General features: G+C 71.2%; 45 protein-coding genes and 1 pseudogene. 27 read left to right on the top strand and 19 right to left on the bottom strand.

Features of this window, described 5'->3' with window-relative positions:
• Positions 1 to 38 precede the first annotated feature (38 nt).
• The 3 genes from KBX21_RS24280 to KBX21_RS24270 form a co-directional block, all read right to left on the bottom strand.
• Positions 39 to 1,166: a DNA alkylation repair protein gene (locus tag KBX21_RS24280; protein WP_210843901.1), complete on the bottom strand. Its 1,128-nt coding sequence runs from the start codon at positions 1,164 to 1,166 to the stop codon at positions 39 to 41.
• 411 nt (positions 1,167 to 1,577) lie between these two features.
• Positions 1,578 to 3,482 carry a glycosyltransferase gene (locus KBX21_RS24275; RefSeq protein WP_210843899.1) on the bottom strand — a complete coding sequence of 635 codons (1,905 nt, stop codon included), beginning with the start codon at positions 3,480 to 3,482 and terminating at the stop codon, positions 1,578 to 1,580.
• Positions 3,483 to 4,232: 750 nt separating this feature from the next.
• The gene (locus KBX21_RS24270) at positions 4,233 to 5,282 is read right to left on the bottom strand and encodes a LysR family transcriptional regulator (protein WP_247666259.1); all 1,050 of its coding nucleotides are present in this window, start codon (positions 5,280 to 5,282) and stop codon (positions 4,233 to 4,235) included.
• A 131-nt stretch (positions 5,283 to 5,413) separates the two neighbouring features.
• Between KBX21_RS24270 and KBX21_RS24265 the strand changes: the two genes are divergently transcribed.
• The 3 genes from KBX21_RS24265 to KBX21_RS24255 are packed head-to-tail and all read left to right on the top strand — an operon-like array spanning position 5,414 to position 8,754.
• On the top strand, positions 5,414 to 6,064 hold the full coding sequence (locus KBX21_RS24265) for a succinate dehydrogenase cytochrome b subunit (protein WP_082206759.1): 651 nt from the start codon (positions 5,414 to 5,416) through the stop codon (positions 6,062 to 6,064).
• Positions 6,065 to 8,011 carry a fumarate reductase/succinate dehydrogenase flavoprotein subunit gene (locus KBX21_RS24260; protein ID WP_049579567.1) on the top strand — a complete coding sequence of 649 codons (1,947 nt, stop codon included), beginning with the start codon at positions 6,065 to 6,067 and terminating at the stop codon, positions 8,009 to 8,011.
• On the top strand, positions 8,008 to 8,754 hold the full coding sequence (locus KBX21_RS24255) for a succinate dehydrogenase/fumarate reductase iron-sulfur subunit (RefSeq protein ID WP_017542195.1): 747 nt from the start codon (positions 8,008 to 8,010) through the stop codon (positions 8,752 to 8,754). The genes KBX21_RS24260 and KBX21_RS24255 overlap by 4 nt, the downstream gene beginning before the upstream one ends.
• Positions 8,755 to 8,818: 64 nt before the next feature.
• Here the strand turns inward: KBX21_RS24255 and KBX21_RS24250 are convergent, their stop codons facing one another.
• From KBX21_RS24250 to KBX21_RS24225, 6 genes are all read right to left on the bottom strand, one after another.
• On the bottom strand, positions 8,819 to 9,394 hold the full coding sequence (locus tag KBX21_RS24250; RefSeq protein WP_210843898.1) for an ATP-binding protein: 576 nt from the start codon (positions 9,392 to 9,394) through the stop codon (positions 8,819 to 8,821).
• A 34-nt stretch (positions 9,395 to 9,428) separates the two neighbouring features.
• A complete protein-coding gene (locus tag KBX21_RS24245; RefSeq protein WP_210843896.1) occupies positions 9,429 to 10,070 on the bottom strand; it encodes an N-acetyltransferase in 642 nt (213 codons plus the stop codon).
• A gap of 102 nt (positions 10,071 to 10,172) precedes the next feature.
• Positions 10,173 to 10,808, bottom strand: coding sequence for an N-acetyltransferase (locus KBX21_RS24240; protein ID WP_049579575.1), 636 nt, complete (start codon positions 10,806 to 10,808; stop codon positions 10,173 to 10,175).
• Between the two features lie 52 nt (positions 10,809 to 10,860).
• Entirely contained in the window at positions 10,861 to 11,568 is a 708-nt protein-coding gene (locus tag KBX21_RS24235; RefSeq protein WP_210843894.1) for an RNA methyltransferase, read from the bottom strand.
• Positions 11,569 to 11,630: 62 nt separating this feature from the next.
• Positions 11,631 to 12,029, bottom strand: coding sequence for a hypothetical protein (locus KBX21_RS24230; RefSeq protein ID WP_049579580.1), 399 nt, complete (start codon positions 12,027 to 12,029; stop codon positions 11,631 to 11,633).
• Between the two features lie 50 nt (positions 12,030 to 12,079).
• A complete protein-coding gene (locus tag KBX21_RS24225; RefSeq protein WP_049579581.1) occupies positions 12,080 to 12,457 on the bottom strand; it encodes a DUF3054 domain-containing protein in 378 nt (125 codons plus the stop codon).
• A gap of 170 nt (positions 12,458 to 12,627) precedes the next feature.
• On the opposite strand from KBX21_RS24225, the gene KBX21_RS24220 reads away from it, so the two are divergent.
• Together KBX21_RS24220 and KBX21_RS24215 are read left to right on the top strand one after the other, a co-directional pair.
• The gene (locus tag KBX21_RS24220) at positions 12,628 to 14,421 is read left to right on the top strand and encodes a kinase (protein ID WP_210843892.1); all 1,794 of its coding nucleotides are present in this window, start codon (positions 12,628 to 12,630) and stop codon (positions 14,419 to 14,421) included.
• A gap of 232 nt (positions 14,422 to 14,653) precedes the next feature.
• Complete coding sequence (locus KBX21_RS24215; RefSeq protein WP_210843890.1) at positions 14,654 to 16,849, top strand: serine/threonine-protein kinase; 2,196 nt, start codon at positions 14,654 to 14,656, stop codon at positions 16,847 to 16,849.
• A gap of 71 nt (positions 16,850 to 16,920) precedes the next feature.
• Here KBX21_RS24215 and KBX21_RS24210 read toward each other — a convergent pair whose 3' ends face one another.
• On the bottom strand, positions 16,921 to 19,110 hold the full coding sequence (locus tag KBX21_RS24210) for a S9 family peptidase (protein ID WP_210843888.1): 2,190 nt from the start codon (positions 19,108 to 19,110) through the stop codon (positions 16,921 to 16,923).
• Positions 19,111 to 19,241: 131 nt separating this feature from the next.
• Between KBX21_RS24210 and mshB the strand changes: the two genes are divergently transcribed.
• The gene (gene mshB, locus KBX21_RS24205) at positions 19,242 to 20,108 is read left to right on the top strand and encodes an N-acetyl-1-D-myo-inositol-2-amino-2-deoxy-alpha-D-glucopyranoside deacetylase (RefSeq protein ID WP_199776659.1); all 867 of its coding nucleotides are present in this window, start codon (positions 19,242 to 19,244) and stop codon (positions 20,106 to 20,108) included.
• A 61-nt stretch (positions 20,109 to 20,169) separates the two neighbouring features.
• Positions 20,170 to 20,652: a hypothetical protein gene (locus KBX21_RS24200; RefSeq protein WP_307869270.1), complete on the top strand. Its 483-nt coding sequence runs from the start codon at positions 20,170 to 20,172 to the stop codon at positions 20,650 to 20,652.
• Between the two features lie 12 nt (positions 20,653 to 20,664).
• Here the strand turns inward: KBX21_RS24200 and KBX21_RS24195 are convergent, their stop codons facing one another.
• From KBX21_RS24195 to KBX21_RS26800, 3 genes are all read right to left on the bottom strand, one after another.
• Entirely contained in the window at positions 20,665 to 21,753 is a 1,089-nt protein-coding gene (locus KBX21_RS24195; protein WP_210843886.1) for a site-2 protease family protein, read from the bottom strand.
• Between the two features lie 144 nt (positions 21,754 to 21,897).
• Positions 21,898 to 23,259 carry a hypothetical protein gene (locus KBX21_RS24190; RefSeq protein WP_210843883.1) on the bottom strand — a complete coding sequence of 454 codons (1,362 nt, stop codon included), beginning with the start codon at positions 23,257 to 23,259 and terminating at the stop codon, positions 21,898 to 21,900.
• Between the two features lie 124 nt (positions 23,260 to 23,383).
• Complete coding sequence (locus KBX21_RS26800) at positions 23,384 to 23,668, bottom strand: hypothetical protein (protein WP_049578225.1); 285 nt, start codon at positions 23,666 to 23,668, stop codon at positions 23,384 to 23,386.
• Between the two features lie 184 nt (positions 23,669 to 23,852).
• Between KBX21_RS26800 and fdxA the strand changes: the two genes are divergently transcribed.
• Together fdxA and dapC are read left to right on the top strand one after the other, a co-directional pair.
• A complete protein-coding gene (gene fdxA, locus KBX21_RS24185; protein ID WP_014908468.1) occupies positions 23,853 to 24,173 on the top strand; it encodes a ferredoxin in 321 nt (106 codons plus the stop codon).
• Between the two features lie 145 nt (positions 24,174 to 24,318).
• A complete protein-coding gene (gene dapC, locus KBX21_RS24180; RefSeq protein WP_210843876.1) occupies positions 24,319 to 25,425 on the top strand; it encodes a succinyldiaminopimelate transaminase in 1,107 nt (368 codons plus the stop codon).
• Positions 25,426 to 25,875: 450 nt separating this feature from the next.
• Here the strand turns inward: dapC and KBX21_RS24175 are convergent, their stop codons facing one another.
• On the bottom strand, positions 25,876 to 26,763 hold the full coding sequence (locus tag KBX21_RS24175; RefSeq protein ID WP_210843873.1) for a hypothetical protein: 888 nt from the start codon (positions 26,761 to 26,763) through the stop codon (positions 25,876 to 25,878).
• 320 nt (positions 26,764 to 27,083) lie between these two features.
• Here KBX21_RS24175 and KBX21_RS24170 point away from each other — a divergent pair, with 320 nt between their 5' ends.
• The 3 genes from KBX21_RS24170 to KBX21_RS24160 all read left to right on the top strand — a co-directional run bounded on the left by KBX21_RS24170 (position 27,084) and on the right by KBX21_RS24160 (position 30,041).
• On the top strand, positions 27,084 to 27,920 hold the full coding sequence (locus KBX21_RS24170; RefSeq protein WP_049578202.1) for a 2,3,4,5-tetrahydropyridine-2,6-dicarboxylate N-succinyltransferase: 837 nt from the start codon (positions 27,084 to 27,086) through the stop codon (positions 27,918 to 27,920).
• A gap of 142 nt (positions 27,921 to 28,062) precedes the next feature.
• Positions 28,063 to 29,127: a succinyl-diaminopimelate desuccinylase gene (gene dapE / locus KBX21_RS24165; protein WP_210843906.1), complete on the top strand. Its 1,065-nt coding sequence runs from the start codon at positions 28,063 to 28,065 to the stop codon at positions 29,125 to 29,127.
• 137 nt (positions 29,128 to 29,264) lie between these two features.
• Complete coding sequence (locus tag KBX21_RS24160; RefSeq protein WP_199776658.1) at positions 29,265 to 30,041, top strand: TIGR00730 family Rossman fold protein; 777 nt, start codon at positions 29,265 to 29,267, stop codon at positions 30,039 to 30,041.
• A 151-nt stretch (positions 30,042 to 30,192) separates the two neighbouring features.
• On the opposite strand, the gene KBX21_RS24155 is transcribed toward KBX21_RS24160, so the two are convergent.
• Positions 30,193 to 30,609: a hypothetical protein gene (locus KBX21_RS24155; RefSeq protein ID WP_210843871.1), complete on the bottom strand. Its 417-nt coding sequence runs from the start codon at positions 30,607 to 30,609 to the stop codon at positions 30,193 to 30,195.
• Positions 30,610 to 30,671: 62 nt separating this feature from the next.
• Here KBX21_RS24155 and KBX21_RS24150 point away from each other — a divergent pair, with 62 nt between their 5' ends.
• The 4 genes from KBX21_RS24150 (at position 30,672) to KBX21_RS24135 (ending at position 34,194) form a co-directional block, all read left to right on the top strand.
• Entirely contained in the window at positions 30,672 to 31,310 is a 639-nt protein-coding gene (locus tag KBX21_RS24150; RefSeq protein ID WP_049578220.1) for a hypothetical protein, read from the top strand.
• 175 nt (positions 31,311 to 31,485) lie between these two features.
• A complete protein-coding gene (locus KBX21_RS24145) occupies positions 31,486 to 32,070 on the top strand; it encodes a hypothetical protein (protein ID WP_049578195.1) in 585 nt (194 codons plus the stop codon).
• Between the two features lie 355 nt (positions 32,071 to 32,425).
• A complete protein-coding gene (locus KBX21_RS24140) occupies positions 32,426 to 32,593 on the top strand; it encodes a DUF3117 domain-containing protein (protein WP_017542172.1) in 168 nt (55 codons plus the stop codon).
• 110 nt (positions 32,594 to 32,703) lie between these two features.
• Positions 32,704 to 34,194: a leucyl aminopeptidase gene (locus tag KBX21_RS24135; protein WP_049578192.1), complete on the top strand. Its 1,491-nt coding sequence runs from the start codon at positions 32,704 to 32,706 to the stop codon at positions 34,192 to 34,194.
• Positions 34,195 to 34,314: 120 nt separating this feature from the next.
• Here KBX21_RS24135 and KBX21_RS24130 read toward each other — a convergent pair whose 3' ends face one another.
• Positions 34,315 to 34,905, bottom strand: a complete 591-nt coding sequence (locus tag KBX21_RS24130; RefSeq protein WP_049578190.1) for an O-methyltransferase — start codon at positions 34,903 to 34,905, stop codon at positions 34,315 to 34,317.
• 318 nt (positions 34,906 to 35,223) lie between these two features.
• On the opposite strand from KBX21_RS24130, the gene sigE reads away from it, so the two are divergent.
• From sigE to KBX21_RS24110, 4 genes are all read left to right on the top strand, one after another.
• Entirely contained in the window at positions 35,224 to 35,862 is a 639-nt protein-coding gene (sigE, locus tag KBX21_RS24125; protein WP_049578218.1) for an RNA polymerase sigma factor SigE, read from the top strand.
• Entirely contained in the window at positions 35,859 to 36,662 is an 804-nt protein-coding gene (locus KBX21_RS24120) for an anti-sigma factor (RefSeq protein WP_234004111.1), read from the top strand. Before sigE ends, KBX21_RS24120 begins: the two co-directional genes overlap by 4 nt.
• Positions 36,659 to 37,732 (top strand): sigma-E factor regulatory protein RseB domain-containing protein, encoded by a 1,074-nt coding sequence (locus tag KBX21_RS24115; RefSeq protein ID WP_374225743.1) that lies wholly within the window; start codon positions 36,659 to 36,661, stop codon positions 37,730 to 37,732. The genes KBX21_RS24120 and KBX21_RS24115 overlap by 4 nt, the downstream gene beginning before the upstream one ends.
• A 309-nt stretch (positions 37,733 to 38,041) precedes the next feature.
• Complete coding sequence (locus tag KBX21_RS24110) at positions 38,042 to 39,439, top strand: S1C family serine protease (protein ID WP_247666258.1); 1,398 nt, start codon at positions 38,042 to 38,044, stop codon at positions 39,437 to 39,439.
• Between the two features lie 108 nt (positions 39,440 to 39,547).
• On the opposite strand, the gene KBX21_RS24105 is transcribed toward KBX21_RS24110, so the two are convergent.
• Complete coding sequence (locus tag KBX21_RS24105) at positions 39,548 to 40,687, bottom strand: Mrp/NBP35 family ATP-binding protein (protein WP_049570011.1); 1,140 nt, start codon at positions 40,685 to 40,687, stop codon at positions 39,548 to 39,550.
• Between the two features lie 405 nt (positions 40,688 to 41,092).
• On the opposite strand from KBX21_RS24105, the gene KBX21_RS24100 reads away from it, so the two are divergent.
• On the top strand, positions 41,093 to 42,094 hold the full coding sequence (locus KBX21_RS24100) for a CPBP family intramembrane glutamic endopeptidase (RefSeq protein ID WP_210843869.1): 1,002 nt from the start codon (positions 41,093 to 41,095) through the stop codon (positions 42,092 to 42,094).
• On the opposite strand, the gene KBX21_RS24095 is transcribed toward KBX21_RS24100, so the two are convergent.
• A complete protein-coding gene (locus KBX21_RS24095) occupies positions 42,085 to 42,561 on the bottom strand; it encodes a GtrA family protein (protein WP_049570004.1) in 477 nt (158 codons plus the stop codon). The two genes, KBX21_RS24100 and KBX21_RS24095, sit on opposite strands and share 10 nt — an antisense overlap.
• A 193-nt stretch (positions 42,562 to 42,754) precedes the next feature.
• On the opposite strand from KBX21_RS24095, the gene KBX21_RS24090 reads away from it, so the two are divergent.
• Together KBX21_RS24090 and purE are read left to right on the top strand one after the other, a co-directional pair.
• Positions 42,755 to 43,912: a 5-(carboxyamino)imidazole ribonucleotide synthase gene (locus KBX21_RS24090; RefSeq protein ID WP_049570001.1), complete on the top strand. Its 1,158-nt coding sequence runs from the start codon at positions 42,755 to 42,757 to the stop codon at positions 43,910 to 43,912.
• Positions 43,909 to 44,442: a 5-(carboxyamino)imidazole ribonucleotide mutase gene (purE, locus tag KBX21_RS24085; RefSeq protein WP_210843867.1), complete on the top strand. Its 534-nt coding sequence runs from the start codon at positions 43,909 to 43,911 to the stop codon at positions 44,440 to 44,442. The genes KBX21_RS24090 and purE overlap by 4 nt, the downstream gene beginning before the upstream one ends.
• Before the next feature lie 33 nt (positions 44,443 to 44,475).
• Here purE and KBX21_RS24080 read toward each other — a convergent pair whose 3' ends face one another.
• Positions 44,476 to 45,045: a TetR/AcrR family transcriptional regulator gene (locus tag KBX21_RS24080; RefSeq protein ID WP_210843865.1), complete on the bottom strand. Its 570-nt coding sequence runs from the start codon at positions 45,043 to 45,045 to the stop codon at positions 44,476 to 44,478.
• Between the two features lie 69 nt (positions 45,046 to 45,114).
• Here KBX21_RS24080 and KBX21_RS24075 point away from each other — a divergent pair, with 69 nt between their 5' ends.
• The 4 genes and pseudogenes from KBX21_RS24075 to KBX21_RS24060 form a co-directional block, all read left to right on the top strand.
• Positions 45,115 to 46,635: an MFS transporter gene (locus KBX21_RS24075; RefSeq protein WP_210843864.1), complete on the top strand. Its 1,521-nt coding sequence runs from the start codon at positions 45,115 to 45,117 to the stop codon at positions 46,633 to 46,635.
• Positions 46,636 to 46,887: 252 nt separating this feature from the next.
• On the top strand, positions 46,888 to 47,166 hold the full coding sequence (locus KBX21_RS24070) for a hypothetical protein (protein WP_210843863.1): 279 nt from the start codon (positions 46,888 to 46,890) through the stop codon (positions 47,164 to 47,166).
• Positions 47,159 to 47,530 (top strand): DUF6507 family protein, encoded by a 372-nt coding sequence (locus KBX21_RS24065; RefSeq protein ID WP_210843862.1) that lies wholly within the window; start codon positions 47,159 to 47,161, stop codon positions 47,528 to 47,530. Before KBX21_RS24070 ends, KBX21_RS24065 begins: the two co-directional genes overlap by 8 nt.
• A gap of 105 nt (positions 47,531 to 47,635) precedes the next feature.
• Positions 47,636 to 48,623: pseudogene (locus KBX21_RS24060) on the top strand (hypothetical protein); the annotation flags it as partial.

The following is a 48,623-nucleotide window of genomic DNA, read 5'->3' as shown; positions in this document are numbered from 1 at the left end:
CCACACCCCTCAACCCTCAACCCCCAACCCCCAACCCCTCACACACCCCTCAGCTCGAACCCGACCTCCGCCTTCACCAACCCGTTCACCTGAACCTCCACCAGGTGTTTCCCCGGGTAGTAGGTTCTCGTTGTGATCGGGCGCACGGGATGCTTCTTCTCCAGGCGACGCCGCTCCCCGGCGCCCAGCTCCAGGGTCGTCCACTTGAACACCTTGGGACTGCGCCCTCCGTTGGCCCGAACGTGGTGCACCACGTAGTCCACGATCACCGTGTGGGGCCGGTCGTCCCTGTTCACGAGATCCACCCGCACGAGCAGTGCCCCACCCAGTTCGAGCACCTCCGGGCTCAGGCTCAACCCCTCCACCTCCACCAGCTCACCGCCAGTGGCGCCGAGCAGGGCCAGAGCCCTCTGGTCACCCTTCTTCACCAGGGTGCGCAGCGCGTGCCGGACGATCCACGCCGTCTCAGGGGTCGGGCTCTCCCGGGTCCATCGCTCGGCCACGTCCAGGACCAGCTCCGGGTGTTCCCTCGACATGTCGTTCAGGTTGTTGGCGACGGAGGTGCGCACGAACTTCGACGGGTCCGACCTCAGCGCCTCCAGGACCTCCAGCACCGGCCCCGGGTCCTCGACGAACCTCGTCAGTCTGCGAGCCCACGGCAACCGGGGACGAATCCCCTCACTGGCGAACCGGCGCACGTTGGGGTCGGGGTCGAGCGCGCAGCCGCGCATCAACTCCATGGTCGCCTCGTAGTGCCGCAGCACGAACGGCCGCACGGCGAACTCACCCGTGTGGCGCTTGGTGATCTCGATCAGAGCGGGCAGGGAGACGTCCGGGTGTTCCAGCCCGTACTCCTCCACGAACCGGGCCACCGCCATCAGATAGAAGCCCTCGTTGAACATGCCCTCGCCCTCACCCAGGGCCTCGGCCTCCAGAGAGGAGACCAGCACGCCGAGGGCACTCGGGTAGTCCTCGGGCAGACGGTCGCGCAGGCCCTTCGCCATCACCAGGACCCGTTCCTTGAGCTCCAGTGGCCTGACGAGCCCCGCGACCTCCACCGCGTACCCGTCGACGTCGAAGCCCGGGTGCACCTTGCGAATCGACTCGCCCAGGGCCCGCGCGCTCGCACCGTCGAAATGGTTCTTGAGGCTGTACTCCCCGGCCATGGCACGTCCCTCGCCCGCACCCCGATCCGGTCGTCGCCCGTCCAACCGGAGCTCGGGGAGAGGCGAAACCGGTGTCGGAACGGTCAAGCTATACCGTGGTGCGACCGAAGTCGAGAATTCGCCATTCCGGTCCAAACACGCACGACAGTCGTGGTCGTCCGTCGGCATGACCCTCCCCGAGAGCCCCCGGTCACCGACCCTCCCCGAGAGCCCCCGGTCACCGACCCTCCCCGAGAGCCCCCGGTCACCGACCCTCCCCGAGAGCCCCCGGTCACCGACCCACCTCGAGAGCCCCCGGTCACCGACCCACCTCGAGAGCCCCCGGTCACCGACCCACCCCGGAGTCCCTGGTCACCGACCCACCCCCAGACCCCCCGGTCACCCACCCACCCCCGAGACAGGGTCGACTGATCAGGGGACCAGCAGCGGGCTCGGAGCCTCCAGGACCTCCGCCGGAACCCGCACCCCCAGCTCGAACAGCCTGCGCAGGTGCGCCTGGTGGCTGAACCGCTCACGCAGCACCTCGTGACCGATCCGCACCTGCCGGGCGTACCGTTCCTCGTCGCCCATCAGCGCCTCGATCTCCGCCCGGACCCCCTCCGGCTCCGTGTAGAGAGCGGCGTCCCCGAACACCGGGGCGAAGGAGGGCGGGAGCAGCGTCGGCAGACCGACCGCGATCGCCTCCAACGGCGCCCGACCGAACGGCTCCAGGTGCCCCTGACCCGTGAAGTACACGTACGCGTCCAGTTCGTTCAGGAACTCGCGGGCGCTCACGGAGTCGAACGGGTGCGTGGTCCAGTGCGGGGGCAGTTCGCCCAACGTGTGTTCGGCGAACCTCGTGCCGCCCAGCACGTGCGTCTCCCAGCCGGGCAGCGCCGGGTAGGCGGCGGCCAGTGCCGCCGGGTCCTCCGGCCACTTGTCCCGGTCGTCCCGTGAATGGCGGCCGAGCAGCACCCGACCGTCCGGGTTCCGGCGCCCTCCCCGCCGCCACGCGTCGACGTCGATGACGTTGGTCCAGTCCTCGTCCGCCAGCGGAACCCCCGCCATCTCCGAGGAGTGGTGCAGCACCATCGCTTCGCGCACTCGCGGGCTGATCGGGTGCCAGCTGTGCTCGCCGAGCATGCTCGTGAACCCCTTCACGCAGCGCGCGACGTTCCACGCCTCGTTCGGGGCCTCACCCTCCCGCCCGGACTCCTCCATCCCGTACCGGCGGTTCGGGGTCTGGTTGAGGACCACGATCCGTCGCGCCGCCTCCACCGTCGGCAGGACGTCCATCGGTCGCTGCCCGATCAGCGGGAAACGGACCACCAACAGGTCGCAGGTGACGCGTTCGTCCGGGGCGACGAAGCGGACCCGGTCGTTGTCGACGGCGGCCAGGATCTTGGGGTTGACGCCACGGGACTGGTCGGCGCGCAGCACCGGGTGGTGGATCAGGCCGGTGGTCAGCCCCGCGTCACGCTGCGCGGTGATCTCCTGGAGATTGCTGCCGGTGCTGCCGCCGGGCAGACGGAAGTCCGACATCAGCACCACGTCGAAGTGCCGGGCCGCACGCGGCGCCCGGATGCGCGCCGTCAGCAGCGAGGGAACGCCGGACGATCCCCGGGCCGCACGCGGGGCGGAGAGATCGGCCAGGTGAGCGTGGTCGCGGGCGCTCTCGGGTTGGCCCGTCGCGCGATGCCAGTTGGACAGCGTCTTGTGGGCCTCGGCGCGTACGGCCGGGCTGGCCTCGGAGTCCGCACCCAGGCCGCGCAGCCGCGCCAGCCCCAGGGAGCTGTAGCCGTTCCAGAGCAGGTCCTGCGCGGTGGCCAGGTTCCGCTCGGCCGGAGTCGTTCGCGCCGCGTCCGGTTCCGTTCCCTCACCCGAGTGTCCGGCCGGGTGCGCACCCGAACGTCCGATCGAATCCTCACCCGAGCGTCCGTCCGGACTCCCGACCGACCCCAACGCCTGGTCGCGGGTCGCGGCCAGCCTGGCCTGCTGTCGCTCGTACCGGGCCCAGCCCTCCACGGTCCGGTCCGCACAGGCGTCGGCGGCCTCCTGGATGGTCTGGCGCACCCGCACGTCCCGGTCTCGGGCCAGGCTGACGTCGTCGTGGCGGTCGCGTGCCATCTCGTCGAGCTGCACGCGCACCTCCTCCATCTTCTCGGCGAGGGTTCTGCGTTCTCGGTCCACGGCGAAGACCACGCCCAGCGCGAGGACGGCGAGCCCCGCGAAGACCAGGGCCAGGGCCAGCCTGGGTGGGCTGAAGGCGACGGCCGCGGTGACCGCCACGACGGCGACCGACACGACCTGCGTGCGGGAAATCGAACTGAGACTCATGACGCGACCACGTTCCGCATAGGGGATAACTTCCTCCCGCGCGGATCCGGTGGGGGACGACCGGTGGCGGCGGGTGCCACCAAGGGTCACCCAGAGGTGCGTCGTGGCGAAGGAACCCCAGTTCGGGGGAGCGTCGGTGACAGAGCAGCGCGAAGCGGCCGATACCGGATCTGCCTGGGCCGCTGATCACCGACCCACCGGCCCCACCGGCTCACCGGCCCACCGGCCTCCGGGCTCCACTACCAACCACCGGCCACAGGACTCACCACCGGCCCACCTGCCCCACCGACCCACTGACCCACGGAGTCACCTCCGACCCACCGACCCACCGGTCAAAGGAGCCACCCCCGACCACCGACCATCGAGCCGCCAACTCACCTGGTGGGAGTTCCTCCCGGCCGAGTCTCAACCGGTGGGGGCTCAGCCCTGGCGGGGGATCGAAGCGGGTGGGTGGAGTGGTCCAGTCCGCAGGGGAGCCTCCTCCGTCAGCCGCTCAGCCGCTCAGCTGCTCAGACGACCTGGCGGGGGCCTGGAACGTGCAGTTGGAGGGGCTCAGTCCGAAGGGGACCTTCCTCCGTCAGCCGACTCCGGCCGCCCGACAGACCCAGGTCACCTTCACCCACTTCCACCCCCGGGTCCACCACCCCCATCTCGACCTCCACCCCCATGCCCTTCCCCGCCACTCTCCGGCCCGTCCCACCGGTGGTCCTGCGCCCGGTCCTCCGGTTGGCGCTCGTGTCCTGGCCCGTCTCACCGGTGGTCCTGCGTCCGGTCCTCCGGTTGGCGCTCGTGTCCCGGCCCCTCCCACCCACGGTCCTGTTCCCGACCCTCCCACCGGCGTTCCTGCTCGGGATCGCCCGCGTCGGCGGCGGAGATCAACACCTCCAGGTCCGGCCCCAGGTCCTCCGGCGACATCGCCAACAGGTACTCGTTGAGGTGGCGGCGGAAGGCCTCCGCCGAGTGGGAGGGCTCCACGTCCTTGCGCCTGGCCAACGCCACCGTGCGCAGCAGCCTCGGCCGGGCCAGCGGTGTCCCCCTCAACCCCGGGCGGTTACGCAGCACCATGCTCGGCACCACCGCCAGGCCCAGCCCCGCCTCCACGAACCGCAGCACGGCGTCCATCTCACCGCCCTCCACAGCGAGGTCCGGCTCGAAGCCGGACGCACGGCACGCACGCAACGTGGCCTCGCGGACGTCGTAACCACGCCGGAACATCACCAGCGGCCGGTGCTCCAGCTCCGTGATGCGGATCGACGCCCGCCCGTTGGGGGAGGGGCGCGAGGTCGGGCTGGCCACCACCAGGTTCTCCCTCAGGATCGGGGTGGTCGAGAAGTCCGGGTCGCTGCTGTGCAGTGGCAGGATGATCAGGGCCAGGTCCAGTTCCCCCCTCCCCAGATCCCGGATGAGGTCGCGGGAACCGCTCTCCTCCACGTGGAGTTCGATCCCGGGGAAGCGCGTGTGGAAGTCCGAGAGCACGTCGGCCAGCAGCCCCGCGCACAACGACGGGGTCGCCCCCAGCCGCACGCGTCCCCGCCGCACTCCAGCCAGCTCCGCCACCTCCCGGCGGGCCGTCTCCAGGTCGGTGAGGATGCGCTGGGCCAGCGGAAGGAGCGCCTCACCAGCGGGTGTGAGTGTGATGTTTCCCCGAGCACGACTGAATAACGGCGCACCCAACTCGCGCTCAAGGCTCCGGATCTGTTTGCTCAAACTCGGCTGGGCGACGCGAGAAAGCTCTGCTGCGCGGGTGAAATGGCGGGTGCGGGCGACAGCGACGAAGTAGGCCAGCTGTTGGAACTGCATGGTCCATAGCCTACGGCTATCGACACCAGGGTCCCGATGACTTGGACGTCAGACTTAACTCGAATTTAGAGTGGCAGGCTGTGGCGAACAGTACCTTGACCAAGAAGCGGTCTACGGCCTACGGGTCCACGGTGGCGCTCAAGTCAGCAATGGCGGCCTCCGGTGCGATCCTTGTGCTGTATTTGATCGCGCACATGTACGGCAACCTGAAGGTCTTCGCGGGCCAGGAGGCCTTCGACGGCTACGCGCACTCACTACGTGAGATCGGGTACCCGCTCCTTCCCGAGAGCGGTTTCCTCTGGATCTTCCGGATCGTGCTCCTCGCGAGCATCCTGATCCACATCTACTCCGCCGCGGTTCTGACGATCCGCGCGCGCAACGCCCGTGAGCAGCGCTACGTGGTGCAGAAGCGGGTCCAGCGGACCTACTCCTCCTACACCATGCGCTGGGGCGGTGTGCTGATCGCGCTCTTCGTGATCTTCCACATCCTCCACCTCACGGTCAACGTCGTCGCACCCGGCGGCAAGTCCGACAGTCCCTTCGAACGACTGGTGAACGGGTTCCAGCCCGAGTTCTGGTTCGTGACCCTGTTCTACGTCCTGGCCGTCATCGCCGTGGGATTCCACCTGCGGCACGGCATCTGGAGTGGCATGGCCACCCTCGGCGTCAACAAGGCCAGCCGCCAGAGCAAGATCAACGCCGTCGCCGTGGCGATCGCGCTGGTCGTGACGGTCGGCTTCCTGCTTCCGCCCCTGGCGGTCACCTTTGGACTGGTGAAGTAAATGCCTGAGAACGACCTCTACATCGAGGGCGCCCCGATCCGCGACGAGAAGGCGCCCGAGGGTCCGATCAACGAGCGCTGGGACCAGCGCCGTTTCTCGGCCAAGCTGGTCAACCCCGCGAACCGGCGCAAGCTCTCCGTCATCATCGTCGGCACTGGTCTGGCCGGTGCGGCCGCCGCGGCCACGATGGGCGAGGCTGGCTACAACGTCATCTCGTTCTGTTACCAGGACAGCCCCCGCCGCGCGCACTCCATCGCCGCGCAGGGTGGCATCAACGCCGCGAAGAACTACCGCAACGACGGCGACAGCATCCACCGCCTGTTCTACGACACGGTCAAGGGCGGTGACTTCCGCTCCCGTGAGTCGAACGTCTACCGCCTGGCCCAGACCAGTGTCGAGATCATCGACCAGTGCGTGGCCCAGGGCGTGCCGTTCGCCCGTGAGTACGGCGGTCTGCTCGACAACCGTTCCTTCGGTGGCGTGCAGGTGTCCCGCACGTTCTACGCGCGCGGCCAGACGGGACAGCAGCTGCTGATCGGCGCCTACCAGGCGCAGGAGCGGCAGATCGCGGCGGGCACCGTTCAGATGAACACCCGCCACGAGATGCTCGAGGTCATCGTCGCCGACGGCAAGGCGCGCGGCATCATCGCCCGCGACATGGTCACCGGCGAGATCGAGACGCACTTCGCCGACGCCGTGGTCCTGGCCACCGGCGGCTACGGCAACGTGTTCTTCCTGTCGACCAACGCCATGGGCTCCAACGTCACCGCCGCGTGGCGTGCCCACCGCAAGGGCGCGCACTTCGCGAACCCCTGCTACACGCAGATCCACCCGACCTGCATCCCGGTCAGCGGCGACTACCAGTCCAAGCTGACCCTGATGAGCGAGTCGCTGCGTAACGACGGCCGGATCTGGGTTCCCAAGGAGGGCGGCGACGCCCGGGACCCGCGCCAGATCCCCGAGGACGAGCGCGACTACTACCTGGAGCGCATCTACCCGGCGTTCGGCAACCTGGTGCCGCGTGACATCGCGTCCCGCGCCGCCAAGAACGTCTGCGACGAGGGCCGCGGTGTCGGTCCCGGCGGTCTGGGCGTCTACCTGGACTTCGCCGACGCGATCGCGCGCCTGGGCAGGGACGCCGTCGAGGCCAAGTACGGCAACCTGTTCGACATGTACCAGCGCATCACCGGCGAGAACCCGTACGAGGTTCCGATGCGCATCTACCCCGCGGTGCACTACACCATGGGTGGTCTGTGGGTCGACTACGACCTCCAGAGCAGCATCCCGGGCCTGTTCGTGACCGGTGAGGCCAACTTCTCCGACCACGGCGCCAACCGCCTGGGCGCCAGCGCGCTGATGCAGGGTCTGGCGGACGGCTACTTCGTCCTGCCGAACACCATCAACGACTACCTGGCCGCGGGCCCGTTCGAGAAGCTGGACGAGAGCCACCCCGACGCCGTCAAGGCGAAGGAGGAGGTCACCTCCCGCATCGACAAGCTGCTCTCCATCAACGGTTCCCGCACCGTCGACTCCTTCCACAAGGAGCTCGGCCACATCATGTGGGACTACTGCGGCATGGAGCGCAACGAGGAGGGCCTGCGCAAGGCGATCGAGCTCATCCGTGAGCTGCGCGCCGAGTTCTGGCGCGACGTCAAGGTGCTGGGCACGAACGAGGAGCTCAACCAGGCTCTGGAGAAGGCCAACCGCGTGGCCGACTTCCTGGAGCTGGGCGAGCTCATGTGCATCGACGCCCTGCACCGCCGTGAGTCGTGCGGCGGCCACTTCCGCGCCGAGAGCCAGACCGAGGACGGCGAGGCCCTGCGACACGACGACGAGTTCGCCTACGTCGCCGCGTGGGAGTTCGGTGGCGTTGACAGCAAGCCCGTGCTCCACAAGGAAGCCCTGGAGTACGAGTACGTCGAGATGAAGCAGCGGAGCTACAAGTGAACATCACCCTGCGCGTTTGGCGCCAGAAGGGCCGTGACGACGAAGGCCGGATGGTCACGTACAAGCTCACGGACGTCTCGCCGGACATGTCCTTCCTGGAGATGCTCGACGTTCTCAACGAGAAGCTCACTCTCGAGAACGAGGACCCGGTCGCCTTCGACCACGACTGCCGTGAGGGCATCTGTGGTGCCTGTGGCGTCGTGATCGACGGCGAGGCCCACGGCCCGGAGGTCACCACCACCTGCCAGCTGCACATGCGCAGCTTCAACGACGGCGACACCATCACGGTGGAGCCGTGGCGGGCCAAGGCCTTCCCGGTCGTGAAGGACCTGGTCGTGGACCGCGGGTCGTTCGACCGCATCATCCAGGCGGGCGGCTTCATCAGCGCCCCCACGGGTACCGCGCCGGACGCCCACGCCAACCCGATCCCGAAGCCGGACGCCGACCGCGCGTTCGACGCCGCGACCTGCATCGGTTGCGGCGCCTGCGTGGCGGCCTGCCCGAACGCCTCCGGCATGCTGTTCACCGCCGCGAAGGTCACCCACCTCGGCATGCTCCCGCAGGGGCAGCCGGAGCGGGCCTCGCGCGTGGTGAAGATGATCAACCAGCACGACCACGAGGACTTCGGCGGCTGCACCAACATCGGTGAGTGCGCGGCGGTCTGCCCCAAGGGCATCCCGCTGGACACCATCTCGCAGCTCAACCGCGATCTGCTGGGTTCGCTCAGCAAGGGCGTCGGCTAGGACCGAGCGTCAGCCCGGAACGGGCCGCACCTTTCGGGGTGCGGCCCGTTCCGCGTTCACCCGCCTATTCGCTCAGGCGCCGGAGCGGTTCGGCTTCTTCCTCGACGATCCGCTGCGCGATTCCGCGCACCCGAAGGGTGCGCAGGTGCTCCAGGGCCCTCTCCACGTTGGTTTCCAGGGCCTCGGCCGAGTCCAGTACCAGCCGTTCGTCCGTCCACGGACCCAGACCAGCCCGACGCGCGGGGAGCGAGTCCCAGACGGGTTCGGGGAAACCGGGAAGGTCGCGTTGCCTGCCCTCCAGCCTGCGCCGGTGCAGGTCGGGGTCGGAGCAGACCACCTCGATCCAGGCCAGGGGCACACCCCTGCGCTCGGCCAGCCCGCGCCACTGTTCACGGGCCTGTTCAACGTCGTTCACGGCGTCCACGACCACGGTCTGGCCCAGTGCCAGGACATCGGCGGCCATCGCCTCCACGACCACGAAGGCGGCCAGTCCGGTGGGTTCCTCACGACTGATCCCCGCACGCCAAAGCGCGGATTCGACGGGATCGACCGAAAGAACCGGCGCGGCCAGGCGCCGACCGAGCCCCTCGGCCACGGTGCTCTTGCCGGAGCCGGGCAGCCCGGCCATCACGATGAGCATGCCTCCCACCTTTCCGACGGGTACCCACAGACGTTCAGACGGCCGGGCGCAGCATGCAGTAGGTGGAGGGGAACGACGGGTCGTTGATCGCGCGGATCACCCGGAAGTCGTACTTCTCGTAGTAGCCGATGTTGGCCGAGTTCATGGTCTCCAGGTAGACCGGAACCCCGTCGGCGTCAGCCTGGGCCAGGCCCGCGCGCAGCAGTCGTGAACCCACACCGGTCCCGCGCGCCACGGGGGCGGTGCCGAGCACCGACAGGTACCAGTGCGCCTCTTCGGGCGCCGAGGCCCGGAGTTCGCCCAGGTACCGGACGATCTCCGGCAGGCGGGCCAGACCGACCAGCTCGAGCCAGTGCGGCAGGGAGCGCAGCACCACGGGCAGCCGTTCACCGGACGCCTCCGGCGGGGTCCACAGGGCGGCCCCGCGCACCACCGGGGGACGCGCCCGGTCCTCCTTGACCTCGTACACCGTGGTGTGGCCGTCCGGGATGCTTCCGAACCCGGCGATCAGCGCGAAGGCACGGGCGCTCTGGGCCATCCGGCGGTTGTCGTCCGGGAAGACCCAGCGGAAGAAGGGGTCGTTGTGGAAGGCCCGGCTCAGGACCCGGGCCACCCCGGGGACGTCGTTCATGGTGGCGGTGCGGACCGACTCGACCGTGGCGGCCATCGAGGTCATCTGCGCAGTCTCCCTCTTCCGGGGTCGTCACCGCCCATGCTAGATCACGGAAACATCACGGGTGGGCCGTTTTCCGGGAAGGGCCCACAGACGTCCCCGTAGTCAGGAAGCGGGTCGGAGCAGGAAGTAACTGGTGCCGACCCCCTCGTGCGGGACCTCGTGCACGCACCGGAAGCCGAAGTGCTCGTAGAAGGCGACGCTCTTGTCGTTGAGGGTCTGGGTGAAGACCGGCAGCCCCTGGGAGTCGGCCTGGTCCAGCCCGGCCGTGAGCAGTCCGCCGGCCAGCCCCGTGCCCGCCGAACTCGGGTCGACGCCCAGCGCGGCCAGGTACAGGTGGGGCTCCTGGGGAGCGGACATCTTCCACTCGGCGAAGATCCTGACGAAGGCGGCGAGCCGGGCACGGCCGATGAGCGGACCCCAGTGCGGCCAGGTGCGCACGGACACCATGGGGCCCTCGGGGTTGCTGGTGGGAAGGGCCCACAGCGCGGCGGCGCGGGTGACCGGCGCGGCCTCCGGCTCCTCGGTGAGCTCGGTGACCCGGGTGTCGCCCGCCGGGACGTAGCCGAACCCGGTGGTCAGGGCGAAGAACCGACGGACCTTGGCCATCCGCTGCTCGTCGTCGGGGAACAGCCAGCGGAAGAGGGGATCGTCGTGCAGCGAGCGGCTGAGCACCCGGGCCACCCCGGGCACGTCGTCGATGGTGGCGGGTCGGGCGGTGGAGGTGACGATCGGACTCATCCTGGCTACTTCCTGGTAGGGGGCGATCCGCTCATGCTAGATCACGAGAAAATCACGGACGTGGGGTGGTCGCACGGTCGGTCACCCGCTGGTCGAACACGTGCGCCCGCACCCAGGCGTGCATGGCCACGGCGGCGGCCGCGCCGGCGTTGATGGACCGGGTCGACCCGAACTGGGCGATCGAGAGCACCGCCGCGCACACCTCGCGGACCTCCTCGGACAGCCCCGGACCCTCCTGCCCGAACACCAGCACCGCGTTGCGTGGCAGCGGGTGGGTCTCCAGGGGGACCGCGCCGGGCAGGTTGTCCACCCCGACCAGCACGAGGTCGTGCTCGGCCGCCCAGGCCACCAGCGATTCCGTGTCCGGGTGGTGGTGCACGTGCTGGTACCGGTCGGTCACCATCGCCCCTCGGCGGTTCCAGCGCCGCTTGCCGACGATGTGCACGGCAGCGCAGCCGAAGGCGTTGGCGGTGCGCACCACCGAACCGATGTTGAAGTCGTGCGACCAGTTCTCCACCGCCACGTGGAACTCGTGCCGCACCGTGTCGAGGTCGGCCACGATCGCCTCGCGCCGCCAGTAGCGGTACTGGTCCACCACGTTGCGCCGGTCGCCGTTGGCCAGCAGTTCCGGGTCGTAGTGGTCGCCCTCGGGCCAGGGGCCCTCCCACGGGCCCACGCCCACCTCCCGTGCCTCGTCCTCCCCGGAGGAGTGCTCGACGGGGATCACGGTGGTGGCCTCGGTGGCGGGGTGCTCGTTCATCGCCTCCAGCTTACGAACCGCCCACGGCCACCCGAGCCGGTCACGTGGGCGCTCACGGGCTCCTACAGGTGGATGCCGCCGTGGAAGTCGCGGCCCTGGATCACCCTTGCCGACCCGCTCACGTCACCGTGGATCTGGTTGACGACAGAGCCCTCGCCCTCCTGGGCGATCTGGCCGACGTCCGCGCGGAGCTTCGCCAGGAGCCGCCCGATCTCCTGGTCCTCGCGTGCGGCCCGCTCCAGGTGCACGGAGACGGCCTCCACGGCCTTGGAGTCGTCCTGCTCCAACCTGAGGTCGTCCAGAGCCTCCTGAGCCTCCGGCTCGGAGCGGAACCGCTTGGTGACGGCCCTGTAGAGGGACCTGAAGGTCGTGACCACGCTCTCCCCGAGACCTTCACCGAGCTTGGTGGCCGAGGCGGTGGCGAGGGCGGCGACGATGGTGGCGGTGACGGGATCGGTCATGGGGGCTCCTGGAGGGTGCGGAGGCGCGCGTACGCCCCCAGTCTTCCCCCTCAGGCCGCCGTCTGTCGCTTCCTCCGGGACACCAGCAGGGCCACGGCGCGCCAACCGAGCATGGTCGCGGCAAGGAACAGCGAGGTCACCAGCACGAAGGACAGGGGAGCCCCCTCGCCGCTGAGCAGGCGCAACGGCATGGCGCCCACGACGGTCACCGCCCACACCAGGACGCCGGTCGGCCAGATCCGGCCAGGAGAGCGCCATGCCAGGGTGACGACCCACCCGAGGGCCAGGGCGGCCAGGAACGGCCACGCGGTCGCGGCGACTTCGGCCGGACCCAGGCCGGTCGCGTGGTCGGTCTTGCCCACCACGACGAACACGAGCACGCAGAGCAGGTCGGCCAGCAGGGCCAGCAGCGGGGTGTACGAGCGCATACCCCCAGGCTAGACCCGCTTCGGGAACCCCCTCCGCCGGGGTTCCCGCGCCCGCCGGAAACCGAGGGTGACCAAACGAACCACCCCCGCACCGACCGCATCAGACCCCCGGAGACCCATACTGGTCCCGTCCTCCTGGTTCCCTCCTCCGACCGGAAGAACATCCCCCCATGAACCCACCGCCTGGTCCCACCGCCGCCACTGCGCCCCTCGACCGCCACCGCCTGCCGCCCGGGGTCACCCGACCAGCCAAGGGTGACCCCGCCGTGGTCGGGAACCACCGTGTGATCGGTCGGATCTCCCGGAACGCGGCGGGCACGGCCCTGCTCGGCGTGGATGACACTGGTTCAGCCTCCGTGATCCGCGTGTTTCCCTCCCCTCTGGCCGACTCCCCAGAGGCACGCACCCGGCTGGAGGCGGAGTTCGACCGACTGGCCCGAGTGCGCTCCCTCTGCGCGGCCACCCACCGGAGCGCGGACGGCCGGGCCACCGAACCGTGGCTGGCCTCCTCGTACGCCCCCGGGCACACCCTCGCCGCGCACGTGGCCGCGCACGGTCCGCTGACCGGTGGCATGCTCACCGCCCTCGCCGCCGGACTCGCGGAGGCCCTTGCGGCGGGCCACGCGGTCGGGGCGCTCCACCTGGCCCTGGACCCGAGCAGGGTGATCCTGTCCCCGGAGGGTCCCCGGGTGGTGGATCTCGGGATCGCGCGCGCCACCGGCCGACCGATCTCCTCGCCGCGCTGGTCCGCCCCCGAGCAGCGCTCCGCGGATCCCGAGGAAGTGACCGGATACGCCGACGTGTACGCCTGGGGCTCGCTGGTCCGGTTCGCGGCCACCGGTTGGGAGCCCTCCGGAGAGGCCACGGACGAACCGGAGATCGGTTCCGTGCCGTCGCACCTTGCCCCCCTCGTTCGACGCGCCCTGACGGAGACGCCCGAACAACGCCCCACCGCACTGGAGGTCCTCCGGGAACTCACCTCGGGGAAGGACCCGGCGACGGCGGTGTCCGCGCTCCTGGCCGCCGAGTGGACCGGGGTGACCGTCCCCGAACCCCGCAGAGCGGGTCGCGCAGGCAGGCCCGCGCTGCTCGCCGGGAGCGCCGCCGTGCTGGTGATCGCCCTGCTCGGCGGCTGGGCCGTGGTTCGTCCCGGCGAGGAGCCGGAGGGACCAGGCCCCACGGCTGCCGACGGCACTGCGGAGGGCACCGACGAGGTGGAACGGAGCGGACCGACCGTCGCCGTGGACCCCGAGGACGTCGAAGCGGTGGTGGCCGAGGCAGTGGAACTCGCGCTGGGCGCGTCCAGCTTCACGACCTTCGACTACGCCTACGCCAACAGCGGCGGGGACTTCACTCCGTTCCACTACCTCTACTCCGAGGACCCCCGACCGGCGATGACCCGGGCCAACTACCTGGGTCCCGTCGGGGGCGGGCTGCTCGCCCTGGGAGCGGATCTGGACGACTTCGTGCACTTCAGCGACGTCCCGGGCGCGACGACCGACAGTATCGAGCGTGTGTACTACCTTGACCCGGGACCGAACGCGGAGCGGCGGGGCGAGCCCCGGGAGGAGTGGGAGGCTCTGGTCCACTCACTGGAGGGCGTCCTCACGGCGCAGGACCCCGTTGTCTACGAAGGACTCGGCACCGTCGACGACGAGTACGTCCCCGTTGAACTGTCGGGTGAGGATCCCGCCGAGCGCGGAGGACACCACTACACCGGGACGTTCGTCCACACCTTCCAACGCACGACACACAGCGAACCGGTGGAGACGGACTTCGACCTGTGGATCTCCGAGGAGGGGTATCCGCTCCGGTTCCTGCTGGTGGGCCTGCCGGGAGAGGAGTTCGGTACCGACTCGGGCGAGCCCCTGACCCTCACCCACCAGACGGACTTCTTCCGCTTCGACCAGCCGGTGGAGATCACCATCCCCGAGGAGTCCGAGATCCTCCCCGAGCACCCCTAGGCCACTCCTTCGCCCGATCCACCGCGCCCGCAGCTGCCCCGAGGCCGTCCCCTGCGAGCCTTCCCCCGAACACCGGCACCACCAGAACCGGGTCGGCTCGTTCCGGCTGCCCCTTCACCCCGTTCCCGTCCCGTCACTGTCCATCGACACCGGGAGAGAACCTCCGTGGTGACGTCGGGATCACACGGGGCGAACGCATCGCGTGAACGGCCCGTCATCGTGAAAGGAAACGATGAGCACTTCCCCCACCCCCGCTGAGGGCCCCAACCCTCAGCCTCACCCCACCCCCACCGGGGGGCCGGACCACCAGACTGATCCGCCACCCGGTCTCGATCCCCTGACCGAGACCGATCCCCGCCAGATCGGCCCCTGCCGACTGGTGGGCCGGATCGGGGCCGGGGGGATGGGTGTGGTGTACGCGGGGATGGACCACCTCGGCCGCTGCGTGGCGCTCAAGACCGTCCACGCGAAGTACGCGGACCGGCCAGGACACCGGGAGGCGTTCGCCCGCGAGGTCCAGATGCTGCGTCGCGCCAACGGGATCAGCACCGCCCACGTCCATGGCGCCGATCCGTCGGCGCCCGTCCCTTGGCTGGCCTTCGACTACGTTCCCGGCCGGGACCTGCGCCGTCACGTGCGCGAGTTCGGTCCCCTGACCGGAGACATGCTGCGCACGTTCGCCCTGGGAATGGCCGAGGGGCTGGCCAGCCTGCACTCGGCGGGGATCGCGCACCGCGACATCAAGCCGGGCAACGTGATCCTGGCCCCGGACGGGCCCAAGATCGTGGACTTCGGGATCGCGGTGGAGATCGGCACCGACCCGGAACAGGACGCGTCCGCCTCCTACGGCACGCCCGGCTGGTCCGCGCCCGAACGCTACGCCGGAGCCGTGGCCGACCCCGCGGCGGACGTGTTCGCGTGGGGCGGTCTGGTGACCCTGGCCGCCACCGGCCGCAACCCCTTCGGAACCGGGAGCCCGGCGGAGCTGGCCGCCCGCGTCAAGGAGGGAGCCCACGACATCGCGGGGGTCCCCGAGGACCTGATCCCCCTGGTGGAGCGGGCCCTGTCGGTGGCCGCTCCCGAGCGGCCCACCGCGGTCGACCTCCTGGTCGGGCTGCTGCCGCCCGCCACGGCGGAGGAGACTGACCGGGGGTCGAGCCCGGACCGTGCTCGCACGCAGAGGGTGCTGCGCGGAATGCTGGCCAACTACTGGCGCGGTGTGGACGCGGCCGGTCACGACCCGGCCCGCTGGGCGGCCGTGCTGGGAACCGCCTCGGCGGTGGGCCTGGGCGTGGTCGGCGCGGGGACGCTGGGCTCGGGTGTCGGAGGTGCGGCCGGGGCCGGAGGGGCTGGTGCGGGTACCGGTGTCGCTGGTGCGGCGGGTGCTGGCGGTGCCGGGACCGCAGGTGCCGGAGCGGGTGCTGCCGGAGGGATGGCCTCCGCGGGAGCCATGGGTACGGCCGGTGGTGCGGCGGGCGCTGCCGGTGGCGCCGCAGGCAGCGGCGGGATCATCGGCGCCCTGTCCGGGGTCAAGGGAGTTGTGGCCGTTCTGGGAACCCTGACGCTTGTCGGCGGCGCGGTGGTGACCGGAGCCTGGCTCCTCCAGGACGACACCCCGGCCGAGGAGACGGTGTCCGCCGAGGACACCGAGGAGGAGGACGGCACCCCCGCCATCGAGGAGGACCCCTCCGACGGGGCTGCGGTCCTGGCCGACGCCGTCGCGTTGGCGATGGATGCCGACAGTTTCACCACGTTCGACTTTCCCAACGTCAACGACGTGAGCGCCGAGACGACGGTTCGCTACAGGTACACACGGGAGCCCGAAGCCCGGATGACGCACGCCACTCACCTGGGACAGCTCGGGACCGGCATCCTCGCCAGTGGTTCGGGCCTCGACGAGTACGTGTACTTCGCGGACAGCATTGGGCTCACGTTCGACGATCCGACCGAACGCGGGTACTACCAGGAGCCCAGGTCCAACCAGGTCGGCGTCGACCCCCGGGCCGAATGGGAGAGCCTGTTCGACGTGTTCGAGCAGATACGGGAACAGGGTGTGGAGATCGAGTACACCGGCCGGTCCACCACGGACGACCAGTACGCCCCCGACGAGTTGCTGGACGACGAGCTTCTGGAGCAACGGAGTCAGGGAGTCTTCGAGATCGGTCGGGAGGCGCACCTCTACACCGGCACCATGGTCCACGAGTTCCGCTACTTCGCCGACCCCACGACACTGGAGACCGAGTTCCAGGTCTGGGTCTCCGATGAGGGGTACCCGCTCGCCTACTACCTGGAGGCGGGGACGGACGATCCCACGGAGATCCCGGGCGAGACGCTGACGTTCATGCACACGGTGGGCTTCTACCGCTTCAACGAAGCGGTGGAGATCGAGGTCCCGGAAGAGCAGGAGATCGCTCCGGGCACGGGCTGATCCCGACCGCGGCGCACGCGGGTCCCGGCGCCCTCCTCGGCACCGGGACCCGCGACGAACGCCCCGAGGGCCTACGCGCCCTTCAGGTTCTGCTTCAGGAAGTCCACCTGCAACAGCAGCAGGTTCTCCGCCGTCACCGGGTCCGCCGGGCTGTGGGTCACGCCCGCGAGCGGCAGCACCGTGTGGGGTCGGCCCGCGGCCAGCAGCGCCTCGGACATCCGCTGCGTGTGCGCGAACACCACGTTGTCGTCGATCAGCCCGTGGATCAGCATCAGCGGTCGCTCCAGCTTGGCCGCGTCCGCCATCAGGGACGTCCTCTCGTACACCTCCGCCTGCTCGTGCGGGGTTCCCAGATAGCGCTCGGTGTAGTGCGTGTCGTACAGGGCCCAGTCGATCACCGGGGCGCCCGCCACGGCCGCGTGGAACACGTCCGGGCGGCGCAGCACGGCCAGCGCCGCCAGGTATCCGCCGAACGACCACCCGTGGATGCCCACCCGGCTCGTGTCCAGGCACTCGAACCGCTCAGCGGCCTCCGCCAGGGCCGTCACCTGGTCCTCCAGGACCGGCTCGGCGAGATCGTGGTGGACCGCCTGCTCGTAGTCCAGCCCCAACCCCGGGGTGCCGCGACCGTCCGCGATGAGGACGGCGAAGCCCTGCTCCGCGAACCACTGCGAGGCCAGGAACGCGCCGCGCGCGTTGAGCACCCGCTGGGCGTGCGGGCCGCCGTACGGGGCGACCAGCACCGGCAGCGGGTCCTCGCCCTCGCGGTACCAGGACGGCAGGACCAGCGCGGTGGGGATTCCGCGCTCCCCGGCCAACCAGGTGTGCACGCGCACGTCCGGCAGGTCGGGGGTCTCGGCGAGGCTCTCGATCTCACCGTGGGCGCGGCGGGTCTCGCGGCTGGCGTCGCGTACCACCAGGGTCCGCACCCCGGTGAAGTCCATCGAACGGTGCTGCACCACGAGGGTGTCGCCCCGCAGCCTGCCGGAGCGCACTCCGCCGTGCCCGTCGTCGGAACCTCCCGGCAGTTCCAGCGGGGCGCACGTGCCCAGCCGGGTGTCGGCCAGCCACAGCGACACGTCGCCGGGACGCCCGGCGGGGGAACCGGTGAACAGCACGCGGTCGCCGTCCACGTCCACCACGCCGCGCACGTACACGCCCTCGGCGCTGACCGCGCCCTCGCCCACGTACACCCGGCGCTCGCCCCGGGTGCCGTCGCGGCCGATCCACACCAGCTCACCCGACGCGGTGAACGCGGGCACCCCCGGCATGATCTCCACCCACACGTCGTCGCTCTCGGTACGGACGGCCGAGACCAGACCGGTGGCGGGGTCGGAGCTGAACAGGGTGAGGGTGCGCTGGTCGCGGCTCTGCGCGGTGAACACCAGCACGGGGTTGCCGTCCGGCCCGGTGGTCCACCCCACGGTGGGCAGGTACGGCAGCGCCTCACGGTCCCACTCGATCGGCGTGGGCTCGGGGAGCCCGTCGCGCCGGTACGCGGTCGCGGACGGCACGGCGAGCACCGCGAGCCGCACGTCCGGGTTGGCGGTTCCGGCCGCCGGGTACCGCAGCGGCTGCGGCTCCTGACCGGGCTGGTTCGGGTCGCCGACGAACCAGCGGTTCACCTCGGACTCGTCCACCCGGCTGACCGCCAGCGAGTGCCCGTCCGGGGACCACCAGAAGCCGCGCACCCGGCTCATCTCCTCGGCGGAGACCAGGTCGGCCAGACCCCAGGTGACGTGCTCGCCGTCCGGCTCCACGAGGACGCGGTCCCGGTCCGGGTCGCCGTCGTCGGCGATGTCGACCACGCGGACCGCGCCCTGGTGCACGTAGGCCACCCGGTCACCCGCGGGGGCGATCCGGGGGTCGACGGCCGGGCTGGCCACCGGGAGCTCTCGCGGGGCGCCGTCGTCCCCGACGAGGTCGACGTAGAACACCCGTCCGGACAGCGTGAACACCGCGCGGGTGAAGGCGTCGTCCACCGTGTACGACACGATGCCGCCGCCGTGCTCGCGCATCCGCTCGCGGCGGGCCCGCTCCTCCGGGGGGAGGTTCTCGTCGTCGGCGCCGAGGTCCCGGGGGTCGGCGAGCAGCGACACGGTCCCGGTCTCCACTGAGTACGACCACAGGCAGGTCGCCCGGTCGGTACCGTCACGTCCGCGCAGGAAGGTGACGCGTTCCCCGTCCGGAGAGATCTGGAACGCGCGCGGGACCCCGATCGTGAAGCGCTGGGTTCTGGCCTGTTGGCGAGGAAAACTCATACGCCGATTGTGTCCCATGGCACGGCCCGGTCGTTCCCGGACCCGCGCCCGTCGTGCGAGGTCCGCCACCTGTCTGCCCCATGGTGGCGTTTGGGAGGAGAAGCGCGCATCCGCCCGGTATTGTTCGCTGCGTGATGGACAGGCGACTGATGATGGTGCACGCGCACCCGGACGACGAGAGCATCGTCACCGGTGCCACGCTGGCGAAGTACGCGGCCGAGGGGGCCGGGGTCACCCTGGTGACCTGCACCCTGGGCGAGGAGGGCGAGGTCATCCCCGCCGGTCTGGCCCACCTGACCGCGGACCGCGAGGACACCCTGGGCGAGTACCGGATCGGGGAGCTCGACAGGGCCTGCCTGGCCCTGGGCGTGCGCGACCACCGGTTCCTCGGAGGCCCCGGCCACTACCGGGACTCCGGGATGATGGGCGGCCCCACCAACGACCACCCGAAGGCCTTCTGGGGCGCCGACGTCGAGGAGGCGGCCCGCCGTCTGGCCGAGGTCATCCGCGAGGTCCGCCCGCACGTGCTGGTCAGCTACGACGAACACGGCGGCTACGGTCACCCGGACCACGTCCAGGCCCACCGGGTCACCCGCCGAGCCTGCGCCAAGGCCAACGAGCGGGCCATGCCCGGCACTCCGTGGCAGGTCGGCAAGCTGTACGCGATCGCGCAGCCGGTGTCCCGGATCGAGGCGTCCATCGCGCGGCTCAACGAGGAGGCGGGACCGTTCACCCCGCCCAAGCAGGTGTCGGACATCGCCCGGGGCACTCCCGACGCGCTCGTCACCACACGGATCGACGCCTCCGACCACTGGGCGGCCAAGGCCCTGGCCATGCGGGCGCACGCCACACAGATCACGGTGGACGGGGAACGGTTCGCGCTGTCCAACGACATCGCCCAGGAGATCGACGCCGTCGAGCACTTCACCCTGCTGATGGGACCGCCCCCCAGGGCCGGGGCGGACGGCTACGAGACGGACCTGTTCGCCGGACTGTGAGGCGGCGCAGTACCGGGGATCGTGCCACCTTCCCGCCCGGGAGCACCTACCCTCGTCTTCCGTGACCACTCCTGAGACTCCCGAGAACCCCGAGACGTCCCCGGCACCGCGGGGCGGCCCGCCCCCGTTCCTGTCGTCGGCGGTGACCGTGCTCTCGTTCGCGGTCCTGCTCGTCGCGGGCCTGGCCGTGGGGGTGCTCTCCGGCTTCGCGATGGGCTGGGTCTCCCACTTCTGGGACCTCGGCCTCTCCCAGCAGGTCGGGGGCGTGGCCGCGGTGGTCGCCTTCCTGCTGGCGCTGTACGCGCTGTGCCGCCTGGCCGGGTGGGGGAGCCGCCGCCAGTCCGGCGCCGTGGGCTTCGCGGTCGGCTACGTCGCGGTCATGCTGGTCATGCTCGGCTACCTGACCGGCGGGAACATCGTGTTCTCCGCGAAGCTGGTCAACTACGTCTTCCTGTTCGGCTCGATGATCGCCCTGGCCGTCGGGGTGATGCGCAGTTTCGTCCTGCCGCCGCGCCCCACCCCAGTGGTCACCCCTTCGGCGTAGCGCCGTGCGGGCCTACGCCCAGAACTGGAGCAGCAGCTTCCCGTGGAACATCATCCCCGGGATGGTCGGATTGGGCAGGAGCAGGTCGAAGAGCGCGTAGGCCGACTTCTCGAACACGTCCCGCACCACCGGCAGCCACAGGACGGCGAACACCGCGATCGAGCAGAACAGCCCGTTGACCCGGACGAACTCCGTCCAGCGGGCGCCCCTGAAGGCGGCCAGGACGTGGTACCCGTCCAACCCAGGGACCGGCAGCAGGTTCACCACCGCGCTGGTGAGGTTGGCCAGGGACAGGAAGGCGATCGAGGAGATCGCCCAGTTGGTGGTGTCCTGGCCGACCGGGACCAGGAGTGAGACGGTCAGGGCCAGCAGGGCCGACAGCACCAGGCTGGCGAGCGGACCGGCCAGCGCCACCATGACCCGGCGGCCCCGACCCGGCACGCGCTCCCAGTCCACGTAGGTGGGCGGCCCGTTCAGGCCGAACCCGCCCAGCCCCAGGTACACCACCGGCAGCACCAGGCCGCCGAAGGCCTCCCGGTAGGCGAAGGGGTTGAACCGCAGGTAGGCGCTGCCGCGCAGTGAGCGGTCCCCGGCAAGGTAGGCGGCCAGGGCGTGCGCGAACTCGTGGACGGCCAGCGAGACGAACCACCCGAGAAGGATCAGCAGCGGCGGGAGGAGCGGGGTGACCGACGTCCCCTCGTCGGCCCAGTCCAACTCGGCGTGGGTCCAGGACAGCCAGCCCGCGAACCCGGCCAGGCCGAGGACAAGCAGGAACACCGGGCTCGGCAGGAAGTCAGCCCAGCTCTGCGGCCGCTCGGGGGCGGCCTCCTTCACTCCGGTGCCCTCGACGCCCTCGACGCCCTCGACGCCCTTGACGGCCCCCTCCCCGGCGCCCTCACGACCGTGGTCGGAGACCGCGTCGTCCGCACCCTCGTCCGCACCGTCCGAGCGGTCGGCGCCGACCCCGGAGGCGTTCAGGGCGTCGTCGGGCATCTGGTTCCACGGGTCGGCGGCGCGCGTCCGCTCGCCGTGGTCCGCCTCGCTGTCGGGGACGTTCACGGCGTCGGGGTCCGTCGACTGCGGCGGCTCGGGCGTGGGCATGATGCTCCTGCTGGTCGCGGGTGGTTCGCGCTCCAGATTAGGCCCTGGCGCGCACCTCCTCGCAGCGGGTGCCTCACCGATCACTGCCCCGCCCTGACCTCGCCCTGAGGGGCGGCCGCTGACGGCGTCCGACGGGGCGCCGCCTCAGACCACCGCTCGGGGCGCCACCGCCGACCTGTGCAGGGAGGCCACCGCGAACGCCCGACCCGCGGGGGTGAGCTCCCGGCGGCCGTCGCTGTCGTCCCCGGTGACCAGCCCGAGCGCCTCCAGCAGCCAACCAACCGCCATCACCATGGCGCGCACCCGGTCCGAGGCGGCCTCGGCGGCGCGGCGGTGGGCGGCGGCGTGCCGTCCGGCGGCCAGCGGAGGGTCGACCGGGCGCCACCCGGACTCGGTCAGGGTCCGCTCGGCCGCCTCCGCGTCCGAGATGCCTGGCCTGGCGTGCGATCCCAGACCCTGGGGTGAACGGCCCAGAAGCATGCCGAGCAGGGTCTCGGCGGCGGCCTGCTGGATGCCGCCGGTCCGACACAGCGTCTCCGTGGCGGCCTGCCACAACGCCTCGGGGTCCTCGCGCAGCTGCTGGCCGCGCCGGGTGAGTTCGAGCCGGCGCCCGGACCGGCGCACGGCGCGCATCGTGCGCAGCACCTGGTGCAGGGCGATGATCTGGGTGGCGTCGGTCTCGCTGCGCGGCGGTTCGGGGGTGGTGGACCAGCCGAAGTCCTCACACAGCTGCCGCACCACGCCCGGGGAGATGTACCCGATCTGCGTGAGCGCGATCCCCTCCGAGGCCAGGTCCAGCATCCGTTGCAGCGGCGCCATCGCGGCCGTCGAACCGCGAGGGACGTCCGCCCCCGCGATGATCTGGCCCACCAGCGGCCACAGCCGCTGTCGGTGCGGGTGTGCCGACGAGGAGATCCACGCCCGGACCCGCTCCTCGCGGACCCGGTCCAGGTGGCTGAGCCCCCGGTGGTCGGGCTGGGTGAGGAAGGACCGCGCGAACCGCTCCTGGGCGGGCCGCCAGCCGCTCTTGCCGGGGCGGATGTCGCCCAGGGTGATCGCGAGTTCGAGGGCGGCGGCGGTCTCCCGGCGGGCGTGCATCTCCACGTCGCCCACACTGGTGCCCCAGGTGAGTTCGGGCAGGTCGGGCGGCTCCACCCCGGACTCCCACATGAGCCGCTCGTACATGGCCAGCCCCGCCGTGTGGTCGGCGTCGTACAGCGTCAGGAGGGTGGCGGTCTCGGAGGCCCGGCACACGTCCGCGTACCGGTTCAGCTTCAGGAGCTGGAAGAGGTGGCTCAGGGAACGCACCGCGAACAGTCGGTCGTCCGCGGAGTCCTGGAAGCGCATGGGCAGCTCGTACCAGCAGAAACGCTGCACCGTGTGCTGGTTGAGCCGTTGGATCTCCTGGTCGGGGGCGAGCGTGTCCAGAGCCAGTCGTGCCAGGTCGGCTGCCCGCTCGTCCCGCCGGGCCAGCTCGGCGAGTGCGGACGCGACTGCCTCCCGCATGATGGGCGCCACCTCCCCGCGTACCTCGTGCCCGGTCCGTCAGGGGGTGGGACGGCCGGGTTCGGTGCTTCGTTGTCCGCCCGGGGTCACGGTTGGGGGTTCACCGTGCCGGGCTGAGCCTGTCCTACCCCGGAAAGTCCGAAGAATTCCAGCTTGTGGGCGCCTGGGGCCTCGGCCGCGGCCGACGCGGGGGCACCGGGGGAACGACGCGGCTCGCGACGACGTCGGTCTCGGCGACCTCCACCGTCGAGTCGTCCCTCCTGCGCAGCGTGAGCACGCCGTCGGTCCATGACTCCACCACGCCGACGATATCGGTGAAGCCTCCCTCGGCGCGGGTGATTCGCACGGAGACCCTGGAGCCCAGGTCCTCCGGCGTGATCCTGTGTACGAGCCGTCCGCCCAAGTGCAAGGTTTCCAACCCCCCGAGTGTGCGATGGGTGCTCTCCGACGCCATACTAGGAGTACGACATCTGTGCCAATCGCTTTACAGAGCCCGGACCACGGCCGACGCCCGCACGTCGGAACCGGAGCCGGTGTCCTCTGAAGGTCCCCGCCTCCCCGCGGGTTAGCGGGGGTGAGACAAGGAGTACGACGTGACCTACGTCATCGCGCAGCCCTGTGTTGATGTGCTGGACAAGGCGTGCATTGACGAGTGCCCCGTGGACTGCATCTACGAGGGTGACCGCATGCTCTACATCCACCCGGACGAGTGTGTGGACTGCGGCGCGTGCGAGCCGGTCTGCCCGGTGGAGGCCATCTACTACGAGGACGACCTGCCCGAGCAGTGGTCCGAGTTCTACAAGGCCAACGTCGACTTCTTCGACGACCTGGGCTCCCCGGGCGGCGCCTCCAAGGTCGGCAAGATCGACCGCGACCACCCGATCGTCGCCAAGCTGCCGCCGCAGGCCGAGTGAGCCGCGCGCGACCCCTTGGCGCAGAGGTCGCGTGGCCGACGTGACGTGTCGCGGCCCCCCCCCCCCCCGGCGGCCCCCCCCGACGCTGTTGTGTGGGGCCCGACCGAGACCTGAACGGCCCGAGAACCGAATGGAGAGTGCACCGATGGGTGAACGTCGACCGGTGACCGATCGGCTTCCGACCTTCCCGTGGGACCGGCTGACGCCGTACAAGAGAACGGCCGCCGCCCACCCGGACGGGATCGTCGACCTCTCGGTCGGCACTCCCGTGGACCCGGTGCCCGCGAACCTGCGCGCGGCCCTCGCCGACGCCTCCGACTCGCCCGGCTACCCGCTGACCTGGGGCACGCCCGAGCTGCGCGCGTCCATCCAGGGCTGGTTGGAGCGCCGCCACGACGTGCGGGTCGCCGACGGCGCGGTCCTGCCCACGGTCGGCTCCAAGGAACTGGTGGCCTGGCTGCCCACGTTGCTCGGTCTGGGCTCCGGTGACACGGTCGTCCTCCCCGAGCTGGCGTACCCGACCTACGACGCGGGTGTGCGCATCGCCGGGGCCACCCCGGTCGCCTCGGACAGCCTCACCGCCCTCGGCCCGGCCGAGGTCAAGCTGCTGTGGGTCAACTCGCCCGCCAACCCCACCGGTCGCGTTCTCGGCGCCGACCACCTGCGCAAGGTGGTCGAGTGGGCTCGCGAGCGGGGCACGATCGTCGCCTCCGACGAGTGCTACCTGGACCTCGGCTGGGACGCCGAGCCGGTTTCGATCCTGCACCCCGACGTGTGCGGCGGCTCCCACGAGAACCTTCTCGCTGTCCACTCGCTGTCCAAGCGCTCCAACCTCGCGGGGTACCGCGGCGCCTTCGTCGCGGGCGACCCCGACCTGGTCGCCGAACTCCTCTCCGTGCGCAAGCACGCGGGCATGATCGTCCCCGCCCCGGTGCAGGCGGCCATGAGGGCGGCCCTGGACGACGACGCGCACGCCGCCGAGCAGAAGGAGCGCTACCGGGCCCGCCGCACGCGCCTCCGCGCGGCCTTCGAGGGCGCCGGGTGGAGCGTCGAGCACTCGAACGCGGGTCTGTACCTGTGGGCCAGCCACCCCGACCACGACTCGTGGGGCGCGGTCCGGACGCTGGCCGATCGCGGCGTGCTGGTGGCGCCCGGTGCCTTCTACGGGCCGACCGGTGAGCGCCACGTCCGGGTGGCCTTCACCGCCACCGACGAGCGGGTGGAGGCGGCGGCCAAGCGCCTGGCCGAGTGAGCGTCGGCGGTGTGGTCCGGAGGCGACCGCCCCGGACCACACCGCCGCGTCGAGTCCGTGTCGGGTCACGACCGGTACCGCAGGACCACCCGGTGTCTTCGCGGTCGCCGTTCAACGAGAGCGGTTGGGCCTGGAGCGGCTCGGGGACCGTTGTGCCGCGGTTTGGCCCACTGACTTCGGGGAGATTGTTCCGACCGGGGCCGGACCGGCGTACCGCGCGCCGACCCAGGTCCCCGCGCGGTGACCGTTTCCAGCAGACCGGATGGGCCTGGATGGCTCGGGGACCGGTGTACCGCGGGTTGGCCCAGTGCCCTCGCGGCAGTTGTCCGACCGGGCTGGGACCGGCGTACCGTGCGCCGATCGAGTGCCCTCGCGTGGCCGTTTCGAGCAGGCCGGACCGGGCTCGGACCGGGCCCGTGCCTCCCACGGGACCGCTCCGCACCGGCCCTCCTACCTCAGGACGACACGGCCGCCCGTGTCCTGGCTCGCGTCCTCGATCTCCGTCCAGTCCTGCGCACCGTCCATGCCGTCCGAGGCCCGCCACCGCTGGTCCCCGTACGACACCGACGTGATCCCGTACTCCTCGGCGTGCACGACGGCCCACAGGGACATCGCCCACCCCAGGTCACCGGTCTGCCCCTCGCCGCCCTCCGGAACGGGGAGCTCCGCCGGGTCGGTACCGAACACCCGGGCCATCTCGTCCTCGGCCGCGGCGACGTCGGCGTCCCCCGCCCGCATCGAGTCCAGGGTCTCCTCGTCGAACCAGCAGGTCACCGTGGCCCCAAGAGCTCCGGTGAGGGAATCGGCCATGTCCGCGGACAGGTCCTCGTGCTGGTCGTAGGCGAACCCGTGCGCGCTGCGCTGCACCCGCTGGGCGGCCTCGTAGACGGGCAGGTCCTCCCAACCGTTCACCTCCACCAGCTCGTCGTAGAACGACCGGCTGGAGAACACCGGGTCCAGGATCTCCTCCGGGTCGCCCCACTCCTGTGACGGCCGCTGCTGGAACAGGCCCAGTGAGTCCCGGTCCCCGTACTCCACGTTGTAGAACGTGGACTCCTGCCACACCGTCGCGAACGCCACCGTGACCGCCTCCTCGGGCAGGTCACGGCTGAAGGCCACGCCGCCCACGGTCGCCGCGTTCATGGCCTGGGTGATCTCCATGTCGTAGCGTCCCTCGGCGAGTGCCAGACGGCATCCCGGCTCGGGCCGTTCACGCGTGTCCAGCGGCTCGAAGTTGGTCATCACGTAGTAGCCCCCGGCCACGAACAGTCCGCAGACGAAGGTGAGGATGAGGAGGATCTTGGCGAACGCGGAGAACGTCCTGCGTTTACTGGGCACGGGCGAACCAAGGGTCGGCGACGGGTGGAGCCCACCGGTCGCGGACCCGAGGGAAGGGCCGAGGCGGTGTGCTGGGCGCGCCGGGCACCTGTCGGAGGCGGGCCCCGGACGGGCCTCGGCGAAATTGTAGTCGGCACCGGGAACAGTCAACGGGAACTCTCGCGGGACATGTGTTCCGTTCTCGCGGCCCCGGCCCGCTCCTCCCGCGCCGCTTACCCGACCCGTCCGCCCGGGGGCCGTGGGACGAGTGGCCAAGGGCTCATCCCGAGCGGGCGGGGCGCAGACCACCCACCCCGGACGAGCGGCTAACGTGGGTTCACATGACCAGCTCGTACACCAGTCCGCTGCCCGACCAGATCGACGAACTCTGGGAGCGGCGCTCCGAACTGACCCCCGACCACTCCGAGGCGCGCCGCGTCATCACCGGCGCCATCGACCTGATCGACGAGGGCAAGGCCCGCGTGGCCTTCGTCGACCCCGCCACGGACGACGTGGTCGTCGACGAGCGCGCCAAGCGCTCCATCCTCCTCGGCTTCAAGGTCCTGGACATGAAGGAGTCGCACGTCGGCGACTTCTACCACCACGACCGCATGCCGCTGAAGACCCGCTTCGACGGTGTCCGCGTCGTCGCGGGCGCGATCGCCCGCTGGGGTTCCTTCCTCGCCCCCGGCGTCGTGCTCATGCCGTCGTTCACCAACATCGGCGCCTACGTCGGCTCCGGCACCATGGTCGACACCTGGGCCACGGTCGGCTCCTGCGCGCAGATCGGTGAGAACGTCCACCTCTCCGGCGGCGTGGGCGTCGGCGGCGTCCTGGAGCCCCCGCAGGCCTCCCCGGTGATCATCGAGGACGACGCCTTCCTGGGCTCGCGCAGCATGGTCGTCGAGGGCGCCCGCGTGCGCAAGGGCGCCAAGCTCGGAGCGGGCACCATCCTCACCTCCTCCACGCGCGTCTTCGACGCCGAGACGGGCGAGGAACTGGCCCGGGGCGAGGCCCCGGCCTGGTCGGTGTGCGTCACCTCCAGCCGGACCAAGAGCTTCCCCGGCGGCGAGTTCGGCATGCCGGTCCTGCTGGTGCTCAAGCGTCTGGAGGAGGGGCAGGAGCACGACAAGCTCGCCCTGAACGACCTCCTGCGCGAGCACGGCGTCAACGCCTAGGAGCCCGCGCCGGGGCACGCGTCCCCGCGCCCGCGCACCGACGTCCGGGGCGTCCTCCCTTCCGGGGAGGGCGCCCCGCCGTTGTTCTAGGGTGGCCATGCGCGCGACCCACCCACTCACCTCACCGAAACGGGGCGACACCATGCTGGACCTGACCTCGGACGTGGCGGACCTGACCGCCGCCCTCGTGGACATCCGTTCCGAGAGCGGGGACGAGAGGGTCCTCGCCGACGCGGTCGAGAACGCCCTGTCCGCCCTGGCCCACCTCACCGTGACCCGGGACGGCGACGCCGTCGTGGCCCGCACTGACCTGGGCCGGGACCGCCGCGTCGTGGTCGCCGGGCACCTCGACACCGTGCCGATCGTGGACAACGTCCCCTCGCACGTGGACGGCGACCGCCTCTACGGCTGCGGCACCACCGACATGAAGTCCGGTGTGGCCGTCCAGCTCAAGCTGGCCGCGCTGGTCACCGAGCCGGTCCACGACGTCACCTACGTCTTCTACGACAACGAGGAGGTTGACGCCGTCCGCAACGGCCTCCTCCGACTCAGCCGGAACCACCCGGAGTGGCTGGCCGGAGACTTCGCGATCCTCATGGAGCCCACTGACGGGGTCATCGAGGGCGGCTGCCAGGGCACCATGCGCGTCGACGTCGCCGCCTACGGCAAGCGGGCGCACAGCGCGCGTTCCTGGAAGGGCGAGAACGCCATCCACAAGGCGGGCGCGATCCTGGACGTGCTGCGCGCCTACACCCCCCGCCAGCCCGAGGTGGAGGGCCTGACCTTCCACGAGGGCCTGAACGCGGTGTTCGTCGAGGGCGGCGTGGCCGGGAACGTCATCCCGGACGAGTGCGTGGTCCGGGTGAACTACCGGTACGCCCCGGACCGCTCCCCGGCGGACGCCGAGGCCCACCTGCGCGAGGTGTTCGAGGGCTTCGACGTGACGGTCACCGACTCCTCCGCCCCGGCCCGCCCCGGCCTGGACGACCCCTCGGCCGCGGCCTTCGTCACCGCCGTCGGCGAGGGACAGGCGCGTGCCAAGCTGGGCTGGACCGACGTCTCCCGCTTCTCCGAGCTCGGCGTGCCCGCGGTCAACTACGGCCCCGGCGACCCGATGCTCGCCCACACGCGCGACGAGTACGCCAGCGTTCCGCAGATCCGCGAGGCCGAGGAGCGCATGGTCGCCTGGCTCACCGGCCGGCGCTGACCCCTCCGCCCCACAAGCCCCGAAGCCGCCCACCAGGCGCTCCCGCACTGGTGGGCGGCCTCGTGTCCGCTACCGGTCACCGGACCGACACGCGTCGTTCGGGTGTGGGCTGGCCACGGATGGATAGCTTTACGGGCATGACGGAAGAAGAGAACGTGAGGCGTGCCGGACCGCTCACCTACCGCGGCCGCGCGATCCCCGACACCACCACCGACCAGAGGCTCCTCGACAGGCGCGGCCCCGCCGACTGGGTGCACACCGACCCCTGGCGCGTGCTGCGCATCCAGTCGGAGTTCGTGGAGGGCTTCGGCCTGTTGTCCGAACTCCCCTCCGCCGTGAGCGTCTTCGGCTCGGCGCGGATCCAGCCCGGGACCGAGTTCTACGAGCTCGGGGTCGAGGTCGGGGCCAAGCTCGCCCAGGCCGGGTACGCCACGATCACCGGCGGCGGCCCCGGCATGATGGAGGCGGCCAACAAGGGCGCCCAGCGGGCGGGCGGGCTCTCCGTGGGCCTGGGCATCGAGCTCCCCTTCGAGCAGTCGCTCAACCCCTACATCGACATGGGGATGACCTTCCGGTACTTCTTCGTCCGCAAGACGATGTTCGTGAAGTACTCGCAGGCCTTCGTGGTGCTGCCCGGCGGGTTCGGGACGCTCGACGAGCTGTTCGAGGCGATCACCCTCGTCCAGACCAAGAAGATCACCCGGTTCCCCGTGGTGCTGGTCGGCACGGAGTTCTGGGGCGGTCTGCGCGGCTGGGTGGAGGACAGCCTGCTCAAGCACGGACTGATCAGGGACAAGGACATGGAGCTCCTGTACGTGACCGACGACCCGGACGAGGCCGTGCGGATCGTCCAGCACGCGCACCTGTACCTGGAGAACAAGTTCGAACGCGGTGAGGCGGGCCCCGCCAGCTAGACCGCCGCGCCGGGGCGCTCCGGGGGCTCGCCCCGCCTCCCGCTGGGGAGGGGCACCCCCTGGGCGGTGGCCAGCTTGAGGACGGGGCCACAGGTGCGGCCGGTTCCCTCCGACCGCGGACCGGTCTCGGACCGGTGCTCCCGGGGTCCGGTCAGGCGAGACCCCTGCGCACCGCCGCGGGTGGACGCTCGCCGCGCACCGAGGCGACCATGTCCAGGGCCTGCCGGACCCGCTCCGGGTGGTCGGTCACGAACACGCGTGCGCCCGCCCAGGCGTAGACGGTCGCCAGGGCCACCTCCTCGGCCGCCGCGACCGGGACCGCACCCGCGATCCCGGGCGGTGCCGCTGGCAGGTCCGTGCGTGGCTCCTCACCGTCCGGTCGCGTGCAGCGGACCAGCACCGCGTGCCCCTCCGCGACGAGCGACGCGACCCTGGCGGCGGACGGCCGGTGACCGGCGTCCACCGTCCAGGGGGCGCCGCCCGCGCCGCCGGTGGGGGCTGCGGGGACCCCCGTCACCGCGCCGGGTGCGGTCTGCGGGGTCAGGACTCGGAAGGGTGCGTTCGACACCCGCCGAGTCTCCCATGCCCGAGGTTCCCTGGGGGGTACGTCGGTGTGGCACGATCGGTCCCGTGCCTTTCTTCATCTTGATCCTGGTCGCCGCCGCCGCGCTCGCCGTCCTCGTGGGCGTGGTCTTCGTCGTGCTTGGCAAGGGCGGGCAGCTCGCCCGGTTCGAGGCCGACTTCCCCCCGCTGGACCTGCCCGAGGGGCGCCCGGTGGGCTCCCGTGACCTGGCCGGTCTCCTCGTCCCCCTGTCCATGTGGGGGTACCACGTGCGCGCGGTCGACGAACTGCTGGTGCGGCTCACCTCCACGCTCCGCGAGCGTGAGGAGCGGATCGAGGACCTGGAGTGGCGGCTGGCCCGTCTGGACCCGTCCTACGTCCCCCGGGGCACCGGGCCGAGTCCGGGCGCCTACCTGCCGGGCCAGGACGAACTCGACGGGTACACGGACACGGACAGGGACCCGATCGAGAGGGTGACCCTCGTCGCGGCGCCCGCCGAGACGGCCGAGGCCGCGAGCGACCCCCGCGCCAGCGACACACGCGTGACGGACACCCGCGTGGACGAGGCGCCCTCGGACCCCGCGTCGGAGTCCGTCCCGGGTTCCACCCCCGCATCGACCCCCGAAACCTCCCCCGATTCAGTGACCGAAACCGCACCCGAGGCCGACGACGCCTCGGTCGGCGGGCGAGGCGACGACCGAGGCTGAGCCCACCTGGACGCCCGGCGGGGCCCCGGCGCGCCCGGGCCGCCTATGCCGTGCATCACATCCGTCTTGTCGTTCTTGGTCGGATGTGGTGGGTTCGGGTGATCTATTCTCGGTCGCTGTACATGCGTACCCCCTGCTCCGCCGGAGCGGGCGGACCGTCGTGAGGATGGCGAGGATGGACACAGCACCCGAACTCCGGGCGGGCTCCGAGGACGGACCCGGGAACTCCGCGACCCCGGTGCGCCAGATGTCCCTCTGGCCGCCGCCCCGTTCGACCAGGCACACGGGCAGGCGCCGCCGCCAGTTCGCCAGGACGGCCGTGACCCTGGCCGCGCTCCTCCTGATTGGCGGCGGGGGCTTCGTGGCCTGGTCCCACCTTGACGGCGCCCGCGAGGACACCGTCACCACCATGTCCGACCCCGAGGAGTTCGTGGGGGCCTGGTCGGGGCGTATGAGCCAGGTCGACACGGACGGACGGCCCGTCGCCGAGTGGGACGCCGAGGTGAGGATCGAGGAGGGCGCCGAGCGCGGCAGCACCGCCTGGACCACCTTCTCCTGCTCCGGAACCCTGGAGCTGTCGGCACGGGACGGCGACCGGCTCGTGTACGCCTACACCGAGACCTCGGACCCCGACGACCGCTGCGTCGACGAGTCGGAGCTGACCCTCTGGCCCGCCTCCGAGGGCGGCCGCCTCAACGCCGAGTGGTCCTCCGTCACCCGGGAGGGGACGCGGATGCTCTCCACCGGCCTGCTGGACTGACGGGTCCGGGCGGAGTCCGGACGGACCCGCGCCGAGGCCCCGAACGCCCGGCGTGGAGGCGGCTCGGCCGCTCGCGCACCGCGCGGGTTTCGGTCGAGACCGATATAACCTTACTGACCAACGATTCCTCGCCGGTGGGCACTCACGGAGGTGCCCCGGCTGTCGCCTGGCGCACACCCGGGGGTCAACCTCCGAGATAATGGTCGAAGAGTGATTCCCGCCCCCAAGCCACACGGGCGCGAGTCACACGGAACCGGCCGACGGCTCCGGAGCCGGGACACGTCCCTGCGGATCGGCGTCGGTGCTGTGGGTCGGCCCCGGCCACCTGCGAGGAACACCTAGAAAGGGGAATGGCATGGCGGCGATGAAGCCGAGGACCAGCGACGGGCCGATGGAGGTCACCAAGGAGGGTCGCGGCATCATCATGCGGGTCCCGCTTGAGGGCGGCGGCCGTCTGGTCGTGGAGCTCACGCCGGACGAGGCGACGGAGCTCCGGGACGCGCTTCGGGGTGTCGTCGGCTGACCGGACAAGAATCGTCCCCCACCTGGGCCGGAACGCCCTGATGACCCCCGAGGTTCCACAACTCCCACCTGCGTGAACCTCCCCACAGAGTGAACGATTGTGAGCGGCCTGTGCCATTCGCCACGGAGATCCACCCCGTACCGGGGACCCTCGCCGAATCCACCGCGGACCTGCTGGTCCTCCCCGTACTCGCGGGCGAGGAAGGCCCCGAGGCGGTCGAAGGGGTCACCGACGGTGGACTGACACAGGTCCTTCCCTCGCCGCTCGCGGACCTGTTCGCGCACTACGCGTTCACCGGCAAGCCCGGTGAGCTCTCCCAGTTCCCGGTGTCCCGGGACGGGGGCCTGGTTCGCCTGGCCCTTCTCGGAGTCGGATCGGGTGGCCCCGCCGACCTCCGGAAGGCCGGCGCCGCCCTCTCCCGGGCCGCACGGGGCAACGAGCGCGTCGCCCTGGCCTGGCCCGGCGCCGACGGCGAGGCCGCCACGGCCTTCGCCGAGGGTGCCCTGCTCGCCTCCTACACCTTCACGTACAAGACCGCCGAACCCCCGAGGTCCCAGCGCCCCGCGCCGGTGATCGACGTGGTCGGAGACGTCGCCGCCCTCGACGGGCCCCTGGCCCTGGGCACCACCCTGGCCACGGCGACGGCCCTGGCCCGGGACCTGATCAACACCCCCTCGTTGACCAAGGACCCGGAGTGGATGGCCACCCGTGCGCGCGAGACGGCCGACGGGTCCGGGCTCGGGGTGCGGGTGTGGGACGAGAAGGACCTGGGGGACGAGGGGTTCGGCGCCATCCTCGGTGTCGGCCAGGGCTCCTCCCGGCCGCCCCGGCTGGTCCAGCTGTCCTACACGCCGGAGAACCCCACCGAGCACGTGGTGCTGGTCGGCAAGGGCATCACGTTCGACACCGGCGGGCTCTCGCTCAAGCCCAACGACAACATGAAGCTCATGAAGACCGACATGAGCGGCGCGGCGATCGTGCTGGCCGTCCTGTCGGCGCTGGCGTCCGTGGGCGCGGGCGTCCGGGTCACCGGTCTGCTCGCCCTGGCGGAGAACGCCTTCTCGGGTGACGCCACCCGCATCGGCGACGTGCTGACCACCTACACCGGCCGGACCGTCGAGGTGCTCAACTCCGACGCCGAGGGCCGTCTGGTCCTGGCCGACGCCATGGGCTACGCCAGCACCAACCTCGAGCCGGACGTGCTGGTGGACGTCGCCACCCTGACCGGGGCCGCCAAGCTGGCGCTGGGCACCGGTATCGGGGCGCTGTACAGCACCGACGACACGGTCGCCGCGCAGATCGAGGCCGCTGGCAGTGAGTCGGGCGAGCCGCTGTGGCGGATGCCGCTCACCGAGGACTACGTTCCCACCACCGGTTCCCGGGTGGCGGACCTGGCCAACATCGGCACCCGGGGCGGTGACTTCGGCCCGGCCGGGGCCACCGACGCCGCCCTGTTCCTGCGCGAGTTCACCGGCGGTCTGCCCTGGGCCCACCTGGACATCGCCGGTCCGGGCCGGTCCATGCAGGAGAGCGGCCTGCTCACCAAGGGCGGCACGGCCTTCGCCACCCGCACCCTGCTCCGCTGGCTCGCCGCCAGGTAGTGACCCGGCCGGTACGGAACCGGCCACGGGCCCGGGCGGAACACACCCTCCGTCCGGGCCCGACGCGCGTGCGCGCACGACCGATCGCTCGGACCCGGCCCCTCCTGCCACGGTCCGCCCCTAGGGGCGGATGGCGGCGAGCAGTCCCTCGCCGACCGGCACCAGCAGGGGGATGAACGTCTCGTCCTCGCGCATCCGCTGCATCACCTCGCGCACCGCGGTCTCCCCGGGGTCGGGGACCCGCAGCGGGCTGTCCGGCTCGGCGGGGGCCGTCAGCACGTTGTTGAACACCAGCACCCCGCCCGGGCGCAGCAGCCGCAGCGCCTCCTCCAGGTACGCGGGGTAGGAGGCCTGGTCGGCGTCGACCGACACCATGTCGTACCCGCCGTCGGTCAGCCGCGGCAGCACGTCCAGCGCCGTCCCCCGGATCAGTCGGGCCCGGCCCGCGCCGAACCCCGAGCGGGAGAAGGCCGAGCGCGCGTAGTCCTGGTAGGCGGCGTTGACGTCCACGGTCGTCAGGATGCCCTCTCGGGCCATACCCCGCAGCAGCCAGATCCCCGACGTCCCGCAGCCCGTGCCGATCTCCACCACCGAACGGGCGCCGATGGCGGCGGTGAGGAACCGCAGCGCGGCCCCCGTCGCCGCGTCCACGGGTGAGGCCGAGGCCCGCACGCCCGCGTCGTAGGCGTCCGCCAGAGGTCCGTCCCCCATGGCGGACTCCTCGAACCGAGCCTGCTCGGTCCGGACCCACGCGGTCCGGGCGACGCTCTCTTCTGCGCTGATGACGGCCTCCCAAGCACTGCTGAATGTCGTGGCCAGGCGCTCTGACCGGGGGATCGTCACCCACCGTAGAATGGTGGTCGCGGCCAGGTATGTCCCTGGGCAAAAGACTAGCCTGAACCGGCCGGAACTCCGAGTGTGGCGGCGGGAACTTAATCGGCTCCCTCCGGCGTTGAATCGGGATGAACGCACGTTGATCGCCACGAAGTGAACACCCCCTACCTGTCCTCGCGTGGTGGACTCAGCGGGATGAAGGGAGCAGCGGTGCCAGAGACCGGCCCTGCCGTCGAGTTCGAGGCATGGGAACCCCCGAGCTGGGAAGAGGTCGTGCGCGTCCACTCGCCGCGCGTCTACCGGCTGGCCTATCGCCTCACCGGGAACAAGCACGACGCCGAGGACCTCACCCAGGAGGTCTTCATCCGTGTGTTCCGCTCCCTCGCCAACTACACCCCCGGCACCTTCGAGGGGTGGCTGCACCGCATCACCACCAACCTCTTCCTGGACATGGCCCGGCGCAAGGCCCGCATCCGGTTCGAGGGGCTGGCCGACAACGCCGACGAGCGCCTGGAGGGCCGCGAGCCCTCGCCGGCGCAGCGCTACGACGACCGGCACTTCGACGCCGACGTCCAGAGCGCCCTGGACGCCCTGCCCGCCGAGTTCCGCGCCCCCGTCGTGCTCTGTGACATCGAGGGGCTCTCCTACGAGGAGATCGCGGCCACGCTCGACGTCAAGCTGGGCACTGTACGCAGCCGGATCCACCGGGGCCGCGCCCAGCTGCGCCGCGCCCTGGAGCACCGCAGGTCCCTGGCGGCCGCGAACGGGGCCCAGGGGGGCACCGAGGGGTCCGACGGCGCCACTGCCAACGTGATGCACGGGGAGGCGGAATGAGCATGGACCACCTCGGGGAGCGCCTCTCGGCGCTCATCGACGGGGAGCTGGGCGCCGCCGACCACGAGCGCGCCCTCATCCACCTGGCCAAGTGCGAGTCGTGCCGTTTCGAGGCCGACATGATGCGCAGACTCAAGCGCAGGCTCACCGGGCTCGGCGAACCCGAACCCGACATCGACTTCATGGGGCGCCTGTTGTCCCAGCCGGGCCTGGGCCGTCCCGGCGGCCCTGGCACGGGATCACGTGATCGGGGTGATCGTGGCCCCCTGGACCCGCCGCCGACCGGCCCTTTCGGGTCCAGCCCCCCGCTGGGGCACTCCCGTCCCCTGGGTGGCTTTCCCACGGGCGGGCCCCTGATGGCGGGCGCGGGCCGACCGGCCTACCCGAGCGAACCGCTGCACCGGGGCGAGCGATCGCGCACCGCTCCGGAGACCGCGTCGCCCGCCCAGCAGAGGACCCAACCGCGCACCCAGCCGGAGCGGTACGTCCCGCCCAGACCCGAACCCCGGGGCGGCGACCGGTTCTCCGGCCTGCTGCCGCACTTCTCCGGCGGACGCTACGCGGTCGCGGGGCTGGCGGTGGCGACGGCGCTCCTGGGGAGCGCGTTCGTCGCGGGCGGTGAGGGTGAGGACACCCCTGTGGTGGAGCCCCACCTGGCCGACTTCGCGGTCGAGCACGCCGTGACCAGCCGCCAGATACCGGTGGTGGAGCCGCTGCCCGCGGAACAGCCGCCGTTCGAGCCCCTGCCCGTCGCGGCCGAGGGGCAGCCGCCCTCGACCTCGACAGAAACGACCCGGTGAGGTCTGGCGGACCCTCTTCCGGACCGAACTCCGCTCCCGCCTCCGTCGCCGCCGCGCTGATGTGCGCCCTCGTGCTCACCGGTGCGGTGCACCCGGACGCCACCTCGGTCCCGGCCGAGGGTGAGGACGACGGCATGGCGGTGCTGCACCGCGCCTCCGACGCTCACGGCAGGGTGGCCTACACCGGCGTGCGTGAGGTGCGCGGGCCCGAGGGCGAGGACCGGGACGGGGTGGACCTTCACGTGGTCAACCGGCCGAGCTCCGGACTGGCCATGTCCCCGCTGGGGGAGGAGGACGAGGAGTCGGCCTTCGTCGTGCTGGCCTCGTCCGCCCTGGAGTCCCTCGACGAACGCCTGCTGGTCGTGCTCGAGGACACCTACCAGGTGGTGGACGCGGGTCGGGAGCGCCTCGACGGCCGACCGGCCCATCTCGTGGAGGCGCTGCGCGCTGACTCCACCGTGGCCGGTCGGTTCTGGGTGGACACCGAGACCCACCTCCTCCTGGGGCACGCGGTGTACGACCGCTCCGGGGCGGAGGCCTTCAGCAGCCACCTCACCGACCTCAGCCTGGGGGAGGGCGCCTGGCCGGACGAGGCACCCGGGGACTCTCCCTGGGGCGACGCCCTCGACGGCGGGGAACGGCGTGAGCTGCGTGAGGCGGGCTGGACGCTGCCCGAACACCTCACCTGGGACCTCAGGCTGGTCGACACCCGCTCCAAACGCTACGGGGAACGGCGGGTCGTGCACGCCGTCTACTCGGACGGACTCTCCCAGGTCTCGGTCTTCGTCCAGCGTGGCAAGCTGGGAACGGAACATCCCTCCACACTTGGTAACGGATACACCGGAACCGGAACGGGGGGTGGTGGCGTCACAACAGGGCACGACACGATCTTCGGCGGGGACGTGGGCCAGTACCAGAGCGTGTGGCAGGCGAACGGTTTCGTCTACACGGTCCTGGCCGACGCCCCCGCGGACCTGGCCTCCTCGGCGGTGGCCGCGTTGCCAGGCCCCGAGGACTCCGGCTTCTGGGCCAGGGTGCTGCGAGGTCTGTCCCGGCTGGGCCTGTTGTAGGGGCCCGGCCGACCGGCGCGGCGCGTGCCGGGACCGATAGCCGAGCGACAAACGGAGCAGGTCTTGAGCCAGGACAACGACCGTTCGGAACCCGCCGAGGGGTGGGCCCCGCCCCCGCCGAACGGTGGCGTGCCCCAGCGGGGCGCACCGGACGTACCCGCCCCGGGGCAGGGGCCAGCCGAACCACCGCGGCCCCCCACCGGTGCGTGGATCGCCCCGCCGCATCCCCAGGGAGGCCAGCCTCCCCAGCCTGATCGGCCCGTGAACCCGGGCGGCGCCCAGGCTTCGCCCCCCGGCACCGGAGACCCCATGCACCCCCAGCCCTCCCCTGCCGGAGACCGCCCGGGCCAGGGCCCGGCCGCCCAGCAGGGGCAACCGCCGCAGCAGCCCCACACGTCCCACCAGGGGCAGGGGCAGGGGCAGGGGCAGGGGCAGGGGCAGCCCGCGCCGCAGCCCCAGCCCGCGCAGGGGGCCCAGCCTTCGCAGGCCGCCCCCCAGACGCAGGCCACCGGGCAGGGCCATCCGAACCAGGGCCACCCCAACCACGGCCACTTCGCCGTACCGCCCGGGCCCCCGTCCCAGTACGCTCAGCTCGCGGCCGACCCCGCGGCGGCCCCCCGCAGACGCGGCGTCCCGGCCTGGGCCGCGCTGAGCGGGATGCTGGTCGTCGCCCTCATCGCGGGCGGCGCGGGCGGCCTCGCGGGCGGACTGCTCGGTTCAGGGCGACAGGCCGCGCCCGAGTCCGACCAGGGCCCCACCATCAACGAACCACCGCCCGAGGCACCCGACCGCGACCCCGACACCATCGCGGGCGTGGCCCAGCGGGTCAGCCCCAGCGTGGTCTCCCTGCGCAGCGCGGGCGGACGCGTCGGATCGGGTGGTTCCGGTTTCGTCATCGACGGCGACTACGTGGTCACCAACGACCACGTCTCCTCTCCCTTGGAGGAGGACGGGATCGTGATCGAGTACAGCGACGGCAGCAACAGCCTGGCCACCGTGGTCGGATCCGACCCCAGCTCCGACCTGGCCGTGCTGGAGCTGGAGGACCCCAACGACGTCGAGCCGCTGGAGTTCGGCGACTCGGACGTGGCGGTCGTCGGTGACGAGGTCATCGCGATCGGCGCCCCGCTGGGCCTGGACGGGACGGTCACCCAGGGCATCATCAGCGCCAAGGAGCGGCCGGTCAGCTCCGACGAGGGCGAGAGCCAGTTCTTCGCCCTCCAGACCGACGCCGCCATCAACCCCGGCAACTCGGGCGGACCGCTCGTGGACGTCCAGGGGCGGGTCATCGGCGTCAACTCGATGATCGCCACCATGGGCGGCGGGTTCATGGGCGAGCAGACCGGCGGCAGCATCGGCCTCGGCTTCGCCATCCCCTCCACGGAGGCGGAGGAGGTCGTCAACCGGATGATCGACCACGGCGAGACCACCTACGCCGAACTCGGCGTCACCTTCGACCAGGGCAGCTCGGTCATCGGCGCGGTCATCGCCGACGGCTCCGGCTCCGTCGAGAGCGGCGGCGCCGCAGACGAGGCCGGGTTGGAGCCCGGCGACGTGATCGTCACCTTCGACGGCCGCAGGGTCAACTCCCACGGCGAGCTCCAGGCCATGGTGCGCGACCGCGCCCCCGGGGACGAGGTCGAGCTGGAGTACGAGCGCGACGGCGAGCGGGAGACCGTCACCGTCACCCTCGGCCCCAGCGACTGACCGACCGGGCACCGCGCCCGCCCCCGAGTAACACGACGGCCCCCGAATCCCAGCGGATTCGGGGGCCGTGCGCGTGTCTTCCAGCCGACCCGCGAGTGCGGTCGGTCGTCAGCGTCCGGCGGGGGAGATGCCCAGCTGCATCCCGGCCAGCCCGCGCGGCTTGCCGACCAGCTTCTCGGCGATCGAGACGATCACCTTGCTGGCCTCGGCCTCGGGGTGGGTCAGAACCAGCGGCTGGCCCTCGTCGCCGCCCTCACGCAGACGGGTGTCCAGCGGCACCTGACCCATGAGCGGGATCTCGGCACCGAGGGTCTTCGTGAGCGCGTCGGCGACCGTCTGGCCACCGCCCTGGCCGAAGAGGTGGACGGGCTCGCCGCCGCCCTCCGGCAGGTAGTAGGACATGTTCTCGATGACACCGGCGATGCGCTGGTGCGTCTGGGCGGTGATCGCGCCCGCGCGCTCGGCGACCTCGGCGGCGGCCTGCTGCGGCGTGGTGACCACGATCAGCTCGGCGGCCGGGAGGAGCTGGGCGGTGGAGATGGCGATGTCGCCGGTGCCCGGGGGCAGGTCCATCAGCAGGACGTCCAGGTCACCCCAGAAGACGTCGGAGAGGAACTGCTGGAGGGCGCGGTGCAGCATCGGGCCGCGCCACACCACCGGGGTGTTGCCCTCGGTGAACATGCCCACCGAGATGACCTTGATGTCGTGGGCGGTCGGCGGGAGGATCATGTCCTCGACCTTGGTCGGGAAGTCCGACGCACCGAGCATGCGCGGCACCGAGTGGCCGTAGATGTCGGCGTCGACGACGCCCACCTTGTGACCCTGGGCCGCGAGCGCGGCGGCGAGGTTCACGGTGACGGACGACTTGCCGACACCCCCCTTGCCCGAGGCGACCGCGTAGACCTTGGTGAGGGAGTTCGGCTTGGCGAAGGGGATCTCCTTCTCCGCCTGGCCGCCGCGGAGCTTGGTCTGGAGCTCCTTGCGCTGTTCCTCGTTCATGACGTCGAGCTCGACGGTGACCTTCGTGACGCCGGCGACCTTGGTCACCGCTCCCGTCACGTCCTTCTCGATGCGTCCCTTCATCGGGCACCCGGCCACCGTGAGGTAGATACCTACGTGCACGGCGCCGTCGTCGTCGATCCCGACGCTCTTGACCATGCCGAGGTCGGTGATGGGGCGGTGGATCTCCGGGTCTTGCACCGTGGCCAGGGCTTCGTGGACCTGCTCGGTGGTTGGTGTGGAGGACATGTACTCAATCGTAGGTCAGCGGGACGGGGTCTTGGCCTGTGGTGTCGCTCGCGTGACCGTCCGCAGGACCACCCGTTGCAACAGGGGAGAGGCGGTCCGCTATTCCGTTCCCTCGGGGCCTTCGCGGCTTCTGTCCCTCACTGTGACCAGGCGATAACGGCGTGGCCTTAACGCAGGCGATACATGCCCGGATAGTAGTCTCAGCGCACGATGGGAAATGTGCCGCCACCGCCTGGTTCGTCCTGGCCCGCCGCGCCTGAGGGGCCGGAGGGGCAGACTTCTGGTGGGCACACCCAGGAACAGACCTGGGCCTGGCCGCCGGGAGGCGCGCGGCAGACCCCTCCCGGGGGGCATCCCGCCCTGACTCCGGACCCGTCGGTGTGGGCGTGGCCGCCACCGCGTCCGGTGCGGACGAACCTCTTCGCGTGCGCGCAGATCCCGGAGGGTGAGTCCTATCACAGGCTCGCCCGGACCCCGAGGTTCCGTTGGTGGGTGCCTCCGCTGGCGCTCCTGGTCTTCGCCGTCCTCCTGTTCTTCCTGTGGGTCGGCGTGGTGGTCGTGATGACCATCGTGGCGATCCTCGGCGGGAGCGGTCTTGCCCCCGACTCGGTCCGGGTGGGGGAGATCGCCGGGCTGGCCTTCGGGCTGGCGGCGATCGCCCTGTTGGCGCCCGTCACCCTCTTCGTAGCCCGCGTCGTGCAGTGGCGCAGACCCGGCTCCCTGATCTCGGTCACCGGACGCATGCGCTGGGGCTGGCTGGCCCGCTGCGTGCTGGTGGCGGCCGTCCCCGTCACCGCGGGCGCGGCACTGCTCCTGGCACTGATGGGGGATGGCCCCGCGGAAGCGCCGATCACCGTCGACTACGGGACCGCGGAGGTCCTCGCGGCCGCGCTCCTCGTGATCGTGCTGCTGGTGCCGCTCCAGTCCGTGGCCGAGGAGATGACGCTGCGCGGGATGGTCATGCAGCTCGTCGGCTCGCTGGGATCGCCCCACGACGACTCCGCGTTCTCCAGGGTGCTGCGCTCACCGTGGCCCGCCGTGCTGGCGGGCGGCACCCTGTTCGCCGCCCTGTACGCGGCCACCCATCCGGGGGACCTGTGGAACACCGCGGCGCTGGCCGTGCTCGGTCTGGGTATGGCCTGGGTGACCTGGCGCACCGGCGGCCTGGAGGCCGCGATCGGTCTGCACGTGGTGAACAGTCTCGTCCAGTTCAGCCTCTGCGCGGTGGAGGGACGCCTGGCCGACGTGGGCACCGGCATGGTGCTCGGCGGGGGCCTGCCCCTGGGAACCAACACCCCGATGACCCTGGTCCTGGCACTGGTGCAGGTGGGTCTCTACCTGCTCCTGGTCACCGCCATGGCCCGGCGCCACGGAGTCCGCCGCCGCAGCGTCACCACTCAGGTCTGAGCTCGCGCGGCCCCGTCGTCCTCGGCGTCCGGAACCGGATCGGGCGGGAACACCCAGGTCCGGTAGGCGAAGAAGCGGAACAGCGTGCCCAGACCCACGCCCACCACGTTGCCGGAGACGTTCTGCGCCAGGGTGCTGTCCAGACCGAGCACGTACAGCGAGAAGGCCTGGCACCCCACCTGGATGAGCATGCCCACGCCGTTCATCACCAGGAAGAGGAAGGTCTCCCGGCCGAGACCGGTACGGGCCCGGTCGTTGAAGGTCCAGAACCGGTTGCCCACGAAGGCCACCGCGATGGCGCACGAGGTGCCCACCACCTGCCCCGTCATCGAACCCATCCCGCTCGCCCACAGCAGGTTGGTCGCAGCCAGCTGCACGACGTAGGCGACCGCGCCCACGGAACCGAACTTGCCGACCTCGGAGGCCAGCCGGGCCAGCCTCGGACGACGGGAGAGGAACTCGCGCATGGCCTGCGCCCTCCGGGTTGTGGGGGTCACGGCGGCGGGGGAGTGGGCCCTGGGGGCGGCACGCCCGCACGCCCTAGACTCTATCCGGGGCCTTCGGGACACCCCGGCCGCGGGTTCCGAGCCGAACGGCCAGGTTCCGCCGTGCGCGGGGCCGCCCCGCATCCGCGGTTGACGAGCATTGAGTTGAGGAACTGTGAGCGAGCGTAACCGCATCGTCCCACGCGTGGGAATGGTGGGCGGAGGCCAACTCTCCCGGATGACCCACCAGGCGGGCATCGGACTGGGAGTGGACTTCTCCGTCCTGGCAGCCGGTCCCAAGGACAGCGCGGCCCTGGTCTGCGGCGACGTCACCCTGGGCGACGACCGAGGTCTCGACGACGTCCTGGCCTTCGCCAAGGCCAACGACGTGGTCACCTTCGACCACGAGCACGTGCCCGAACCCGTCCTGCGGGCCGTGGAGGAGGCGGGCGGGCTGCTCAGGCCGGGCCGCGACGCCCTCCGCTTCGCCCAGGACAAGCTGCGCATGCGCACCCGCATGGCCGAGCTGGACGCGCCCTCCCCGCGCTGGCGGGCGGTGACCACCCTCGAACACGTCACCGGGTTCGCGGGGGACACCGGATGGCCGGTCGTGCTCAAGGCCGCGCGCGGAGGCTACGACGGCAAGGGCGTGTGGGTCGTCGACGGCCCCGAAGAGGCCCGGGAGGTCGTCGACCGCGCGGCCGCCGAGGACGTCCCGCTGCTCGTGGAGGAGAAGGTGGACTTCTCCCGCGAACTCGCCGTCCAGGTGGCCCGTTCCCCGCACGGGCAGGTCGCCGTCTACCCCGTGGTGGAGACCGTCCAGCGCGGCGGGATCTGCCACGAGGTGATCGCTCCCGCGCCGGGCCTGCCCGAGGACAGGGCCCTGCGCGCCCAGAAGCTGGCCATCGAGATCGCGCACGCCCTGGACGTCACCGGGGTGCTCGCGGTGGAGCTGTTCGAGACCGCCGACGACGTGGTCGTCAACGAGCTGGCCATGCGCCCGCACAACTCGGGCCACTGGAGCATCGAGGGCGCCCGCACGTCCCAGTTCGAGCAGCACCTGCGCGCGGTCCTGAACCTGCCCCTGGGCTCACCCCGCACCAACGCCCCCTACACCGTCATGGCCAACCTGCTGGGCGGCGAGGACCCCGAGGTCTACCGCCGCTACCTGCACGTGATGGCCAAGGACCCCGAGGTGAAGGTGCACTTCTACGGCAAGGACGTGCGTCCGGGCCGCAAGATCGGGCACGTCACCGTGATGGGCGACGACTACCAGGACCTGCTGGAGCGCGCCCGCGACGCCGCTTCCTACCTGCGAGGAGACCAGAAGTGACCGACAGCAAGCCCGTGGTGGGCATCGTGATGGGGTCCGACTCCGACTGGCCGGTGATGCGCGACGCCGCCGAGGCGCTCACGGAGTTCGGGGTCCCCTTCGAGGCCGACGTGGTCTCCGCCCACCGCATGCCGCACGAGATGATCTCCTACGGTTCGGAGGCCGTCGGCCGGGGACTGAAGGTGATCATCGCCGGTGCGGGCGGAGCCGCCCACCTGCCGGGGATGCTGGCCTCGGTGACGACCTTGCCCGTGATCGGCGTTCCGGTGCCGCTCAAGTACCTCGACGGGATGGACTCGCTGCTGTCCATCGTGCAGATGCCCGCCGGGGTCCCGGTGGCCACCGTGGCGGTGGGCGCGGCCCGCAACGCCGGGCTGCTGGCCGTGCGCCAGCTCGCCGCGCACGACCCGGAGCTGGCCGAGCGCATGGCCGCGTTCCAGCTGGAGCTCAAGGAGCAGGCGCACGCCAAGGGCGAGCGCCTGCGCCGAGAGGTGGCCGACGGCGGCCGGACCATGGGCTTCGGCAGGTAGGCGGCCCGGGCCCCGGTGATCCCCGGGGCCCGGTCAGTCGTCCGCCAGAAGGGTTTCCAGGCCCTCCATCGCCTGGTCCACGGTGGGCAGCATTCCGGGGTCGACGAGGTACTGGAGCACGTAACCGGTGACCACGTTGTGGATCATCGAGCCCAGCCCCGCGACGGTTCCGGGGTCCACCTGCTCGGAGGGCACGCCCAGGACCAGGGCGGCCAGCTCGCGGCGGCCCTCGCGCATGCCGTCCTGGAGCGCCGTGCGCACGCCCTCGTCGAACTGGGCCTGCGCGTAGGCCTGGACGCTCGCCACCATGAGGTCGCGCTGTTCGGGAAGGGTGTCGAACAGCGCGGTGATCAGGAGCCGGGCCCGCTCCTCGGGGGTGTCGGTGGCGACCGCGCGGACGGCCCTCTCGAAGGCGTCCCCCCACTCACCGGTCGCCTCGATCACGGCCGTGTTCATCAGGTTGTCCTTGGATCCGAAGTGGTATCCGATGGACGCCAGGTGCGCGCCGGAGGCGGCCGCGATGTCCCGGGCGGTGGTCTTGGTGTAGCCCTTGTCGACCAGGCACTTCTTCGCGCCCGCCAGCAGGTCCTCACGTTGGCTCATACCCACAGCCTAACATTTTGACGTACGTACATATTGATCCAGCTTTTGGACGGACGTACGATCAAAATCATGCACACTTCACCACGCGCCACCCGCCGCACCTGGCTCGGACTGACGCTGCTCCTGGTCCCCGCGCTGCTGGTCTCCATGGACCTCTCGGTGCTCTTCGTCGCCGCGCCCGCCATCTCCCGGGACCTCGACCCCACCGGCACCCAGTGGCTGTGGATGATGGACGTCTACGGGTTCGTCCTGGCCGGTCTGCTGCTCACCATGGGCGCCCTCGGCGACCGGATCGGCCGCAGGAGGCTCCTGCTGGGCGGGGCCGCGGCCTTCGGTGCGGCCTCAGTCCTCCTCGCCCTCGCGCCGACCCCGGAACTGTTCATCGTGGGACGCGTCCTGCTCGGGGTCGGCGGCGCCACCCTGGCCCCGTCCACGTTCTCCCTGATCCGTGCGATGTTCACCGACCCCGTCCAGCGCCGCGCCGCGATCGGACTGTGGACCGTCGCCTTCACCGGTGGCGCCGTCGTCGGCCCGATCATCGGCGGGGCCCTGCTGGAGTTCCTCCCGTGGGGGTCGGTCTTCCTGATCAACCTGCCGTTCATGCTCCTGCTGCTCCTGGCCGTGCCCCTCATGCTCCCCGAGTCCCGCAACCCGTCCGGCGCCGCCTTCGACCTGATCGGAGCCGCAACCTCCCTGGTCGCGATCCTCGCCCTGGTCCACGCAGCCAAGCACCTCGTCGGCTACGGCCCTGACACCACCGCCCTGACCGCCCTCGTCGTCGGTACCGCCGCCCTCGTCGCCTTCGTGGTCCGCCAACGAGGTGCCCGGAATCCGCTCGTGGACCTCTCCCTGTTCACCCGGCCCGCCTTCACCGCGTCCGTGACCAGCAACGCCGTGGTGTCCTTCGCTGCCGCCGGACTGGGCCTGCTGACCTTCACGTTCCTCCAGGTCGTGCATGGCTTCAGCCCCCTCACGGCGGCGCTGTACGCCCTGCCCACGATCCTCGGGACCGCTCTGGGGGCCACCCTCACCGGAGGGCTCGCCGACAGGGTCCGCCCTGCCGTACTCATGGCCCTGGGGCTGGCCACCGGGGCGAGCGGCTTCACCGTCGTCGGTCTGAGCGACGGCGTCCTGCCCTTCCTCGCCGGGTACGTGGTGGTCACCCTGGGCATCGGCGTGGTGGCCACCCTGGCGAACACGTTGATCCTGGCCACCGCACCGCCCGAACGCGCCGGAGCCGCAGCCGGTCTCTCCGAGACCAGCACCGAACTGGGCGCAGCCCTGGGAATCGCCACCCTGGGCACCATCGCCACGTCCGTCTACCGCAGCGGTATGCGGGAACTCCCCGAGGCGGGCGAGGCCGCGCAGGAGACCGTCGCGGGGGCCGTGTCGTCCGCCGCGCACCTCCCCGCGGCGGAGGCCCGCATCCTCCTGGAGACCGCCTTCGACGCCTACTCCACGGGTGTCTCCACCGCGGCACTGACCGGCGCCGCCGTCCTGGCGGTGGTCACCCTTCTGGTCCTGGTCGCCCTCAGGAACCTCCCCGCCGGAACCGAGGCGCCCAAGCACGGTGATCCCGCCCGTCCGTGAGCCCGTGGTCCCCGCAGGGTTGTCGGGTAGGTCATGTGGCCGGTTTCGGTCAGCCCGACGCTCGGGCTCTCCTCCGGTTGCCTCACGCCGGTGACCTCCCGTGATCCTTCGCAAGGGCCTGCGAAGCCCGGTACTCGGTTTCCTGGAGTGTCACTGGGTTCCATGAGTATCGGAACCGTGGGTGTTCGCGGTGCGACTCACTCAACGGAGCCAGCAGCAGACGTGCGCGGCCGGATGTGGAGAGGCAGGACCGTGAAGTTCGAGTTCACCCCCGATCAGGACTCATCCCCTGAACCGAACCCCGAGCAGGAGGGCGTCCTTGACGTCCCGCGTCCGACGGTGCGTATCGCGGCGGCCGCTGAGCAGATGCACACCCGTGCCCGCTTCGATTTCCACCGGCTCAACACGGCCCTGAACCGGATGCAGTACACCGTCCAGACCACCCAGGCCCTGGAACCCGACCCGGTCATGGACCTGGAGGCGGATGAGGGTGTGTTCCGCCCCGAAGCTTTTGGAGGGTCCCGTGGGTAGTTGGGATGTGGACGCCCAGCAGGTCGGGACCGTGCTTTCGGCGACCGCTGCTCACATCGGCGAGGAAGGCGGTAACGGTGGTCTGCTCGGGAGTATGGACCGTATCGAGAAGGCGGTCACCGGGTGCGAGTCCACCGCGCACAGTCTGCCCGTGAGTATCGCTTTGGGTGAGTTCTGCGGCCACTACTTCGGAGTGATGGGCCAGATGCTCTCCAAGACCGCCAGCGGTGTGGAGGGCGCGAGCGAGGCCACCACCGCCTACCTCAACGGCGACCTGGACATGGCCGCCCAGGCCCAGAGCACCGCCGGGCAGATCCCCGACCCCCAACCTGAGCAGGCTCCCGGCGCGGGCCGCCCCGTCTGAGCCCTGGCCCTCTACCTGTCTCAGCACCCCTGACCTTTCCTGTCTCAGGCCCCTGCCCCTGGGGTCTGCCGCGACCTTTCCCTGATCCCCCTGGAGTGGTGTTCGGTGCCCCCCGAAGAAGTCAGACCGATCGACTGTGAAGGCAAGATCGATCCCAGCCTGTTCCCGGTCCCCGAGACCGAGACACCCATGCTGGAGTGGCACGCCAGCAGGCTGCGCTCGGCCGGTCAGAAGATGGAGGAGACCGGGGGCGACATCGTCCAGGCCTGGGAAGGTCTGACCAGCTGCTATTCGGCGCCCGAGGCCCAGACCCTGCACGAGGCCCTGGACCCGGTCGCTCCCCAGGGGGTCGAGGTCAACACCGCCACCGAGCGAGCGGCCGGGGCCTTGGAGGACTTCGCGGAGACCGTTCGGGAGATCCAGGGCAAGTGGCGGACCCTGACCGTGGACTCCTACTCCTTTCGCGCTGAGATCGCGGAGGAGGGCGAGGACTGGAACAAGGGCGATGGCCTGTTCGGGACCGGGGACAGCGCCAACGCCGACAGGAACGAAGCGCTGTTGCTGCGGGCGGCCAACCTGGTCGGGGACTTCGAGCAGGCCGAGATCACCTGCGCGAACGCGATCAACGTCGGGCTCGCCGGGCGCACCGACTTCGTGAGCGAGAAGGATCTGGATGGTGCGGCACCCGACCCGGACCAGTTCGTGCACGGGTACGGTGCCGATCTGACCGAGCTCCCGACGTCCTGGGGTGAGGCCGCCGCGGACACCGACTACGGGTGGGTTCGGGACGTGGGCTCGGCGGTCTGGGACTTCGGTGTGGGCGCGGTCGAGGGTGTGGGCGCGGCCGTGGGCGCCCATTCCTCCCAGGGGTGGTTCGCGCAGTCGTGGGGGGACTCGCTCAAGGAGTACCACTGGGGCAACCTGACCTCGGCCGCGTCTTTGGTGGGGTTGTATGACACCGAGACCGGTGAGTTCGGGCGTGCCAGCGCGGACAGTGTCAAGGGTGCGTGGAAGGACCTGGCGCACTCGGTGGTGCCCTGGGAGGAATGGGGCGAGCGGCCCGGGTACGTGATCGGGACCGCGCTGCTCAACA

The organism is Nocardiopsis sp. B62, assembly GCF_018070675.1.
Taxonomy (GTDB): domain Bacteria; phylum Actinomycetota; class Actinomycetes; order Streptosporangiales; family Streptosporangiaceae; genus Nocardiopsis; species Nocardiopsis prasina.
The sequence above is the reverse complement of the archived record's forward strand: the minus strand, read 5'-3'. Positions and strand labels throughout refer to the sequence as shown.

Coding starts and splice junctions, on each gene's coding strand:
- KBX21_RS24190 (WP_210843883.1), bottom strand. CDS start 23,259: ATGCGGGAGGCAGTCGCGTCCGCACTCGCCGAGCTGGCCCGGCGGGAC.
- KBX21_RS24170 (WP_049578202.1), top strand. CDS start 27,084: ATGACCAGCTCGTACACCAGTCCGCTGCCCGACCAGATCGACGAACTC.
- KBX21_RS24225 (WP_049579581.1), bottom strand. CDS start 12,457: ATGCGCTCGTACACCCCGCTGCTGGCCCTGCTGGCCGACCTGCTCTGC.
- KBX21_RS24130 (WP_049578190.1), bottom strand. CDS start 34,905: ATGGGGGACGGACCTCTGGCGGACGCCTACGACGCGGGCGTGCGGGCC.
- dapE (WP_210843906.1), top strand. CDS start 28,063: ATGCTGGACCTGACCTCGGACGTGGCGGACCTGACCGCCGCCCTCGTG.
- KBX21_RS24105 (WP_049570011.1), bottom strand. CDS start 40,687: ATGTCCTCCACACCAACCACCGAGCAGGTCCACGAAGCCCTGGCCACG.
- KBX21_RS24160 (WP_199776658.1), top strand. CDS start 29,265: ATGACGGAAGAAGAGAACGTGAGGCGTGCCGGACCGCTCACCTACCGC.
- KBX21_RS24220 (WP_210843892.1), top strand. CDS start 12,628: ATGAACCCACCGCCTGGTCCCACCGCCGCCACTGCGCCCCTCGACCGC.
- KBX21_RS24080 (WP_210843865.1), bottom strand. CDS start 45,045: ATGAGCCAACGTGAGGACCTGCTGGCGGGCGCGAAGAAGTGCCTGGTC.
- dapC (WP_210843876.1), top strand. CDS start 24,319: ATGGGTGAACGTCGACCGGTGACCGATCGGCTTCCGACCTTCCCGTGG.
- KBX21_RS24075 (WP_210843864.1), top strand. CDS start 45,115: ATGCACACTTCACCACGCGCCACCCGCCGCACCTGGCTCGGACTGACG.
- KBX21_RS24235 (WP_210843894.1), bottom strand. CDS start 11,568: ATGAACGAGCACCCCGCCACCGAGGCCACCACCGTGATCCCCGTCGAG.
- KBX21_RS24230 (WP_049579580.1), bottom strand. CDS start 12,029: ATGACCGATCCCGTCACCGCCACCATCGTCGCCGCCCTCGCCACCGCC.
- KBX21_RS24195 (WP_210843886.1), bottom strand. CDS start 21,753: ATGCCCACGCCCGAGCCGCCGCAGTCGACGGACCCCGACGCCGTGAAC.
- KBX21_RS24260 (WP_049579567.1), top strand. CDS start 6,065: ATGCCTGAGAACGACCTCTACATCGAGGGCGCCCCGATCCGCGACGAG.
- KBX21_RS24140 (WP_017542172.1), top strand. CDS start 32,426: ATGGCGGCGATGAAGCCGAGGACCAGCGACGGGCCGATGGAGGTCACC.
- KBX21_RS24120 (WP_234004111.1), top strand. CDS start 35,859: ATGAGCATGGACCACCTCGGGGAGCGCCTCTCGGCGCTCATCGACGGG.
- KBX21_RS24095 (WP_049570004.1), bottom strand. CDS start 42,561: ATGCGCGAGTTCCTCTCCCGTCGTCCGAGGCTGGCCCGGCTGGCCTCC.
- KBX21_RS24145 (WP_049578195.1), top strand. CDS start 31,486: ATGGACACAGCACCCGAACTCCGGGCGGGCTCCGAGGACGGACCCGGG.
- KBX21_RS24210 (WP_210843888.1), bottom strand. CDS start 19,110: ATGAGTTTTCCTCGCCAACAGGCCAGAACCCAGCGCTTCACGATCGGG.
- KBX21_RS24270 (WP_247666259.1), bottom strand. CDS start 5,282: ATGCAGTTCCAACAGCTGGCCTACTTCGTCGCTGTCGCCCGCACCCGC.
- KBX21_RS24250 (WP_210843898.1), bottom strand. CDS start 9,394: ATGCTCATCGTGATGGCCGGGCTGCCCGGCTCCGGCAAGAGCACCGTG.
- KBX21_RS24275 (WP_210843899.1), bottom strand. CDS start 3,482: ATGAGTCTCAGTTCGATTTCCCGCACGCAGGTCGTGTCGGTCGCCGTC.
- KBX21_RS24240 (WP_049579575.1), bottom strand. CDS start 10,808: ATGAGTCCGATCGTCACCTCCACCGCCCGACCCGCCACCATCGACGAC.
- KBX21_RS24215 (WP_210843890.1), top strand. CDS start 14,654: ATGAGCACTTCCCCCACCCCCGCTGAGGGCCCCAACCCTCAGCCTCAC.
- KBX21_RS24245 (WP_210843896.1), bottom strand. CDS start 10,070: ATGACCTCGATGGCCGCCACGGTCGAGTCGGTCCGCACCGCCACCATG.
- sigE (WP_049578218.1), top strand. CDS start 35,224: ATGAAGGGAGCAGCGGTGCCAGAGACCGGCCCTGCCGTCGAGTTCGAG.
- KBX21_RS24280 (WP_210843901.1), bottom strand. CDS start 1,166: ATGGCCGGGGAGTACAGCCTCAAGAACCATTTCGACGGTGCGAGCGCG.
- KBX21_RS24110 (WP_247666258.1), top strand. CDS start 38,042: ATGCACCCCCAGCCCTCCCCTGCCGGAGACCGCCCGGGCCAGGGCCCG.